Consider the following 57,671-nt stretch of genomic DNA (forward strand, 5'->3'; position numbering starts at 1 on the left):
GATGTTTCGCGACATTACCCCCTTGTTGCAAAATCCTAAAGTATTCCGTGTACTGATCGATATGTTCGTGCACCGCTACATGGATGAAAAGCTCGACGTCGTGGCTGGCCTGGATGCACGTGGCTTCATCATCGGTTCTGTCCTGGCATATGAACTGAACCTGGGTTTCGTGCCTATCCGCAAGAAGGGCAAACTGCCTTTCCATACTGTGTCTGAGCAATATGAGCTCGAATACGGCAGCGCGACGGTAGAGCTGCATTCTGACGCCTGCAAAAAAGGCGACCGCGTGGTGTTGATCGACGACCTGATCGCCACTGGCGGCACCATGATGGCAGGCAAGAAATTGCTGGAACGTCTGGGCGCAACCGTAGTAGAGGGCGCCGTCATCGTTGACTTGCCTGAACTGGGTGGCTCAAAAATTATCCGTGACAGTGGCTTGCCGTTGTTCACTGTCTGTAATTTTGATGGCCATTAATTAATGTAGCAAGAAGTATAATAAGCAATATAATCAATAGGTTAAGCGCTGTCGCCCACATGAGCATGTTTCAATGAGTTCGTTTCATATTGCTGCCGTTGACCCAGCCTTGCCCGAGGCTGAGGTTATGCTGGATGAGTTGTCTGCCAGCCTGGCAGCTATCACGGGTGACAGTGGCCGTTCTTCTTTTGACATGCAAGATGTTCGTGTACCCGGCGCTTTGTTTGTGCTGGCACACAATGCCGATGGCAAGGCAGTGGGTTGTGGCGCTTTTCGCCCCATGGGTGAAGGGATGGCAGAAGTCAAACGCATGTATGCGCAGGTATCAGGTGTAGGTCTTGCCGTATTGACGCATCTTGAAGCTGCCGCCAAAGAATATGGTTATCTGAGGCTGCGTCTGGAAACCCGTCTGGTCAACCAGCGCGCTGTTGCCTTTTATGAAAAACATGGCTATTACCGCATTCCCAATTTTGGCAAATATGTGGGCAAGGCAGAGGCCGTTTGCTTTGAAAAACAACTGAATCTGCCCGAAATCCAGCCATGACAGCGATTTTGCTGATTTCTTTGACAATGCAAGAAATCAGCAAAAATGCCTGAGCTGCGCTATACTTGAAATCTTCCAAGGAGCGTTGCGACGAAAACTACAAGTTTTTGCCAGGCTTGGGATATCCATAACCGCGCTCACGTTACTTTTTTCATTAGAAAGGAGGGCGTGATGAACGCCGTCGTAGCAAACACATCCAATACTGCTTCCCAAGATTTTTTCGTTGCTGACCTGAGTCTGGCTGACTGGGGCCGCAAAGAAATCCGCATTGCTGAAACAGAAATGCCAGGCCTGATGGCTATCCGTGAAGAATTCGCGGCTACCCAGCCTCTGAAGGGTGCGCGTATCACCGGTTCCCTGCACATGACTATCCAGACTGCCGTGCTGATCGAAACACTGCTGGCCCTGGGGGCAGAAGTGCGCTGGGCATCTTGCAATATCTACTCCACACAAGATCACGCAGCCGCAGCGATTGCTGCTGGCGGCACACCAGTGTTCGCTTTCAAAGGCGAAAACCTGGATGAATACTGGGATTTCACCCACCGCATTTTCGAATGGAAAGACGGCGGCTATTCCAACATGATCCTTGACGATGGTGGCGATGCGACATTGTTGCTGCATCTGGGTACACGTGCAGAAACAGATATTTCTGTCCTGGCCAATCCAGGTTCAGAAGAAGAAATCTGCCTGTTCAATGCGATCAAAAAACACCTGGCGATTGATGGCACCTGGTACTCCAAACGTCTGGCAGAAATCAAGGGCGTGACAGAAGAAACAACGACAGGCGTACATCGCCTGTACCAGATGCACAAAGACGGCAAACTGGCTTTCCCGGCTATCAACGTCAATGATTCCGTTACCAAGTCCAAGTTCGACAACCTGTATGGCTGCCGCGAATCCCTGGTTGATGGTATCAAGCGTGCCACTGACGTCATGATCGCTGGCAAGGTCGCCGTCATCGCCGGTTACGGTGATGTAGGCAAGGGCTCTGCGCAAGCCATGCGTGCTTTGTCTGCACAGGTTTGGGTAACTGAAATCGATCCTATCTGCGCATTGCAGGCAGCGATGGAAGGCTACCGCGTTGTGACCATGGAATATGCTGCTGAACATGGCGACATTTTCGTGACGACGACAGGTAACTACCACGTCATCAGCCATGCACATATGCTGAAGATGAAAGACCAGGCCATCGTTTGCAACATCGGTCACTTCGATAATGAAATCGACGTCGCTGCATTGAAGCAATACACCTGGGAAAACATCAAGCCACAAGTTGACCACGTGATTTTCCCTGACGGCAAACGCATCATCTTGCTGGCAGAAGGTCGCCTGGTTAACCTGGGTTGCGGTACTGGCCATCCATCGTATGTCATGAGTTCTTCTTTTGCTAACCAGACTATTGCGCAAATCGAATTGTTTGCCAATACAGCGAAATATCCGGTAGGCGTCTACACGTTGCCTAAGCATCTGGATGAAAAAGTCGCCCGTCTGCAATTGAAAAAACTCAATGCACAACTGAGCGTGCTGACAGAAGAGCAGGCTGCCTATATCGGCGTGAATCAAAACGGTCCATACAAGCCAGATCACTACCGTTATTAATCACCTTAGTTGCCTATCCGTGTTTGCAGTTTTTGGGTTGCAGACGTGGATAGGTGCAATGAAGCTGTATCTTGTGGCTACAGCTTCATCCCTCTACAACAGGAGCATGTATGCGTTTACTGGCAACCTGGTTGGTCAATGCGCTGGCTTTGCTGGCGATTCCTTATCTCATTTCGTCGGTGCAAATCGACACTTTTGGTACGGCACTGGTCGTGGCAGTCGTGCTGGGCCTGGTGAACACCATCATCCGCCCCATAGTCTTGATACTGACGTTACCGGCAACGGTATTGAGTCTGGGTCTGTTCATCTTCATCATTAATGGCCTGATGTTCTGGGCAGTGGCAAATATGGTGGATGGCTTTCATGTCACCGGCTTCTGGGCCGCAGTGGGTGGTGCATTGTTGTATAGCGTGATCTCCTGGGCACTCTCGACCTTATTGTTGCAAAATAAAAAAGATGAAGACGCCTAATTTCAGCATAGAATTTTTTCCGCCCAAGACGGCGGAAGGCACGGAAAAGCTGCGTGTCACCCGGGCCAAACTGGCCGAACTTAAACCCAAATATTTCTCTGTCACTTTTGGTGCCGGCGGTACTACCCAGCAGGGCACGCTCGATACCGTGACCGAGATACGCCGTGAAGGCCACGATGCCGCGCCGCATCTGTCCTGCGTCGGTGGTACGCATGCATCGATACGTGCGATCCTCAATGAATATAAGGCCAATGACATACGCCGCCTGGTTGCCCTGCGTGGCGATTTACCCAGTGGCTATGGCATGGGCGGTGAATTCCGTTATGCCAATGAGCTGGTGGAATTCATCCGTGCCGAGACTGGCGACTGGTTCCATATCGAAGTAGCAGCCTATCCTGAGATGCATCCACAGGCACGTTCACCGCAAGATGATCTGAACAGCTTCGTGCGCAAGATGAATGCAGGGGCCAATGCTGCGATTACCCAGTATTTTTATAATGCTGATGCCTACTTCCGCTTTGTTGAAGAAGCGCGCAAGGCTGGCGTCACAGCACCTATCGTGGCCGGCATCATGCCTATCACCAATAGCACGCAGTTACAGCGTTTCTCTGAAATGTGCGGCGCAGAAATCCCGCGCTGGATACGCCTGAAGCTGGCCAGCTATGGTGACGATACTGCCTCCATCAAAGCCTTTGGCCTGGATGTGGTGACTGCCATGTGTGAGCGTTTGCTGGCAGGTGGTGCACCGGGTTTGCATTTCTATTCTCTGAATCAGGCCGCGGCAACGACGGCAATCTGGCAAAGACTGGTTTAATATAGATGTTTGTGTTCATCTCTAAATAATCCCCGCCAGAGATGATCTGCCGGGGATTTTTTTAAGCCAGAACGATGATCTCAACAGGAATTATTTGCACTATTGTGTTTTTGCTCCTGGCCGTTGCGGCCACGGCCTGGTCCGCTCTTGAGTTTTTCCGGGCGCGTCAAAGTACTCGCTGGCCTACTGCGCATGCAATAATCAGGCGATGCAAGTTGCAAAGATACTGGCGTCCCATGACGGGGTATAAAGACAGTATTGGGCAGGAGTGGAGTTTCCAGATATTGTATGACTACAGCGTCCTTGGGCAGGCTTATCAGGGTTACCGGCCATTTTTTGGCAGTGCGCCGAGCAAGCGTGTCGCCAGGAATATCGCTGCCAAATATTCTGAGGGCAGCACTGTTGCTGTTGCCTACCACCCGGACAAGCCCGGTTTGAGTGTGTTGATCCCGGGTGTAAACCGCTTTGCCTGGTCAGGCTTGCTGGCCGGGCCTATGATGTTGGTGCCAGCTTATATTGCCTGGCGTTTTTTCTAACGCAAACCCAGCCACAAACCCACAGGCACAAACAGTACAGCTGCGGCGTTACCAAGCAAGACTATTGAAGCCACCTTATCTGGTTCTTGCTTGTACTGCTCTGCCACCATGAAGCAAAATACTGCCGGTGGCAGCGCCGCAAACAGGTACATCTGGCCGCGCTGGGTCGCCGTCAGCGGCAAGATAAATTCCAGCATTCCGGCCACCAGCAAACCCGCGAGCGGGCAGACGATGGCACCGGCCATGCCTATGCGCCAGCTGGCGAAATTGATATCCAGCATGCGCACTCCCAGCGCAAACAGCATGATGGGGATGCAGGTGTCGCCCGTCATTTTCAAAGCCAGGAATAAGGTGGGCTGCAGGGGAATATGCAAGATCGCGAACAGCATGCCTGCCGCCATTGCCAGCATCATCGGGCTTAACAAAAAGCGCCATGGGTTGTCCTGATGATCAGGATGCCCATGCTGGATGATACGTATGCCCACCGTGAAATACACCAGGTTGCAGGCCATGAACAATGCCACCGCAGCCGACAGGCCGCTGGTGCCAAATGCAAGTGCTGCCAGCGGCAAGCCCATATTGCCGCAATTGTTATACATCATCGGCGGCACAAAGCTGCGTACATCGTAACCCAGCAAACGTGCTACCGGCCAGGCCAGCAAACCCGAACCCAGGGCGATCAATGTCCCGGCAAGTATCAGCCACAGATTGTGGGCAACATCAAAGTCCTTGCCCGCCAGCGCAGTGAAAATCAGCAGGGGGCATAACACATCCATGCTGATGCGGTTGACTGACACCATATCCGCCGCTGCAGACGGGCCTTTGCGCCGTGCATAGACATAGCCCAGGCCAATGATGATGAACACAGGAAGAATAATGGAAAGTATGCGTTCTATCATGCGTGCGCTTGCCGGAAAAATGAGGAGAGATAGTCTTGCTTCAGCCAGAGTGTAGCTGCTTTGCTGGTATTGCGCTGTGGCAGAAAACACAGATGACAAGATTTCATGTGAACGGCATTAGCAAAAAGCCTTCTCTATCCTTGATCCACGTCAAGAGCAAGGCCGCCAGTTTTCCTACAATATCCGTTCATAGCTACGTGCGGGGATCAATTGGCGATAGAACTTTTTAATGATGGCAAACACATCTGTGTGATGTTCAATGATCTGCTCGATGACACTGCAGACCATGCCGTCCAGGCCAATCAATTCCTTGTCGTTTCTGACGGTGAGGGGGCTTTGATAGATCCTTCCGGCAATCTGACCTATAACGCGCTGCTGGTGAGTTTGCACAAGTATTTGCCCAAGAAAGATCTCAAGTATTTGTTTGCTTCGCACCAGGACCCGGACATCATAGGCGCACTCGACAAGTGGCTGATGGGCACGAATTGTGATTTGTATGTATCTAAATTATGGTCACGCTTTGTCCCGCATTTTTGTAACCTGAACCGTGCAGAAGGCCGTATCGTCGGCATCCCCGATGAAGGCATGCCTGTGCGTTTGCGCGACACCATCATTCATGCCGTGCCAGCGCATTTCCTGCATGCAGAAGGAAATTTCCAGTTCTACGACAGCAAATCAAAGATACTGTTTTCTGGCGATGTCGGTGCTTCCATGGTCGATGCGCATGATATAGAAGCAGCCATCACGACCAAGGCGCAATTCCTTGACCATGTGCATACCATGAGCGGTTTTCACAAACGCTATATGGTCTCCAACAAGGTCTGCCGCCTGTGGGCGAATATGGTCAGGAAAATGGATGTGGATATGCTGGTGCCCCAGCATGGCCGCTACTTCCAGGGGCGTGAAGCAATCACGGCTTTTCTGGACTGGATAGAAAACCTGCAATGCGGCATAGACTTGTTCACGCAAGAGCACTATCGCTTCAGAGGATAAAAAAAGCTCAGGTTTTGCCACTTTTCAGCACCGCATAATTCAACGGCAAGGCCGTGGTGTTCTTGATGACTTCCATCACAAAGCTGGAACTGACGTCCTGCAAGTCAGCCACCTTCACCAGTTTTTTGTAGACCTGATCAAAGCCTGCCATATCTGGCACATACACCTTCAACAGATAGTCGATCTCGCCACTCATCCGTAAGATTTCGACTATCTCTGGGATCGCACCGACGCCAGCGATAAAACGCTGCATCCACTTCTCATTGTGCTGTGCTGCCTTGAGCGCCACCATCACCGTCAAACCGAGGTTCAGCTTGACCGGGTCGCATAGCGTGACCTGCTGCCTGATCACGCCATCCTCCTGCAGTTTTTGCACGCGCCGCCAGCAGGGCGTGACGGACAGATGCACGGCCTGGGCCAGGTCAGCCAGTGCAATGGAGGCATCTTTCTGCAAGATATTCAGAATTTCTAGATCAATTTTATCCATATTTTCTAATTTATAGTAAATTTTTCTAAAAATAGCATAAATCCTTGAATAATTTGGTAAAAAATTCTTATCGGCTGTTGCTAGGATGTGTCTTGTACACCCTGAAGTGTGCATGGTCTTTATGAATGCATATCAGGGGAGCAATCAGCTAATGCACAGAATTAACAAAGGAATCACCATGAATATCGTCGAGCCAGTAATGCAAACCGCAACCCGCCTGACCCATGCCGGCCGCAAGGGCAAGGACCATGCAGCCTTTGTGAACCCATCCGTAGTGCGCGCATCGACCATGCTGTTTCCTGATGTCGCTTCCCTCAAGAATGCCTGTGGCACACGCCGCGCCTATGGCCGCCATGGTAATGAAACCACACAGGCGCTGGAGCAGGCCCTGTGCGCTGCAGAAGGCGCTGCTGCCTGCATGCTGACACCGTCTGGCCTGTCAGCCGTCACCACTACCTTGCTGGCGCTGCTGCAGCCTGGCGATCATTTGCTGATGGTCGATACCGTGTATGACCCTACACGTCTGTTTTGCGATGGCATGTTGAAACAGATGGGCGTCACCACGACTTATTACGACCCACTGGTAGGCCGTGGCATTGCTGATCTCATGCAATTCAATACCAAGGTGATCTTTGTTGAGTCGCCAGGTTCTCTGACATTTGAAATACAAGACATTCCCGGCATTGCCGCTGCCGCCCATGCGCGCGGCGCGGTGGTGGTATCTGATTCCACCTGGGCGACACCGATAGGTTGGGATTCGTTTGAACTGGGTATTGATGTCTCCATCCATGCCGCCACCAAATACATCGTCGGTCATTCTGATGCCCTGATGGGTGCGATCCTGACCACGGCAGCGCTGGAAGAGCGCATCCGCAATACCTACCGCCAACTGGGTATGACCATAGGTGCAGATGACGCGGCACTGGCCTTGCGGGGTTTGCGCACCCTGGCAGCACGCCTGGCTGCGCACAGAGAAAGTGCACACGTGGTCGCGCTCTGGTTGCAAGAGCAGCCAGAAGTGGCCGAGGTCTTGTACCCGCCCATGCCCGGCAGCCCTGGCCATGAATTATGGAAGCGTGATTTCAAAGCCGAATATGCCTGCGGTTTGATGGGTGCGGTATTCCGTGCTGACATTACAGAGCAGCAAGTCGCGGCACTGATAGACCGTACCCGTCTGTTCGGCATCGGTTTTAGCTGGGGTGGCTACGAGAGCCTGATCTTGCCAACCAATCCGGCATCCTACCGCACTGTGAATGCCGCCAAATGGCAGGCACCCATGTTGCGCCTGCATGTAGGGCTGGAAGCAGTGCAGGATTTATTAGCTGATCTTGATCAGGGTTTTGCAGCCCTGCGCAAGGGCCAGGAAACAGGACGTGAGCGCAATTATCTGAAGGCCGTGGTGTAGTTGGAATATTGAGTTGAAATACGGCCCACCAGTTCAGCTATTCACCCAGGCGATTGCCTTCTTGAATATGCCGGAAGGCGGCGGGGTGAAGGCTTCGGTATTGCTGGTGCTGGGTTCGTCTGGTTCGAGGTGGCGCATCATCGATAGGGTGTGTTGCTGGCGTATCAGACCCTGGCGGTTGATGGTGGCAATAATATTGGCTATTTTCCCGGCGGCGTCGTCAAGATCGAATTCATAGAATTCATCCCCGCGCTTGCCGCGACGTTCATGCTGGAACAGTTTCAGGATTTCATCGAGAGCCTGGCCGCAATCCTTGGTATGCAGTTCGAATGCGCATTCATAGAGACCAGGGATCAGTTGCTGCTGGTCACGGTTGAGTTCCATGGCCTTGGAGACACCAGAGCGGCGGGTAGCACCGATCTTGTACAGACCCTGGCGCAAGCCATCGTTTTGCAAAATGTAGATAGTACCTGGCGTCCCATGCATGAATTGCGGTTCGCGTGGCAAAGACCTTTGCGGGCGGTAGGTAGTAGTCATCTCTTAACCTGACATTTTGTAAAGGGATGCTGAAGAGTCTACAAAATGTGAGGGATGTTTCAGACGCGGAATAAGGGGGTGCTTTGCGCTCTGTTTGTTGCTTAGAAATTCGGAATAGAAGTTGGCAATACTGAATTACCGCCATCCTGTGCCTGTTCCCGGTCAGGATTTCCAGCCCGTTGGCCTCTGCCAGCGGGCTTTTTTTATGGCGAGCATGATTTGTCATGCGCCTGTCACTTCCAGCCACTACCATGCGGCAGTCCTGAAAAGTTTTACCTCCAAAGGTCGGGATACTTGCCCGCAGAGCGATCTGCGGGCTTTTTCTATCTGACTACTGCGTCGCAGTCGTAGCTGGTGCTGCTGCTGCCGGGGTGTCCCCCATATCCAGCGTGCGTACCCCGGCACCATTCAAGAATTCATTAAACATCCAGTCCCCCTCTGCATTGCTGACACCTTCAGGCACCGCACGGGCTACTTCTGGCTTGCCAGACAGTGCCACGCGCATGCTGTCTATCCAGATAGGCAGGGCCAGTGTCGCTCCAAATTCACGACCACCCAGGCTTTTCGGATCGTCATAGCCCATCCAGGCCACCGCCACCACATTGGCGGCATAACCGGCAAACCAGCCATCGACAGCGTCGCTGGTCGTGCCTGTCTTGCCAGCCAGGTCACGGCGTCCCAGTTTTGCCGTGGCGCTGGCACCGGTACCGCTGCGCACCACTTCACGCAACATCAGGTCCGTGATGTAGGCATTGCGTGCATCGATGACACGAGATTCTTCCTGCGCCTTGGCAGGCGGTTTGTTCTCAAACAGTACGGCACCCTTGCCATCCACCACCTTGCTGATCAGCCAGGGGTTGACCGCGTAGCCACCATTGGCAAACACCGCATAGGCCGATGCCAGTTGCAAGGGTGTCACCGAACCTGTGCCCAGGGCCATGGTCAGGTTGGCCTGGTGCTTGTCCTTGTCAAAACCAAAGCGCGGCAACCAGGACTTGGCCTGGTCAACACCGATGGCTTTCAATATGCGTACCGACACCACGTTCTTGGATTGCGCCAGCGCAGTACGCATGGTGATGGGGCCGTCATATTTGCCGTCATCATTACGCGGGTCCCAGCGCAGATTGCTGTCCGATGTCTCCGAAAGTTGCACGTCATTGATCAGTGTGCCAGGGTAAAAACCTTTTTCCAGCGCGGCAGAATAAATGAAGGGCTTGATGCTGGAACCCGGCTGACGCCAGGCACTGGTCACATGGTTGAATTTCTTGCGGTTGAAATCAAAGCCGCCTACCATCGCGCGGAAAGAACCATCGTCTGCATTAAGTGCCACGTATGAACCTTCAACTTCCGGGATTTGTGTAATCGCCCAGCGTTTTTTTGCATCCTGTATCACACGTATCACCGAGCCTGGGCGTATCTTGATGCCCGCCTTGGCCTTGTCGGTCAGTGCCGCTGCGGCAAAGCGCAAGCCATCGCCAGTGATTTCTATGCTGTCGCCGGATTGCAGTTCAGCCTTGACGATCTTGCCGGATGCCTGGGTCACGACTGCCGCCAGTACCTTGTCATTGTCAGGATGTTTGCGCAAGATCTGGTCTATGGCGTCATCACGCTCATCTTCATCGGCAGGCAAGTCTATATGGGCTTCCGGGCCGTCATAACCATGACGCTGGTCATAGGCCATGATATTGCGGCGCACGGCTTCATAAGCAGCATCCTGCTCGGCCTTGTTGATGGTGGTGTAGACCTTGATACCCTTGGTGTAAGTGTCTTCCTTATATTGCGCAAAAATACTCTGGCGTACCATCTCGGCAATGTAATCGCCATGGGTTTCGAATTGCTGGCCTTTGACTACCTTGATATCTTCCTTGGCAGCGGCTTCCATCTGCGCTTCCGTGATGAAACCATTCCTGACCATGCTCTTCAAGACGAGTAATTGCCTTTGCTTGGTTTTTTCAAAATTGACTGCCGGATTATGCCTGACCGGGTTTTGCGGTACACCAGCCAGCATGGCGGCTTCAGCCAGTGTCAGCTGATCGAGCGATTTACCAAAATAAGTCCTGGCTGCACTGGAAAAACCATGGCTGCGTTTGCCCAGGAAAATCTGGTTCATATAAAGTTCCAGTATCTGGTCCTTGGTCAGTGCGTCCTCTATGCGGTAAGTCAGCAAAATCTCTTTCATTTTACGTTCCACCGATTTTTCATTGGTCAGGAAAAAATTACGTGCCACCTGCATGGTGATGGTAGACGCCCCCTGATGAAAACCACCGCGCAAATCTGCCAGGACGGCACGTCCGGCGCTGATGAAAGAAATGCCGCCATGCTCATAAAAGCGCGCATCTTCTATCGACAGCAAGGCATTTTTCATGACTGCCGGGATTTGCTTGATAGGCACAAAATCCCGGTGTTCTTCACCAAACTCCCCGATCAGGGCATTGTCTGCCGTGTAGATGCGCAGCGGGATTTTTGGGCGGTAGTCGGTAACCGCTTCCAGTGTCGGCAGTCCAGGTGCGACTACAAAAAATATAAAAGCCAGGCTTGCCAGCAACAGGGTGACACCAACACTGATGCCGAACACTATCCATTTCTTCATGCTATTCCTTACTCTTCCAGGGTTTGCAACAGATACAGGCGCTGGTATATGCCTTGATCCACTTGCATTAATTCTTGATGATTGCCTTGCTCTGCCAGCTTGCCGTGATTCAGCACGATGATGTTGTCGGCGTCACGTATGGTAGAGAGCCTGTGGGCAATCGCGATGATGCTGACTTTGCCGCGCAATTCAATCAGTGCGGTTTGTACTACCTGTTCGGTTTCACTGTCGATATGGGAGGTTGCTTCATCCAGGAACAGGATGCGTGGTTTGCCAGCCAGCGCACGGGCAATTGCCAGCAATTGTTTTTGCCCTGTGGAGAGTCGCGCACCACCTTCGCCCAGCGGTGTATCGTAGCCGTTTTCCAGTTGCAAAATAAAATCATGCACATGCGCCGCTTTGGCCGCAGCGATGATATCTGCCTCGCTGATGTTACGGCCCATGGCGATGTTTTCGCGGGCATTAGCCGCCAGTAAAAATGGCTCTTGCGGTACCAGCCCCACCTTCTCGCGGAAGTGCGCATCCGTGATGCTGGCCAGCGGCTGACCATCGACTTCCATGCGGCCAGACTGTGGCGTATAAAAACGCAGCAAGAGACTCAGCAGGGTGGATTTGCCGCTACCGGTATGGCCGACGATGCCATAAAAACTGCCCGCCGGGATATCCAGACTGAAGTCATGCAAGACTGGACGCGCCGGATCATAACCAAAATTCACTTTGTCCAGCGTCAGGTGGCCGTCAGTAATGCGCGCATCGCTGCTTGCCTGTACATGCTGGTGTTCATTCAGCAGCTTGTTGACACGCGCAGCAGAAACCACGGCTTGCTGTATCTGGCCAAACTGCAGGGTGATCTGTATCAGCGGCTCTACCACGCGGGCGATATAGCTGACAAAGGCATACAGCACACCTATCTCCACACCAGAAAAACTGCGCTGGCTGAAAGTGAAAATCACCACTACCAGCAACAGCGAATTCATCAGGTCCAGCGCCGGGCGCAACAGCCAGGCATTAGCACGCAATTCATCCAGCCTGGCGGCATAATGCAATTGATTGGTCGTGGCAAAGCGCTCACCAAAACGGCGCTCGGCATTGCTGGCTTGCAGCGTGCTCATGCCATTGATGCTCTCTGCCACCTGGGCATTGATTTCACTGCGCAACTGGCGCGCCTTGCTGACGGCAGGCGCACTCCAGCGCTGGTAAAACCAGACGATGATGATGACCGCCGGTATCAGCATCAGCACAATCAGCATCAAGCGCCATTCCAGCAAGGCCATGGCAGTCAGGGCGCCAAGGACGACGATGGAACTGTCAAGCATGACGAACAGCACCTGCACATACAGGTTCTTGACCGCCTCAGTGTCATTTGTTACGCGGCTCACCAGTTGCCCGGTAATTGCCTTGTCAAAGAAAGCCATGGGCAGACGCAGTACATGTTCATACACCTGTTCACGCAAGCGCCGTACAGAACGCATGGCGACACCAGCCAGGCGCGTCAGTTGCAGGTAGCGCAGCCAGGTCGCGCCCCAGCCCGTCAGCACATAAGCTGCCAGCAGGCCGATGACCATGCCCATGTCCATCTGGTGTGGCAACAGGTAACGGTCTATGAAAGCCTTGCCCAGAAAAGGGCCGACAGCTTCCAGGCCAGCGGCGATAAATAAAAAGAAGATGCCCAGCCAGACATGGCGTTTTTCACTGCGGGCTGCGTGCAGCAGCAAATGCACTGCCTGTTTTTTTTCTGACATGGCAGCGGGTAATTGTTTCGTATCAGGCTGCATCCAGGCTTGCTTCCAATTGTTGATAACGCCATTGCGTTGCATACCATCCATTCAAGTCCAGCAAGGCCTGATGATTGCCTTGCTCTATGATCTTGCCTTCGCGCAAAACCAGGATGTGATTGGCTTCCAGTACCGCACTCAGGCGGTGGCTGACGATGACGGCACTGCGTTCAGGATGTTCTTGTCGCAACTCTGCCAGGTGTTGCAGGATATGAGTCTCAGTTTGCGTATCTACTGCCGACAAGGCATCGTCGAGCAATAATAAAGGGCTGGCCGTCAACAGGGCACGGGCGATGGCTACACGCTGTTTCTGGCCGCCAGACAGGGTTACGCCACGCTCACCCACCAGTGTGTCATAGCCATGCGGGAAGCGCTGTATATCATCATCCACCGATGCCAGTCGAGCCGCCTTCATGACCTCGGCACGGCTGGCGACAGGATTGCTGAGCGAGATATTGTCAGCAATCGAAGCCGAGAATAAAAACGGTTCCTGCGCCACCCAGTTGATGGACAGGCGCAGGGTTTGCAATTTATAGTCTGCCAGTGCATGTCCGCCCCAGGCTGCCTGACCTTGCTCAGCCTCGATCTGGCGCAGCAGCAGGCGCACCACGCTGGATTTACCTGAGCCGGTAGGACCAACTATGCCCAGGGTTTGTCCAGGCGCAATACGCAGGCTTATGTCTTGCAAGGCTGGCCTGGTTTGTCCAGGATAAGCGAAGCTGACTTTGTCCACGACCAGATCACCGTTTGGTGGCGTGTCCAGCTTGCCCTCATCATTGACGCTGAGTTCCTGCGTCAATACCGGTTCCAGCCGCGCCCAGGCAGCCTTGCCGCGTTCCAGCAATGACAAGACCCAACCCGCAGCAAACATCGGCCAGATCAACTGGCCAAGATACATGGAAAAGCTGGTCAAGGCACCTATGCTCATTTCACCATGCCAGACCAGGTAACCGCCGACGCCCAGCGTCAGCGCACCGGCCGCAGTCAGGGACAGGCCCACTGCCGGTTCATAGGCAGCTTCCCAGCGTTGCGCATTCAGGCTGGCAGCGGCAGCGTTTTCTGCCAGTTCGGCAAACTGCGCGGCGCTGCGTTGTTCCAGGCCCAGGGCGCGCAGGGTGCGCACGCCAGATAAAGTTTCCTGTACCTGGTCATTGAGCTTGCTGAAACGGTCTAGCGAATCGCGTGATGCATCCTGTATATGATGGGTAATGTGCTTGAAGGCCCAGGCCATGAAAGGGAAGGGCAGCAAGGCCGCCAGTGCCAGTCGCCAGTCCACGCCCAGCAGCATCATGCCTATCACCAGGGCAAAGGTCATGCTGCCATCAAAACCGGCGAGGGCGGCTTCACCTGCGGCCAGTTCTATGGCATCTGCATCATTGGTGCCCAGCGCCATCAGGTCGCCAGTTCTTTGTTGCTGGAAAAAGCGTGAACCCTGCACACTCAAACGTTCATACAAACGGGTACGCAACTGCATGCCCAGTTGATAAGAAGTCGTAAACAATTGCGTGCGCCAGCCTACCCGCAGGAAGTAGATGGCCAGGCCCATGCCCAGCAGCCAGGACAGTTCCCACATCAGGGCTGTGTTGTCAAAACGACCCGCCACCATGCCATCGATAATCATGCCGACACGGCGTGGTATCAGCACCGTCATGACGGCAACGGCAAACAGCATGAGGCCAGCGCTGATGTACTGGCGCCAGTGCTGGCGGATAAATTGCGCTAAAAGCTGGTACAGACTCATGGAAGGTTCAGACCAGCAAGACAGAAAATGGTTGCATGCATCAAATGCAAGTCCTCGATAGATGGCAAAGCAGGAAATGATACAGTATCCTCAGACTTTGGCCTTGCTCACCCGTATCCGGCAGACTTTCGTATAGACATATAGTGTGACTAAATACAGCGTGATTAAATTAAAAGCATTCCAGTTCACCAGTATTACTTACCGCCTGGTTTTTGCCTGCCTGATGGCGGCGGTGGTGATTTATGGCAGTTCTTATTACCAGATGCGTGCCTTGCTGCAGCAAGTCATGACGGGCTGGATTAATCAGATAGCAATATCCAAACTCGATGCCATAGTGGCAAAACACCAATCCAGCCTGCACCTGATCGCTGAGCAAGCCAGCCACCTGGTGCAAATGGATGAGCGCCTTTATCTAGCTGATCAGGACGGTCTTAAAGTAATTTTGCCCCTCTCGCCCTATGTTGGCAAACTGGCTATTTCTTCTGGCGCGAAAAATGAGGAACATCGCTTTGGCTGGCAAGCAGGGGTAAACAGGCAATCCTGGGAAAGTACCGCAGCAGATGAGGATCTATTGCATTCCTGCAATGCTGTTGATGGTCATGATTATTGGACCAGTCATATCAGTAATCAGGAACTGGTTTTCTGCACCGGCTTTTTTATGAAAGGGCAATCGCTGCAAAGCATTGCCATCCAGATCAATATGCAGCCCTTGTTGCTAGACCTGCAAAACAATTTGCACCTGGTTGATGAGGTCGATCATAGCGTGCAAGGCCACTCTTATGTAAAAAATAAGTTGACTGGCAATTTCTTGCTGGGAGCTGAATTCAATCTCAACAATATATCTACACGGCCAACTGAGGGATCTGGCAAGGGCGGTGACATACATTACAGCCTGCAATTGCGGGATATGCCGCTGGTCTATGGCTTTTATTTTCCTGCATCAGAATTTCAGGCGTACCTCGGTAAGTATTTCATGATCGTCATCTTTTCCATGGGCAAGGACATGCTGCTGATGTGCATCGCCATTGCCCTGGTATCACGGCAGACGACCAGGTCACTGCGCAGCCTTAGCAAAAGCACGGAAGAAATTGCCCAGGGCAATCTGGATACAGAACTGACCAAAATCCCCAGGAGCGATGAGGTTGGGCGCCTCTCGCGTTCATTCAGGCGCATGCGTGATTCATTGAAGCTGCACATACTGGAATTGCAGGAAGCTACAGCGGCAAGACAGCGTATGGAAAGTGAACTCGCCATCGCAGCCCAGATACAGCAAGCCATGTTGCCCAGCGCAGATGCGGCTATCGATCCACGCTACAGCGTGAGTACTTTGCTGCAACCCGCCAGGGCAGTTGGTGGCGACCTGTATGATTTTTTTCATATAGCTGATGAGCGTATTTGCATGGTGATAGGGGATGTCGCCAACAAGGGTGTGCCAGCTGCCCTGTTCATGGCGCGCACCCTGAGCCTGATGCGCACACTGGCACATCAGAGCAGTTCACCGGCAGCCTTGCTGTTTGCCGTGAACCGCGAACTGGCGCACAACAATCCCGAATGCCGTTTTGTCACCATGTTCTTTGCCATGCTCGACCTGAAAAGCGGTGTGTTGCAGTACGCTAGCGCAGGTCATGATGCGCCGCTGCTGTTACGTGATGGCCAGGTCAGCAAGCTGGCACTGGAAACCGGCCCGGCATTGGGGCTGGAAGAAGAAGCCAGTTTCCCGCAGTTTGAAATTCGCCTGCTTGCTCATGACATTGTCGTCATGTATACCGATGGCATCACCGAAGCCAGGAATCAGGATAATGAAGAATTCTCAGAAGCCCGATTACAGACTACAATTAGTCGACAGGCACCGGCATTTGCAGCAGACATTATTCGCAGTGTGACACTGGCGCATCAGCAGTTTATTGCGCAAGCTCCGCAGTTTGACGATTTGACATTACTAAGTATGCAATTTCATCCTGAAGCTAAACGACGCAAACCGGCTTTTGCCGACTGGCAGATCAGCCTTAATGGCCAGTCACTTGCCTATGATCAGGTCAGGCATCGTCTGGCTGGTTTGCTGCATGCACAGCAAGTCAGTGATGAAGTGGTTGATGACCTGCAATTGATTACTGAAGAAGTACTGGTCAATGTACTCAAGCATGGTGCAACAGATCAGGACCCGGCATCCATACGGCTGGACGTGCATTTGCAAGAGTCAGAAGTGATACTCGACGTGGTCGACAATTCCCACGCTTACAATCCCCTGCATGGCGTCAGTCAGCCCGACCTCGAAGTGGATTTTGCTGACCGTCCCGAAGGCGGCCTGGGCCTGTATCTGGTGAATGCCCTGGCAGATCATATTGATTACAACTACGCGCACGGCCAGAATAATTTGCACATACGTAAATTTCTTGTCAAACCCTGAACACCTGCAAGCTAAACCATAGAGGACAGACAGTGTTAGAAATTTCCATAGATGAAACCCAATTACCAACCGCAAGAATAGATTTGTCCGGCAGCCTTGATACCAGTACCGCAGCCGACCTTGAGCAGTTCTTTGCCAGCAGCGTTAGTGAAGAAGTCAAGATCCTGGTCATGAGCATGGAAGCCTTGACCTTCATCTCCAGCGAGGGTTTGCGGGTGCTGGCTAAGATACGCAAAACCATGCGCAATCATGGCGGTGCAACTTATTTTGTCAATCTTAGCCGCCAGGTACAAAAAGTATTTGAAATTGTCCGTGCCGCACCGTTGAATGAAATTTTTACCAGTACCGCAGAGCTTGATGCTTATCTGGCAGAGATGCAGCGCAAGGTCGCTGAATAGCAGGAGCCCCGCATATAAAACGCTGATGCTGATGCCAGCGTTTTTTTATTTGCATGACCTGTCACTGCGAGAATCTTTTGCTAATTTGCTGTTAATTGGTCATTAGCCTGATCATTAGCTGGATAGAAACATAGAGGATTACCTCTCCCTCAATATTGCAAGACCACGATATAATCCGATTCCTCATTTTTAAAACCCCCACGCTTTTGCAAATAATCCGGGCCTGATTGCATGGCCCTTTCGTACCACCCCTATTCAGGCAAGCTCAACCAAGGCTGCACCTGAACATCTTTTGCAGCAGCCCCCAACAAAATGCTCAGACAGTAAAAGTTGTCATGCAGGGCATAAGGAAATCATATGAAATTGCGCAGTATTTTTCAGGCTGGCGTATTTGCGTCGGCCGCCGTTCTTGCTCAACTGGCATCAGCTGACACTTTGGAGCGTATTAAAAAAAGCCAGACCATCAATATCGCTTATCGCGAGTCAGCCTTGCCTTTCTCTTATTTATCAGAAAGCAAAGCACCGGTTGGTTACACCATCGATATCTGCAAGAAAATGGTCGATGCTCTCAAAAAAGAATTGAAGTTGCCACAACTGAAAATCAATTTTGTCCCAGTGACGGCTGATAACCGCATCCAGGCCATGACATCTGGCCAGACTGATATGGAATGTGGTTCAACCAGTAATACGGCTGACCGCAGGAAGCTCGTTGATTTCACGATACCGCATTTCTTTTCTACTCTGCGCATGATGGTCAATACTAGTTCAGGCATCAAGAACTGGACAGATTTGAAAGACAAGAAAGTCGTCTTCACCAAGGGTACTTCGACCGACAAATTCATACTGGAGCGTGACAAGGTGCGTGCCCTGCACATGGCGCTGGTGGAAGGCAAAGATCACAGTGATTCTTTCACCATGCTGGAAACTGGTCACGTCAATGCCTTTGCCCAGGATGAGGCAATCTTGTTTGGCTTGAAAGCCAAAGCCAAAGACCCATCCAGATTCATGATCGTCGGCGACCCGCTGGCTTCTGAAGCCTATGCCATCATGCTGCCCAAAGGCGATGCCGCATTCAAGAAAGCCATTGACATAGAAATGGCACGTCTGATGGCCGATGGCGACATCACCAGACTGTATGAGAAGTGGTTTACCAAAGCCATACAACCAAACAATATGAACCTGGCCTGGCCCATGGGTTCTTTGCTGAAGGAAACCATACGCTTTCCTTCTGACAAGGTGAATTAAAACGCTTCATCGTAAAAACAAAAGCCCGGGATTGTGCATCCCGGGCTTTTGTTTTTACGGCAGATACAGGCCGCCTTATTTGCTACTTAGTGCACTTGCACAGCATCATTGTCACGCTTGAGCATATTCCACAAGAAGGTGTAAGTGATCGCACTCATGTCGGCACGTTGTGCATTGTTCGCCGCACCACCGTGGCCACCTTCTATGTTTTCGTAATACCAGACATTTTTATGGCCCTGATCCATCATCTTGGCTGCCATCTTGCGTGCATGGCCAGGATGTACGCGGTCATCACGGGTAGAGGTGATGAACAGCACATTAGGATAAGTCACACCTGCCTTGACGTTCTGGTATGGAGAATATTTGGAGATGTAATCCCATTCTGCCGCTACATCAGGATTGCCATATTCACCCATCCATGAGGCACCCGCCAGCAGCTGGTTAAAGCGGCGCATATCCAGCAAAGGCACCTGGCTGACCACCGCATTGAACAAGTCAGGGCGCTGGGTCAAAGCAACACCGGCCAGCAGGCCGCCGTTACTGCCGCCCATGGCACCCAGGTGTTTAGGGCTGGTGATTTTGCTGGCGATCAGGTCTTCTGCTACGGCAGCAAAGTCATCATAAGCACGTTGACGGTTTTCTTTCAGCGCCAGTTGATGCCAGCGCGGGCCAAACTCGCCACCACCGCGGATATTGGCGACGACATACACGCCACCCTTATCCAGCCAGCTCTTGCCCAGGCCACCGGAATAAGAAGGTGTCATGGAAATCTGGAAACCGCCATAGCCATACAGCAGGGTAGGGTTATTGCCGTCGTATTTCACATCCTTGCGGCGCACGACAAAGTAAGGCACCTTGGTACCGTCCTTGGAGGACGTGAATTTTTGTACTGTTTCATACGCACCGGCATCAAAGAAACTCGGTGCAGACTTCAGCAGCTCGCGCTTGTCATTGCCTGCATGTGCCATCATGTAAACGCTGGGTGTCAGGTAATCAGAATAGCTGAGCAGGTAATCGTCAGAATTTTCTGCATCAATGCCGCTCACGCCAACCGCACCCAGGGTAGGCAGGCTGACCTGACGGGAAGACCACTTGCCGCCATCGAATTTCCATTCTTTCAGGTTGCTCTTGACGTTATCCAGGGTCTGCAATAACAGATAATTTTTTGTGATGGTAGCGCCGCTATAAGAGGTAGTGTCGCTGGGTTCAAACAAGACGGTGAACTCACGGTTACCCTTCATGAAGGCATCAAAATCGATGGCCAGTACGCTGCCGGATGCATAAGTCTTGCCACCGACATTCCAGGTTTCACGCGGGGTGATCACGGCCTGTTTGTCAAAGAAATACAGATTGCTCTTGGCTGGCACATCGAGCTTGGTCAGTTTGTCGCCTTCTTTCAGATATTGTTCTGAAGTGTAGAAAGTGATCTGGCGGTTAACCAGTTCCCTGTGTATGCCCTTATGGTCGCTGGAATTGGCACCCACCGCCATATCAGTTTTCTGGCCCTCGAACAGCGTCTTGGCTGCAGATAATTCCGTACCGCGTTTCCATTCCTTGACTACGCGTGCATAGCCAGAATCTGTCAGCGTGCCGGCACCAAAGTCAGTGGCGACAAACAGGGTATCTTTGTTGACCCAGTCCAGGTTCATTTTTGCTTCTGGCAGGCTGAAACCACCTTTGACGAAGGATTTGTCGGCCAGGTCAAATTCACGGGTGACAACCGCATCGGCACCACCGCGTGACAACTCGATCAGGCAACGGTCGTACACGGGTTCACGGCATACGCTGCCCTTGAATACCCAGTTTTCATTTTCAGCTTTGGCCAGTGCATCAACATCCAGCACGACTTCCCATTTAGGCTGGGCTTTCTTGTATTCTTCCAGTGTGGTTTTACGCCAGACACCGCGCGGGTGTTCTGCATCCATCCAGTAGTTGTAGACGGCATCGCCCATTTTGCGTATGCCTGGGATACGGTCTTTCGAATCCAGCACGACCTGCAAATCAGCTTTCAGCTTGGCAAAACCTGCGTCGTTGTCAAGCTTGCCGCGGGTGACCTTGTTCTGGTCCTTGACCCAGCTCAGGGCCTTGTCACCGGTGACGTCTTCCAGCCACTGGTGTTTGTCTTCTGCCTGGGCCAGTGCCAGGCCGCTTGCACCTGCCATGCACAGCGCCGCGATCAGTTTCAATTGTGGTTTCATTGCTTTCCTTATTGTTGGACAGGCTGTCTCAGCCTGGTATTTTTTCTCAGGGGTTTGAATATGACTATATGGATAGTGCAGTAATTGACCCCGTGAGCTGGCGTTTAGTTCAGCGCGCCCGTCAAGGATTCTAAAGCCATGCTTTCCGATAGTGCGACGTGATTTGTGGTGGGATGCAAAACTAAGTTTTGCTTTTTCGGCAAAAACTGTTGAAGTCGTCGGATTATTATTTTTTTAATAATTTATTGGAATTATGCAGACTGGCACAGAGTTTGATTTGCCATGCCTTAGCCACGTCATTCCGGCATGCTCCTGGCCGTCATCCAGTGTCGTTATTTTGTCTCTCTGCAGACTTACGGATTTCCTCGTTGCAAAGTGAGTACAAAACTCACACCCTGGTCCACATTCTGCACGCTGATCGTCCCACCCATCTTCGCCATATAGGTCTTGGCAACAAACAATCCCTGGCCCCGGTTACCATTCGCGCCCGAATCATGCTGGTCCGACACGCCATATTCAAAAATCTTGTCGATCAGATCGTCCGCAATATGCGGGCCATCATTATGGATAGTGATGGTCGCCGCCGTCTCAGTATTCTGCAACTGGATACTGATAGCACTGCCTGGCTTGCGGTAACGCTCGGCATTGCGCAAGACATGGGTCACTACATCTTCCAGCGAATACTCATCAGCCTTGACCATGACGACATCATCCGTGCCCTGATAGCTGACGTCAGGTATGCCTACCATGGGGGCATTGTCTGCGACGTTTTTCAGGAACAGGGTGATGTCAATTTCACTGACTTGCAAGACGGTAGATTGAAATGCCTCGCTGGGTGAGGCGCTGCCATACAGCACACGTATGGCCTGCTGCATGCGGCTGATGTAGCGGTTGCTCTGGTCTTCGGCATTACCATGCAAGGCCATCAAAGATTGTAGCGGTGACATGATTTCATGGCCGACGGCATGCCACATTTCTTTCTCTTGTTCAGTGCGTATGGTTTCGCGTTCCACGTCTTCCTTCACGCGCCGCAGCAAGTCATGCAGGCAACTGGCCAGCACACCCAGCTCATCCGGGCTGCGCAAGTCGCTGACATCGAATTGTTCGAGCTCACCCGCACCCTTCATGGTCTTTGACAATGACACGGCACGCCTGGTCAGCAGAGTGATGCGCCTGATGATACTGACCTCGATCAATAGCCAGGCCAGTGTCAATGCCAGCAGCATCGCACCGACAAACCAGGACACACGGCTGGCAACTACGCTCAGGCTCTTGCTGACGCTACGCACATCCCCCTTCAGCAAAACTTCATAATTGGCCAGCGGTGTGCTGATGGTTTCACGGTTTTCGAGCGGGACATCGTATTCATCCACAGGCAGGCGGCGTATCAGGCGGGTGACGATGTTCCATGATTCATCGCTTTGTTCAAAGGCACCGGTCAGGTTGATCAGGTCATCCTTGTTATCCTTGCTGTCCTGAGCATCGCGCTTGCGTATGCGCAGGGTTTCGCCAGGCAAGAGATTGTCTTGCAAATCCTTGAGGGAGAATGGTGTTGCAGTTGGCGCATTCTTGCTGTCCAGCAGGGCGGTGTCAGAATCCGGTGGCAGGACGGACAGGCTGACTTCCATCTGATCGAGATCCTGTGGTGGCCAGACCGGGCGTTTTTTTTCAAACAGGGCTTCCTGCAATACCGGTATGGGCAGACGCAGCGAGAAGAAGGTATTTTTCTGGCAGTCAGCATCCTTGTCATCCTGGTCTGCCTGGTTGCAGATCGCCTGTTGCCAGGCCCAGCCACGGAAGTCTTTTACCGGGCGAGCATTCGGTCTGTTGGCTTCGCTTTCATTGAACCCTGTCCAGCGCCCACGTACACCCTGGTTTTGTCTCGCTGGCGCTATCTCTTCTTCAAACGGTGCTATCCAGCGATATGTCTGGCCGCGCAGGCTGACACTGACTTTCAGCCTGTGTGCCTGTGTCAGGCTTTCATTGCCGCGCTTGTGTGACACCAGCTGGCTGCTATTGAAGTTACCCGCTATATAGATAAAGCCGCCCGCCCAGGGGTTATTGCCTATGCCGCTGCAGAGTGCGCCTTCATTACCATATTGCACCAGGCAGCCAGACATGGCGATGGCTTGCTGCACCTTGTTCTGGTCGTCAAAATCTATCGCAGAATAAGGCAGCAGCAAGGGACGCAAGGATGCGCGCTGTTTGTCATCAGGAGGATTGAGCAGCGCCAGTTGCCCGGCAGGGTGGCGTAGCGTGGCCGATATTTGCAGCCGGGTTTTATTGAAATTGCTTTGGTAATTGTTATAGCTGAGTTGCTTTTCCTGCTGCAAGACAGACAGCGCCAGGCCTACTGTTGCCAGCGCCAGCAATAAAAAAACGCCACGAAATAATATCCGTAGCCGGTAAGTCGCCAGCAAGAACTTGCCCATCTCAGCTTCTGCCTGCGTCGTCATCCACCCATCTGAAACCGCGCATGGGGACGTTTTCTATGCATTCAAAATCCGCATCAATCTCACGGAAGGCGTCGCGTATGGTTGACACATGCTTGCGGATATTGTCGCGGTTGCGCCCGCTCTTGACGACTTCATACAAGTCTTCATACGACACTACCTGGCCACGGCGGGCAAACAGGGCCGCCAGTATGCGTTGCGCAGTCAGTGGCAGGTTGATACGCTGGCCTCGCCAGATAGGAGTGCGCTGGCGCAGTGGGTCCATGCTGAGTTGGTCGGCAACCGGGGACTTGGCCGCTTCCTTATAAGCAGCGCTCTGGCTCTCTTTATGTTGCTTGCGTTCCTTGACCGAGCGCAGGATTTCCAGAAAGGTTTCGATGAAATCGGCTTCTTCAAAGGTCGCCTTTTGCAGGTAATCCCAGGCATCCAGTGCCTTCATGATGCTGCGGTAGATGGTGGCTGGCATGGCCGACACCACTAGCACTGGCGTTGCATGCTGCTTGTTGATGGCATTGATGATGGCGACCCCGGCATGGCGCTCGCGCCCCAATTCAATATCAAGCACCACCAGGTCATAGTTTTCGCGTGCGATGGCTGCCTCGGCATCGTCCCGGCTGAACCACTGGTCTATCTGTATGCCTGGTTTTGCTGCTTCTATCCAGGTTTTTAACTGATTGCTGGTGGGCAGATCGTCTTCAATGACAGCTACTTTGACCACTTCATTCTCCTGCACTGATATCAATATTCGCAGTATCTACGCTTTTCAGGCAAAAGTCATAAAGCCGCTGTGAGTTTTTCTTCACACGCGGCAAGGCTTATTCCAGGCGCGGAATAAATAGCTTGCCACAGTGATATTTCTGTCCCCGCGCCAGCATTGTATGTTCCGCCCAGTACAGCGCATGATGTGTCTCAGGGATGCAGGGCAAACGCCACTGCGCTAACCCTAAGAACCTGTTACTACCTCATTGGAGAACTATCATGTCTGACCGTATCAAATCCCTGGTACAAGCCGTAAGATCCACTCTGTCTTCCGTTTTCAGCAAAAGCGCATCGGGAATCAAAGCGGGGGCCAGGGTCACGACAGAATCAGGCATGTTCAGCAAAGTCACTTTCAAGCGTCTGGTAGTGCTCAGCCTGGTAGGTGGTGCCGTGTATGCGATCAGCACTCATCCGCCTGTCAAGCATATTCCGCGTGGTGAAATCGGTGTACGTATCAATCAATTGACAGGTCATGCCGACCAGGTGCGTGACGGTGCCCTGATTGTCGTGCCAGGTCTGCATGAGTTGCGCTTGTTCAGTTTGCAAGACCAGTTATATAAACCCACACGCAGCAGCCGTGCCGATGGCGAAGCGCCTTTTCAGTCGGTAGAAGGCCTGTCGTTGGGCGTGGACCTGAGCATACGTTATGCCGTCGACCCAACCAAGCTGACCAATATGTCTACCAGTCTGCCAGAGAACATCAACACCGACATCGTTGAACCGGCAGTGCAGGGCGTGATCTACAAGGCATTCACCTTGTATACAGTACGCGAGATATTCTCCAGCAAGCGGGCAGAAATCCAGAAGCAGATAGAAGCTGAATTAAAACCAAAGTTGGCGGCTGACGGCATCATCCTGCGCAGTGTCATGATGGGCAAGGTTGATCTGCCTGCCGACTATAAACGCGGCATGGAAAAACTGTTGGCCGAAGAACTGGAAAGCGAAAAAATGCGCTACACCCTGGAACTGAAAGACAAACAGGTCAAACAAACCGCGCTGGAAGCTGACGCCGACAAGATCAAGCGCGAGAAAGCCGCCGAGGCTGCTGGTAACGAGCAAATCATCGCTGCAAAAGCAGAGGAAGAAGCCATGAAGCATGTCCTGCCGTTCAAGCAAAAGCAGATAGAGCAACGCAAGCTTGAAGCCGAGGCAGAAAAAGTATCCCGCATCAAAACCTCGGAAGGCACAGCGCAGGCACGCGTCATCGAAGCCCAGGGTGAAGCCGATTCACGCCGCAAACTGGCCGATGCCGAAGCCTATAGACAAGACCTGGTTGGCAAGGTCACTAGCGTGCAGATGGAGAGGGAAGGTGTCCTGCTGACCAAGCACCCCTTGTTGATACAGAAAACCATGGCCGACAAATTGTCAGACAAGATATCGGTCATCATCGCACCTCCACCAACAGATGGCAGCTTCATTGGTGCCGCATTACTGGGTAGCGGCAGGAACAGCAAGCAGGGCATGCAAAAAGTATCAACCGAAGCTGAAACAGAAACCACTAACGAAAACAAAGAGAGCCAATAATCATGTTTGCTACTTTAGCTGCTGTCGCCGTGTTGGCTGTTGTCACACAAGACCAGGCACAATTGCGCGCCGCCCCCAAGGACGGCGCGCAACAACAAGCCGTGCTATGGCAGGGCGACAGCCTGGAAATCCGTGGTGAAAAACTCGACTACCTGCAAGTGTATGACCAAAGGCGCGAACGGACAGGCTATATCAAGGCATCGCAAGTTCGCCTGGTGTCCATGCAACCTGATGATGCACCGGATGCCTTCGCCGTTATCCGCTTTCTGCGTGATACACCAGGTGCAGAATCCCTGGGCATCAGCTATACCGCTGCTTACCTCAAGGCTGCTCCCGCCAATGCCATAGGTGCCGAAGCTTTTGATGCACTCGGCAGCATGGCAGAGCGCCTGGCCAAACGTGCATCCAGCAAACAGCCCAAGCAAAATGAGGCGACTATTGCAGCCCACCTGGAAGTGGTCGCCAATTACGGTATCAACATCAAAGGCTATGAACGCGAAGGCCGCATGCAACTATGTTATGACGGCGAAGCCTTCCGCCGCGTGCTGGCCATGAATGCCACGCCCGACCAAAAAGCCCGCGCTGCCTTGGCACTGACCAGGCAGGATTGCATAGACCCCACCATGCGCCCGACCGAGCGCTATGCCCTCGACCAGTGGCGTGCCGATGTGCTCGACAAGGTCAACACCACCAGCCTGCCCGAGTATCTGAAAAACCGTATGCGCATGCGCAAGGCAAGCGTCTGGTCCAGCATCGCCTTTCAGCGCGCCCGCAAAGGCGAAAAGGTAGAAGATGCCGCCAACCGCGCATTGACAGAACTGGCAGCCGTCAACAAAGAAGAATTCGCCGATGAAGATGTGTATGCCTACGCTGACGCCGGTGTGCGTGCAGGCACAACGCGTTGGGCAGCCGAACCCGCAGTCATTCCCAAACCTGGCCTGAACATCATCACCGCCCCAGGCCAGCCAGGTGAAACCTGTGTCATGCTGACTGACGCCAAACACGACGTCAAAACCCCGCTGGCAAAGCGCTGCACTTATAGCGTGGTCTGGCCCGCATCCGCCCGCGCCAATGCACAGAACACCGCACTGACGCTGGCCGTGCAACCCATGGAAAACTGGCGTGAACTCTGGCTATTCCACCAGACCAGCCAGGGCTGGATCATCGACATCCTGCCCCCAGCGAATAGTGACCCAGACCTTGGCTATGCAGAATTCGCAGGCTGGGTGCCAGGCACCAACAAAATGCTGGTAGCACGTGAAGCTAAAGTCGAAGGCCGCTTCAAAAAGAGTTTTGAAGTCGTCAGCATGGACAGCCTGCAAGTTGAAAATTATGCCGACAAACCGGGCTCTTTGAGTGTGTTCTACAAGTGGCAAGACCCAGCGTGGAAGAGGCAGACCGTCAGTTTGAGGTGAGGTATTTGTAGTGACAGCATTAGCAATAATCAGTTGAAGCAAAGCAGGCTTTTATTCAAACGATACTTATACATTTATATCATTACCAGGAGTTTTGCCATGAATTTCAAATTAGCGTCCGTCGTCCTGTTATTCGCCAACAGCATCGCTTTTGCACAGGAGGTATCGCCCAGGATGCAATTGCCTGACTGGGCAAACAAGCAGCTTGATGGCTTGTCCAGGCAAGAATCAATCGAGGTGAACAGCCGTATCAATCCCTTCGTCTGGCGTGGCAATTTCCTGGGCACCGGTAAGGGAGACCTGGCGGTTCTGGTCAAGGACAGCAAGAGCAATAAAGAAGGCATCGTCTTTTTGTCACACGGCAAAGCCAGGCCTGTCATCGTCGGTGCAGGGCATGTGACAGGCAATGGTGGCGACGACTTTTCTTGGCTGGAACTTTGGTATGTCGAAGATAAAGGTTCGCAGCCGCACAGCTATCATGCCAAGTCTGTGAAATTGCAGAATGATGGCATTGTGGTAGCGAAAGAAGGCTCCGCCAGCGGCTTGATTTATTTGAAGTCGGGTAAAGCAGTCTGGCAGCAGCAAGGGGACTGATTTTTTAAGCATACATCTGATGGAACTGAATTTAAAAACAAATGCCTGGACATCAGAACGATGCCCAGAGGTTGGGTGACAGCTCCTTCATGACCTGATCGCTTTGTATGAGCAAGGAGCGATCAGGGTAAGCAATTTTAACTGCCTGCGCACGCGGCGCGCGACGCTAGCAGAAAAATATTAAATAGTCTTTAAGCATGCTTAAAATATATTTTTAACTTTGTTTGACATTTCCTCAGGGTTTTCATTTATGCTGTTAATTAATGCACAGGGAGTAAGTGCTTTTTTGAAATATTGCCGTAGATAAATGAAGATATCAGTAAAATCGCAACAATTCGCAGTGAATAAGGTGGGTGATGAGTAAGTCCAGCCCCCTGTTCCGCCCAGAAGTTACAGCAGCATTAGGTAGTCAATGGATGGGTTCCATCCGCTTGGCGCAGCCGCTCTCCGCTTCATTAATTGCGATAGTTGCCCTGGTTATTGCTGCAGTCCTGATTGCCTACATCACTTTTGGTAGCATCACCAAAAAAGCTCGCGTCACCGGCATTACTGTACCTGTAGGCGGCCAGCTGAGCGTGGCGGCGCCCAATGCGGGTATTTTGCTGACTACCCATGTCAAGGAAGGCGAGCAAGTCAAAGCCGGGCAAATCCTGTTCACACTCAGTACAGAGCGCCAGAACAGCCAGGGTGAAATCACCGCCCTGGTAGCCCAGCAACTTGCCAGCCGTGCCGACAGCATGGCTGCAGAACAAAGACTGCGCCAAAGCCAGTACCAGGAAAAAAAGCAAGCCCTGCAACAAAGACTGGCCAACCTGGCCCAGGAGCATACCCAGCTTGAACAAGAACTGCTGCTGGCCCAGCGCCGTCAGCAACTGGCGCAGCAAAGTGTCGCCAAGTATGAAACCCTGCAAGGCAATGGCTATGTGTCTGCTGCCCAGACGCAGCAAAAGCAGGAAGATTTGCTCGACATCAGCACGCGCCTGAGCACCTTGCAACGTAGCAAAACCCAGTTGCAGGCCAACCAGATCGCCCTGCAATCAGAACTTGATACTTTAGCCAATAGCCTGGCAACTGACCTGACACAGATAGAAAGAGCCAAGGCCAGTCTCAAGCAAGAAGCAGCAGAAAATGCCAACCGCCAGGCTGTGCAAATCGTAGCAACGCAAGCCGGAACGGTGACAGCGTTAACGAACCAGCCAGGGCAAGCCATCAATGCCGGGCAAGTGCTGGCCAGCCTGATTCCTGTTGATATCAAGACCGCTAATGCTGGCAATGCCAGCAAAACAGAAGCGGGATTGCTGGAGGCGCATCTGTATGTACCCAGCCGCACAGCAGGCTTCATCCAGCTAGGGCAAGAAGTGTTGATACGCTATGCAGCATTCCCTTACCAAAAATTCGGTTTGCACACAGCTACTGTTATTGACGTAAGTCGTACTCCATTTGCACCATCTGAATTGCCACAGAATATGGCAACGACGATCTTGAGCAATGCCCAGCAAGCCATCAATGGCTTCAACACCAACGAAGCGCTGTACCGCATCAAGGTCAGACTGCATGAGCAAAGCATCAATGCCTACGGACAAGCACAAATGCTCAAGCCAGGCATGACGCTGGAGGCGGATGTGATACAGGACAAGCGCAGGATTTGGGAATGGGTGCTGGAGCCAGTGCTGGCAATGAACCAGCGCGCCTAGAAGTAGAACAAAGAATTTCAGAATTCGATGCTGAGTCTGTCAGGAAAACCCAACAGACTCAGCCCGAAATACCGTTCAAGGTGATCAAGACCTTGTACGGAGCAGCAAAGCCATGCCATGAGGTATGGTTCACTTAACCAAGTATAGGAGTAACACAAAATGCGTTTGATTTCAAATGAAGAATTGACGGTCGTATCAGGTGGTGACGCAGCAGCGACTCGCTCAGGAAATGTAAACAGCTGGGGTGAAGAATACCCAAGCCAAGAAGGTCGCTTTGAGATTCTGATTGGCGGCTGTGGCGGATCAACAGATTGCATGGAAGCCATGTACGATCTGACCCATTAATCAAAGAAATCTGCCTGCGGACCTTGCAGTTGATGGGTTCGCAGGCATTTTCGTCACTTTACTGTACTCTTTTTGCATAGGTATCTAATGAAAGCAACCACACGTATTGCCCAGTGCAGTATTTTTTTCATGACACTTTTGCTTTCAAGCGTGACTTTCGGCGAAGATGTTGTGCCTGTCAAAAGATTTGAAATAAACGGGGTCATTTCAAAAGCTGACGTCGAGCGCTTTGACCAATTCGTTAAAGTGAACCCAAATATTAGTGAAATTTTACTTTCGGACTCCCCTGGTGGATACGATGACGGAACAAGTACCGTTCTTGAATTCAAGAAACGCATTGATGAATTGAAATTGAAAACTTCTGCACGCGGTCTCTGTGCATCCGCATGTGCATACATTTTTTTACTAGGTTATGAACGTACGTTATTGGCGAATCCAGCTGGGAAAAAAACAATGTTGTTACTGCATCCCGTGCGCTGGATTGGTAAAGACGATAAAGACGGAGTCGGTCAAATCCAAGTTCAATACACAGACAAATTGAATAAAGCTATATCCGAACGCAGCGACGGGAAAATCACAACAGACTTGCTCGACAAAATGTATGCGACAGATGATTCCAGCGGCGGAATCTTCATTTTAAGAGAAGCAAATTCCGAGAGTAAATACATATTATTTTCGCCCAGCATAAAAAAAAGAATTAAGGCTGTACCAATTAGTGAACTGACGCCTCAAAACATAGGGATACGCATCGCGGAATAAAAAGAACAGCAGCGTTTGTCACAATTTCGAGGCGTACAAGCGTGAACAGCGTTTTTTTGCTACTGCAGAATTGCCAGCGCATCTGGCAAGCACGATCCTGAGCAATGCCCAGCAAGCCATCAATGGCTTCAACACTAACGAAGCGCTATACCGCATCAAAGTCAGGTTGCATGAGCAAAGCATCAATGCCTACGGGCAGGCACAAATGCTCAAGCCGGGCATGACGCTGGAGGCGGATGTGATACAGGATAAACGCAGGATTTGGGAATGGGTGTTAGAACCTGTGCTGGCAATGAACCAGCGCGCCTAGAAGTAGAACAAAGAATTTCAGAATTCGATGCTGAGTCTGTCAGGAAAACCCAACAGACTCAGCCCGAAATACCGTTCAAGGTGGTCAAGACCTTGAACAGAGCAGTAAAGCCATGCCATGAGGTATGGTTCACTTAACCATGTATAGGAGTAACATAAAATGCGTATGATTACAAATGAAGAATTGTTGGTTGTGGCTGGTGGTGGGGACGAAGATGACGGTTGGACTGGCCCAAAGGCGAACAATAACTCTTTGGGTGGCATAGATGATTTGCAAATGATAGCACCAGCAATTGGTGTAGCATTAATTGCAGGTGCTGCTGCGATTATTAGTGCTGTAATTGCATTTTTTAAAGATCCCGCGCCTGCTACTCCCGTAGCCTCAAAAGTAACAACGACAACTTACACTTGCGAAACAAGTGCGGTTGATGGAGACCAGATTTGCACAGTTACAGGAAAAGTCGTAACTGACACTGAATATGTAAAACCTTAAGCATTAGTCATAAAGGGGTTAGTTTAACGACCGACCTCTTTATGAATATCAATATGCAATTTAGAAAGCCGCTCTATTAACTGACTTCTATGGAATTTTTGAAAACTGTCACTTTTATTTAAAGCATTGAATCATGACTAATACAGTCTACCAAGAATTCCCAGTACTGCACGAGGTTTCGATTTTGAAAAAAATTAAAGTTGTTTTTGCCATACTGATTACACTGACCATTATTGCCTGCAAAAGAAATGAAAAGGATATTGATTGGAAAATAGAACTCTCTCAAATTGGTCCTATGGGCGAGGCGTATATGAGAATGGCGAGAAAAGACTGTATTGGCAAGTGTCAGTGGACGAGGTTGTCTAAAAATACAATGAAATTTGAAGGCTATATTACGCATGAATCATATGATGAATTCATGCAAAAAATTGATGGTGATGTAAGTGAGATAGTTTTGAATTCAGCAGGTGGACTCGTTTCCTCCGCCCTCAAAATTGCTGCCGAAATACAAAATAGAAATTTAAATGTTGCAGTCAAAGGATATTGTGTTTCCTCGTGTGCAAACTACTTGTTTTTGTCAGGGAGTAGAAAAGAAATTGATGGAATCCTCGGTTTTCATGGAAATGCTAGCGCTTTGAATAAGAACATATGCAAAGACAATGATGATGCGCCACAGTGTAAAAATGGTGTGAAAGAAAAAAATTTTCTGAAATCTATCGGCATGTCTAATTTACTTTTTGATGTTACCCAAAGTTCAGACAAAGGTATGCAGACAGGGGTGGTCTATTCATACTACGCACCAAGTGCAAATACATTAAGAGAGCTCGGGGTAAAAGGAATAGTTGGTGATCAAAGAAAAGATTATTTAAAGAAAATGAAAGATTACTATGATGAATTTGAATTAGCAGATTTCTCAGTTGCTACTGACCCAAATCCGACAATCATCTCGAAAATCAAAGAATTAAGGCTGACTGAAGTCAAATAAATAACTTGCATAAATACAGTCCAGTCTTAATATATGAAATCCCTCCTCCAAACCGAATCCAGCGAATGCGGCCTGGCGTGTCTCGCCATGGTTGCCAGTCACTTTGGCTATCAAACTGACCTCCCAGACCTGCGTCGCCAGTTCTCCATCAGCCTCAAAGGTGCCACGCTTGCGCAACTGATGCGTCATGCGTCTGCCATGCATTTGAGTAGCCGTCCTTTACGTCTGGAACTCGATGAACTTGATCAACTTGCCTTACCTTGTATCCTGCACTGGAATTTGAATCACTTCGTGGTACTGAAAGCGGTGCGCAAGGACTGGCGTGGCAAAGTCACTTTGATTTTGCTTGACCCTGCAATAGGTGAGCGTCGCGTTGGGCTGGAAGAAACCTCCAAACATTTTACCGGTGTGGCTCTTGAGCTAGCACCCAGCCCTGGGTTTAAACCCAAAGACGAAAGAAAGCAAGTCGCCCTGCGTGATTTGACAGGTCATATCGTAGGCCTGCGTTCGGCCATCGTCAAAGTGATTGTCTTGGCTTTAGCACTGGAGATTTTTGCCATATGCGCACCCCTGTTCAATCAGTTCGTCATTGACGAAGTCATAGTTAGTGGCGATAAAGAATTACTGGTGGTGCTGGTGTTTGGTTTTGCGCTGTTGATGATCATCCAAAATGTCATTGGTCTGGCGCGTAGCTGGTTTTTGATGCGCTGGAGTATGGATATCAGCCTGCAATGGTCGGCGCGCGTGTTTGCCCATCTGGTGCGTTTGCCTGTTTCTTATTTTGAAAAGCGCCATTTGGGTGATGTCATGTCGCGTTTTGGTTCCATAGGTGCGATACAAAGTACGTTAACCAGCATGTTTGTTGAAAGTGCGTTAGATGGCTTGATGGCCTTGCTGGCCTTGGTCATGATGTTTATATACAGCGTTAAACTCAGTCTGCTTGTACTCGGGGCTGTTGCCCTGTATGTTGGCTTGCGCTGGGCTTTTTACCAACCATTCCGCGAAGCATCGCAAGAGCGGCTGATACTGTCTTCCAAAGAGAGTTCCCACTTCTTGGAAACCATGCGTGCAGTCACGCCATTGAAATTGTTTGGCCGTGAGACTGAACGCCTGTCGCGCTGGCAAAACCTGAAGATCGATGTACAAAACCGTGATATCAAGACACAAAAGCTGTCCATCATCTTCAAGGTCAGCAACACCCTGATTTTTGGTATGCAAGGGCTGGCGCTGTTTTATATTGGTGCTGGCCAGGTCATGCAAAATACTCTGACGGTGGGCATGCTGATGGCATTCTCCAGCTATGCCGGTACTTTTACTGGCCGTATTTCCAGCCTCATTGATGTCTTTATCAGTTTCCGCATGCTGAGTTTGCATAGCGAAAGGCTGGCCGATATTGTGCTGGAAGAGGCCGAGGCAGAGACCGCCATCGAAACCGATATCTCGCGCATCAAAGCTGTGATTACCCTCAAGAACATCAAGTTCCGCTATGCCGAGGGTGAGCCCTGGGTATTGAAAGATATCAACCTGACCATACCTGCAGGCCAAAGCATCGCCCTGGTCGGCCCTAGCGGTTGCGGCAAGACTACCTTGTGCAAAATCATTCTGGGTTTATTGAAACCGACAGAAGGTGACGTGCTGATAGACGATATCCCCATCACCCAGCTGGGCATCAAGACTTACCGCCAACTGGTGGGTACGGTCATGCAGGAAGATGTCTTGCTGGCCGGTTCCATCATGGACAATATCGCTTTCTTCGATAGTCATTGCGACCAGGCCAGGGTAGAAGAATGCGCCAGGCTGGCAGCCATTCATGAAGAGATCACCAAAATGCCCATGGGTTATCAAACCCTGGTGGGGGACATGGGCAGCAGCCTGTCTGGTGGACAAAAGCAGCGCGTCTTGCTGGCCCGTGCCTTGTACAAACAACCCAAGGTACTGGCACTGGATGAAGCTACCAGTCATCTGGATGTGAACAATGAACATAAGGTTAATCAGGCACTCGGCAATTTGCAATTGACGCGCATCATGGTGGCGCACAGGCCGGAGACCATCAATGCGGCGGAACGTGTGGTGTCGTTGGCGGAAGGGGCTGTTGTAGAAGTTAGGGAAGCTGTTGCTAAAGAAGATGTGGCGAATCTGAAGCTGGCTTGAGTGGTTAAATTTTTTTGTAAGTATCTGGTGAAGAAAAAATGATCTTCCAGATATAGTTGTTGTCTGCGATAAGAAGTTTGACTGATTCAACGCATTTGGGACAAGCAAGTGACTACAGAAAAAAAGAGTATTTTCGAAACCAGCAAAACGGCTGTGCACCTTGCGCTGTTTGCCAATGTGGCCGTGTTCTTATTTTTTACGATACACGGTATTTTGGATGGTGCACCGATGTGGAGCTTCTGGGTGCCGCTCTCGGCTTTTATCATGCTGGAAGCCTATACGGTCTTTGAAGAAAGTAAAAAAACAAGCGCAATGACGATGAGGCTTAACCTCAGGGCGCAGTGGACAGGCATCGTGTTCTTTTTCCTGGCGCTGTTCTTGATCATGACCAGGAACTGGGCTGAATATAAACTGGGTATGGCAGATGCATTTGTCTTGTGTGCCCTGGTTGGTTGTATCAAGGATAGTATTCTGCAGGCTATGGCAATGCGTAGGTTTGCCGGGATGTGATTACACTCTGGATTGCTGTACTCCCCCGGCATTGGTGAGCAACAAAAAATGGCGATCTTGAACCCTGCTTAATGCTAAATGGCAAGGTTTTTATCGCTCTGTGCCACTCCGGTTTAACTCGTAAGGACGCTCACGCTCGTGTAAGATATGTATCTGTACTTATGCGGGAATGAACGTGATGAGCTTAATGGAAACCCTGGGCGCAGTGATTTTTGGCCTGGCCCTGTTGCACACTTTCAGCGCCAAGTTTTTTGAAGTGCTGGCGCACAGGCATGCCAGGCATGCCGGTCTGTTCCATCTCCTGGGTGAAGTGGAAGTCGTATTTGGTTTTTGGGCTTTTGTACTCATCGTCGTTATGGCCCTGGTGTCTGGTGGTGATGCAGCAATAACTTACGCCGAGTCGCGTCAATATACTGAACCCCTGTTTGTCTTTGTTGTCATGGTGGTGGCCGCATCGCGCCCGGTGCTGGAGATTGTGGGGCGTATGCTCAAGTTGCTGGCGCGCTTCATGCCTGTGCCTGATGCGTTGGCGATGGTCTGGTTTGGCCTGGCGGCAGTGCCCTTGCTGGGCTCGCTGATTACCGAACCGGCAGCCATGACGCTGGCCGCCTTGATGCTGGCTCCAAGAATTTTCCGCCAGGGCATGCCGGAGTGGTTGAAGTATGCAGCGCTCGGTGTGTTGTTTGTGAATGTGTCTATCGGCGGCACTCTTACTTCTTACGCTGCGCCACCAGTGCTGATGGTTGCTACTGCCTGGCAATGGGACAGCGCTTTCATGCTGGCGACTTTTGGTTTGAAAGCCGCTGTCGCCGTGTTGTTCAACGCTACTGTCGTCACACTGCTTTTGCGTAAGCATATCACTGCAGAAAACACGGAAACAAACAGAGCGGTTACACCTGTGCCTTTGATCGTCAGCCTGATCCACCTGGCCTTTCTGGCGGGCGTGGTCTTGTTCGCGCATCATCCGGTATTCTTTCTGGGGCTATTCCTGTTCTTCATGGGGTATACCCAGGCGTATGAACGTTATCAAAGCCCCTTGATTTTAAAAGAGGGGCTACTGGTTGGTTTTTTTCTTGCCGGTCTGGTGGTGCTGGGTGGCATGCAGCAATGGTGGTTGCAGCCCATAGTCGCGAGCCTGAAACCGCATACTCTGTTCTTTGCGGCTCTGGGCCTGACTGCGATTACTGATAATGCGGCGCTGACTTATCTGGGTTCATTGATTGCGGGCCTGAGCGACCAGGCGAAATATTTGCTGGTCGCCGGTGCTGTTGCAGGTGGCGGCCTGACCGTGATCGCCAATGCTCCTAACCCGGCAGGTGTGGCTTTGTTGAAACGCGGTTTCAATGATGAATCCATAGGCGCAATGGGATTGCTATTGGGTGCTTTGCCACCAACGGTGGTGGCGGCATTGCTGTTCTTGCTGTGATGCCTGAGTACGATCAAATTCAGATAAAAGCGGGATGTTATCCGTCGTTACAGGTGTGTTTCAAAAAAATGGATTTGAACTATACTGAGTAGGTGGGAGAACGCATAGCAGCTCTGGGAAATGATCTTTGCTACTGGGTAGGCGTTATCTGACAGACCCAGGCTCGCCAGCAGTGTAGTATGTCACTCATGGAGGCGCGTACACCATTGCTACGCGCATTTTGTGCGATTTGTGCAGGGTGGCATTGGTGAAAACAGGGAATTTCCATATCTGCCCCTGATGTAGCATCGCCTTTTTTTCATGTAATTTGCTATCAGCATGAGAATGCAGACACATTTCAGCTTATCAGCGATGGATAGATACCATGCCGGATGAAAAAAATGATCAAGCACCTCAAGACACCAAAAAAACAGAGCTAGTGCAGCCTCCTGTGCCAACAAGCTTGCCTGTCCATATTGCACCGGGCACTTTACCGGATGTACCATCGACTATTCAGACAAGCACGCAACCCACCACGCAACCTGCTACACAGTCGACAGCGTTTCAGTCTGCCATTGCGGTGACTCAGACAGAAACCATGGCCCAGCCGATGGCCAAGGATCAAGCCGACAGACAAACACCTTACCTGGCTGATGAATCACCCTGGCGCACGATGATACGTGTGATCACCGCGCGCTTGCGGGCAACGTCCATGCGTACCGCAAAAGGCATCACTCAGCGCACGCTGAAGATAGGTGTTTCTGCCCGCATATTCCATCCCCAGACTGGCTCCAAGGGCCTCTCCAGCAAGACCCTGCAATATCTGGAAGAATCGATCGCGCAGTGGGTCATGGCGCGTGATGTGATGGTGTTCATGATCCCTTCAGTCAACACCAATGGCTTGATACGGCCCAGCAATATACGCTTGCGCGATTACGCCAGACATCTGGATGGCCTGGTTCTGCAAGGTGGTGCTGACGTGGCACCCGAGAGTTATTCACAACAATCCACCCGCCCTGAATGGAATGGTGATCGCACCCGCGATATGTATGAGCTGGAGCTCTTGCATGAGTTTATTGAAGCTGACAAACCCTTGCTGGGCATTTGCCGCGGTTGCCAGTTATTGAATGTGGCTTTTGGTGGCAGTCTGTATCAGGACATCGTTACTGAAGTACCCGGTGCACTTGCCCACGTGAATGAACTGTATGACCAGCATGGCCATGAATTACAGTTCACACCGCAATCTTCACTGGCGCAGTTATTCCCACCAGGTGTCGTTGCCAAAGTTAATTCCATTCATCATCAATCCATTAAAAATCTTGGCAGGGATATCAAGGTAGAGGCAATTTCACCAGCAGATAATATCGTAGAAGCAATACGCTACCAAAAAGCCAAATTTGTCGTCGGCCTGCAATGGCACCCTGAATTTCATTTGACAGGGCAGAGCGATCTGCTTGATTGCACACCCATACTGGACAGCTTTTTACGGGCTGCCAGAGAAACCCGATTCTAAAAAAACAGCCTGGTCCGGCAGGGAGACAGCATGACTGAATTTTCCATCAATATCAGCCAGATGGCCTGGCCCTGCGTGCTTGCGCTGGCATGGTTGCTGGGTGATATTCTCAATCGTCTCTTGCACCTGCCGCGTATCAGTGTGTATGCGCTGACAGGCTTTGTGCTGGTGAACCTGTTTCCAGATTATCTGTCGCCGCTGGACAACCATAGCCTGGTGCTGTTGGCGAATATCGCTTTTGGCTTGATGTTGTTTGAGTTTGCTTATCGTATCAATTTGCGCTGGTTGCGTCTAAATCCATGGGTTGCCGTTACAGGTCTGCTGGAGGCGGGTGCCACCTTCGCCGCCGTGTATTGTGTGGCCTTATGGTACGGCAGTACGCAGTTGATATCGCTATTGCTGGCAGCACTGGCGATGTCGTCTTCGCCTGCTGCCGTATTGCGTGTGATTAATGAACAGCGCAGTTCAGGCCAGGTCAGCGAACGCATCCTGCATTTGACGGCCATCAATTCTGTGCTGGCAGTATTTGTCTTCAAACTCATCTTGGTGTACTGGGTCATGCAAGGCCCAGGTGATATCCTGAAAGCCTCTGCCCAAAGTTTGCATGTCATGCTGGTGGCTTGTGCTTCTGTATTGGCAGGTTCCATATTTGGCATTTTGTTGCCCACGATATTGCGCTGGCGTGGCCGGCAGGCACAGGATGCCACCCTGGGTTTTGCCTTTGCTGTTATCGTTCTGGTGGCTCTCACCCATGCCAGCGGTTTGTCACCGATATTGGCGACCCTGAGTTTTGGCTTGATTGCCAGGCACAGGCGCATCAGCCTTGGCCGCACCCAAAGAAACTTTGGTGTCCTGGGTGAATTGCTGGCAGTCGTGCTGTTCGTCTTTGCAGCATCCACATTACCGTGGGCGCAGGTGCTGGCGGGTGCCATGCTGGGCAGCCTGTTGCTGGTCATGCGTCTGGGCAGCAAGATCGTTGTCACCACCTTGCTGGCACCTGTCAGCGGTATCTCCATGCGCAAGGGCATGCTCAGTGGTTTGGGGCTGGCACCGGTATCCGTCTTTTTGATCCTTAATCTTGAGCAGCCCAACAAACTGGGCATGGCCATGACCGACGAATGGTTTGCCCTGGTTGCCATGACCCTGATACTGGAAATCGCCGGCCCCATCCTGACCCATCTGGCCTTGTTTGCCGCCAAAGAAACCCCGGAAGAAACGGAGCAATAATATGCCACTCGGAGACTTCATGCAGTCTAACGCCCTCTCCATGGGAGTAGAACTGGAATTGCAACTGGTCAACCTGTCGGACTTTGACCTCACCGCTGCCAGCCCTGATCTTTTGCACCTGCTGGCCAAGCGAGCTTTCCCCGGTAATGTGACACCAGAAATTACCCAGAGCATGATAGAAATCTGCACCGATGTACAAACCAGTTATACCGGTGTCCTGAGGCAATTAACAGAGATTCGCGACACTCTCGTGCGGGCCGCCGACATTCTCAATATAGGCATTTGCGGTGGTGGCACCCACCCCTTCCAGAAATGGACAGACCGCAAGATATTTTCCAAGCCACGCTTTGTCGAAGTGTCGGCCCTGTACGGCTATCTGGCCAAACAGTTCACCATCTTTGGCCAGCATGTACACATAGGTTGTACATCCGGTGACGACGCCATGTTCCTGCTGCATGCACTGAACCGCTATGTGCCGCACTTCATTGCCCTGTCTGCTTCCTCACCTTATGTGCAGGGTGGTGACACCCTGTTCAATTCTGCCCGTCTCAATTCTGTATATGCCTTCCCCTTGTCAGGGCGGGCCCCTTTCGTATTGAACTGGGATGAGTTTTCTCACGACTATTTCAGCAAGATGGAAAAAACCGGCGTCGTCAAAAGCATGAAAGATTTTTACTGGGATATCCGCCCCAAGCCCGAATACGGCACAATAGAGTTGCGCGTCTGCGATACTCCGCTGAACGTGGAGAGAGCTGCTGCACTGGCCGCCTACCTGCAAGTTCTGTGTGCCTATCTGCTGGAAAGGCGCGAGCCGCCACCGGCAGAAGATGATTACCTGGTGTATAACTACAACCGTTTCCAGGCTTGCCGTTTCGGTTTTGATGGTGTTACTGTGCACCCCAAGACCTATGAGAGCACAGTCTTGCGCGAAGACATACTGGCTACCCTGAACAGGCTCAAACCCCATGCAGAAAGTCTGGATGCAGTGGCCGCACTGACGCATTTAAGCGAAGTGGCACGCACCGGCAACGATGCCCAGTACCTGCGCCAGCAATACCAGGAAAGCGGCAGCCCGGAGGGCATGGTGCATTCTGCCATCCACATGTTCCGCGACCGGCGGCGTCGTACCAGATGGGTGGCGATGTAGGGATGGATAGCTCAAATTTGTCATTGATATAAAGGATTGCAAATGAATAACTGGACCCCGGACATCTACGAAAAAGCCTGGTCGTTTTCATCGCGCCAGCATAGCGGGCAAACCTACGGTGGCAAAGTGGAAGGTGAGCGTGTGGAATACATCAACCACATCGCCAGCGTTGCCATGGAAGTCATCTGGGCATTGCAATCGAATACCACTGCTGATGGCGCACTGGCGGTGCAATGCGCCTTATTGCATGACACCATAGAAGATACCAGTGCCAGCTACGAATTATTGAAACAGGAATTTGGCCAGGCCGTGGCTGATGGTGTGCAGGCACTGTCCAAGAACACCAGCCTGCCGACCAAGGCAGAACAGATGCGCGACAGCCTCGACCGCATCCGCCAGCAACCGGCAGAAATCTGGATGGTCAAGATGGCTGACCGCATCACCAATCTGTACCACCCACCACATTACTGGGACAACGAGAAGATTCTCTCTTATCGTGACGAAGCACAACTCATCCACGATGAATTGCTGACGGCAGATTTTGGCCTGGCGCAGCGTTTGCAAGCGAAGATCAATGCTTATCCAAAGTTCCTGAGGAAGTGATATGTGCCAGGTACTTGACTATTGTATTTGTAGAACTCATTTCTATTGATGAAATGAGTTCTATCAACTACACTCCCTGCATGACATTTCAATTGACCACGACGACTGGTTTCACCGTCACCACGACTACCACTACCACTGGTAGTGGCGGGGTAGGCTAGCGCCTGGCTTGATTGAGTCATCACGGGTAATTGAAAATTTACCTGATATAGCAAACCCCGCCAGCAATGAGCGGGGTTTTTTATTGCCTGTTTGCTGGCAATTTATCCATGCAGAATGCAAAAAGGAGTCTGGAAAATGGAACAACAATCGTATGTAAGCCCGGCCTTGCTGGTCATCGATGTGCAGGTAGGTTTGTTGCAGAGTGGGGCTATCCATGCAGCAGAGCAGGTGCTGGCCAATATCAATCACCTGCTGGCCAAAGCACACGCTGCCGGCGTGCCGGTATTTGCCGTGCGCCACACCGGCCCGCAAGGCTCGCCCATAGAAGCTGGTAGCGCCAACTGGCAATTCATGCCTGAACTGCAGATAGACATGGAAAGGGATACCGTATTTGAAAAGACCAGACCCAGCTGTTTTGAAGGCACGGATTTACTGCAGCAATTGCGCACAAAAGGCATACAGGAACTCATCATCGCTGGCCTGAAAACCCAGTACTGCATAGACACAAATTGCCGCGCCGCCAGCGAGCTGGGCTTCAAAGTCATTCTGGTAGAAGATGCGCATAGCTGCAATGACACAGCCTTGCTGCCCGCCAGCACCATCATTGCGCATCACAATATGACTCTGAATGGCCTGTTTGCCAGTATCATCAAGACAGAGGGGCTGCGTTTTTAATCCAGTTCTCAAGAGCAAAGGCCGGTAGTTTTTAAGAAAGGCTACCGGCCCGATAAGCCTCGGGCCGGATATTTCCTGGTGATAAAAATTGCAAAAGCTTCAATCACGACTAGAATAAGGATGGCCTGGCCGCTTTATCCTGCGGCCAGGTGAATGAGCATGGCGCTACATTTTCTAATCCTGGATACGGGGGCAAGAATGAAATTACTGCGTTTTTATGTCGAAGTGGGTGGCGAGGAATTTGATGCCGACAGGTTTGCTCTGGCAGCGGATGACAAGGGGCTCGATGGAGCCGTATCCCGCATCAGTAATAACAGCAAGACGCTCAAGCGCTGGGGTGAAGATGCATCGGTGACGATCAGTCTGGCAGGCGCAGAGCAGCCTGCAGATAATGGTGGCCCCAGGCAATGGTGCACAGGTCTGGTTGAAAATGCAGCCGATGGAGAGATAGAGGCAAATTTGTCAGCATGGCTGGCAGAAGAAGCCCAATTGCTGAGTTTCCTGGAGCAGGTCAAATACAAATTACCTGCTGTTGGCGATTTTTGCGATGGTGAATATTTCATCCTGCTCAGGCTGATCTATGCCACCTCTGGTGCGGGTCTGCATTATTCCGAAACCCTGATGCGCAGCCTGACAGAGATCAATGCCGGGCTGACGATAGACCATGCATAAAAACCAGAACCTTGCATGCTGCAGGCGAGGTTCTGGTGTTCATACATTTACCTGATCTGGCTTATCAGGCGTGATCGTAGGCAATATCAGTAGCAGGTTTACTCAGGTTATACCAGTCCACTTTGCGAGTGGCAATCATGATGCCGGACAGGACCGCGAACAGCAACAAACTTCCCATCATCATGGCATTGTTTTCCGAGCTCAATAAGCCGAACAGGATGCCGTACAACACCGTCAACGCACAAGCAAATCCAAAACCACGCTTACGGTCGCGCAGCACATTCGCCAGATAGATACCGATCAGCAAAATACAGGCGGCACTGGCAATCAGATAAGCGAGTACGAAGCTGATTTTTTCTGACAGGCTGACCAGCAACAAAAAGAAAATCACCAGCGCCAGACCAACCAGGGTGTATTGCACCGGGTGGATGGGTAACTGCTTCAAGACCTCAAACAAAAAGAAGGCAGCAAAGGTCAGGGCGACGAACATCAAACCATATTTGACAGCACGGTCAGCCTGCGAATAGATGTTGACGGGCTCAATGTATGAAACACTGAAGATATCGATAGGTGAGGCAGATGAAGTGGCAGATGATGCCAGACCCCCATCTTCCCCCTGGCTTGCACCATGCGCCACACTGACCGCGTTCCCGGCATTTTCGAGTCGCGTCATTTGCTGTTGCGCATTGCTGGACAGGGAAGAGATATTCCAGTTCGCACTGGCACTCTTGTCTGTATTAACCCTGCCTTTTGTTGATGGCAAGAAGCGGCCACCGTACTGCACATGCGGCCAGTTCGATGCCAGGGTCACCTGGTTATTTTTTGCCAGTGGCGCAAAGCTGAGTTTTTCTACGCCATCAAGATTCAGGTCTATCTTGAATTTGACTTGCCTTGCACTGGCGAGCTTGACGCCATCCAGCCCAGCATGGATACCGCGCTGGAAAGAACTGAGTTTGCTACCCTGCTTGAATTCTATGGTTTGTTCATCCCATATTAATTTAGGGAAATTTTGCAGGCCACGGGTATCACTCAGGCCCATGGAAATATAAGGTGTTTCTGCCAGGGTGATGATGGCCTTGGGATTGTCCTTCTGCACCATGCTCGACAATTCCGGCAACATGAAGTCTCCCGTTATTTTATGGCGTCCGGTATACACCAGCACTTTATGGATACCGCGATAACGCTGGTCGGTATCGATATTGCCCATGATCTGCATCTCATTCGGGTAGATGTAATGCTTTTTATTCGCAGACATCTGGCGGCGCGTGGTTTTATTCAATGAGTCATCAAAGGTTTCACTTTCCCAGGTCTCAGTGTAGGGGACGACCAGCACCGGCCCGACGATGACCTGCTCACTGACAGAATCCGCCGTGATACTGCGCACCGCTTCATCACGGTAACGCATACGCTCCCAGATCGTGGCTTGTATCATCGTCAGCGGCACATACAGCAAGATCGCCAGCAGGCCAACGATAGCGATTTTGAATAACAGACTTCTTTGCATGACAGGCTCCGGTAATGGTGTAGCCTGTAATGTAAAAAAGTAATGTGCGGGGATGATGTGGTTTGTGTGAAGTGGGGAGGTGTTTTTTTGTCGCTGGAGTGTCAGTCAGTCGTAGGTTGGGCTACGATTTACCAGCCCAACCTACGTTATACGGTATTTACACTCCCAAGCACAAGATAGCCTGCACCCCACCACCACCCTGATTACTCACACTGATACTCCCCCCATGCAGCAACGCCACTTCACGCACAAATGGCAAGCCCAGGCCTGTGCTTTTGGCTGCATGTGGCCGGGGCAGGGAGTAGAAGCGGTCGAAGATTTTATCGAGGGCATAGTCGGGTATGCCCGGCCCCTGGTCGCTGATGCTGATTTGCAGGAATGGCGTACTGTCTGCATTGTTGACCAGGCTGGATTGCATTTTTATCGTGCTGCCAACAGGCGCAAAGGCAATGGCATTGTCGAGCAGATTACCCAGCGCCTGGCGCAAGAGTAATCCATCACCACTGATGCTGACGATGGCTGTGTCGATATCCTGTTGCAATTGCAGCGACTTGGCCAATAACCTGGGTTGGGCATCTTCAGCCACCAGTGCCAGCAGGCGCGGGATGTTGACGACCTGTACCTGGCTCAGGCTCTGCTGTTTTTCCAGCTTGACCAGGGCCAGCAATTTGTCGATGAGCTGCCGCTGGCGGGAATTTTGTTCGAGGATGTTGTTCAGAAAATGCTGCCTGTCGGCGGCAGGCATGTCTTCGCGCATGAGTTCGGCTGAGCCTTGTATCGAAGCGATAGGGCTCTTCAATTCATGCGCCATGGTGTGCATGAGTTGTTCTACGTATTGCTTGCCTTCGAGCTTGTCACGCATGGCTTCGAGGGCGCGGCCCAGACTGCCGATTTCATTATCGCCCAGTTCAGGCAGACTGGTTTTTTCACCATTTTCTACGCTGCTGGCATAGGTTTGCAGCTTGCGCAAAGTGCGGTTCAGCCACCATGAAAACCCCAGGCCTATCAAGAGCGAACCCAGCCACAACCAGGCACTGCGTTGCAGTATCTTGCGCTGGCTGCGCCAGATAAAAGGGTTGATGGTGGAGATGGGTTTGGCCACTGTCAATGAACCGATGATATTGCCATGGTCCATGATGGGGGCGGCCACATGCATGACGCTGCTGCCTTCATCTGCCGCCTTGCTGCGGGTGCTGCGTGCACCGTATTTGCCTTGCAGGGTGCGGTTGACATCATTCCACAGTGAATAGTCTTTGCCCACGTCCTTGCCATCGCTGTCAAAGATGACGATGCCTCTGATATCAGTGATGTAGATGCGGTAATCAAGGCTGGTCTTGCGTATGCCACTGATGTTGGCATCGATGCTGCGTTGCGCATAGTTTTGCAGACGCTTCATCAAGTCACTATCAGCGACCTTGCCTGCTGCCACATCGTCGGCAACGAGGGTGGCCAGCATTTGTGCAGTGTCAATGAGGGTGTCTTCCAGCGTGGCGCGCACGCCGGGTTTGATTTCTTCGACCACCACATTCAGGATCAGCCAGGCGCTTAATCCCAGTATCAGGAAATAACCCAGCAGTATGCGCAGGCCTATCTTCATGCAGGTGACCAGCTATAACCCATGCCGCGGTGAGTGATAATGCCTTCGTCATTTGCTTCAGCATCATCCGCCGCGCCGGTACTGGTGAGCCTTGCCTGGCGCAGTTTGGCACGCAGGCATTTGACGTGGGCATCAACGGTGCGGTCCAGCGTGTCGGGCGCGTTGACCCAGACAATCTCCATGAGCTGTGCGCGTGAAAATAAATGGCCGGGGCTTTCCATCAGCGTCTTTAGCAGCAGGTATTCATAACGCGTCAGGTTCAAGGTTTGACCATATGCAAGTATGCGCGCTTCTTGCGGCTTCAATTCAAAACGAGGTGCCTCTGTCCCTGCTGTAGTTTGTACCTTGCCTTGCTGACGCCGCAATATGGCGCGTATGCGTGCTACCACTTCACGTGGAGAAAAGGGTTTGCTGACATAGTCATCGGCACCGATTTCCAGGCCAACGATCCGGTCTATCTCGTCATTGCGCGCGGTCAGGAACAGGACTGGCGTATCAGAAAACTGGCGCAACTGGCGGCAGACATCAAAGCCGCTGATATCAGGCAGGCCGATGTCGAGCACGATCAGGGCTGGTGGTGTGGCTGTAGTACGGAGCAGTTCCAGCGCTTCCTGGCCCAGGCTCAGGTGCTGCGGGATAAAACCATCAGTCTTCAGGGCATAGGCCAGGGTGTCGGCGATGCTGACTTCATCTTCGATGATCAGTATGGATTTGCTCATGCAGGAGATGATAGAGATATTGAAGATTTAGATGTTGAAAATCCCGCACAGCGATGTTGTTGGGATGCTGTGCGGGACGCTGGAAACTTATTCCGGCTTCAGGTAAAACGCATCCGGCAACTGATCACCCGCAGTGGTGGTCTTGACATCACCTTTGAGGTTGGTCAGCAGCACCGGCAATTCTGGCCCGCCCAGTTCTATGATGACCTGACGGCAAGCGCCGCAAGGGGCGATCGGGCCTTCGGTATCACCCGTCACGGCTATGGCAGCAAAGTCGCCAGGGCGGTAGCCGGCAGCAATGGCAGAGAACAGGGCAGTGCGTTCAGCACAGTTGCACAAACCATAAGAGGCATTCTCTACATTGCAACCATGGAAAGTTTTGCCATCCTTGGTCAAAACGGCTGCGCCGACCTTGAATTTGGAGTAGGGCGCATAAGCGGATTCACGGGCTGTATTCGCAGCTTGCAATAGTTCACTTTTGTTAAACATGTTCGTCTTTCGTTGATATAGGCGACATTGTATTATCAAACCATGTCAAATATGGTGAATCAGCTTAATTCCTCCGCTCCCGGCCTTGGCGGGCAGGGCGGACGAACTCATGCTGGCGTCAGGCAAAAACTGCAGGAAATAGCCTGGTTGATCTTGGCAGCCGGTCTCTATTATCTGGCGGCGCGCACCGGCATGCAATTGTTTGCCTTAAAGCCCAGCAATATTACCTTGTTGTGGCTGGCCTCAGGCATAGGCATGGTGATGTGCATGCGGCATGGTTTGCTGGCTTTTCCCTTTATTCTGATTGCCAGTTTTTGTGCAAATTATCCCGGCATGCTGGAAGCCCACAGGGTTTCACCCAAGCTCTACACCCTGATTTCTGCCACGGCAGATGCCATGGCCGGCGTCGTCGCCATGCTCATGATGCGTCTTTCTTTGCCTGATGGCTTACGCAAATCCACTGACCTGTTGCATTTCGGCATCAAGGTCTGTCTGATACCAACCATGCTCAGCAGCCTCATCATCAGCCTGAATATGGCAGTCGGTGGTTACATCCATTGGGATGAGGCAGGCAATTTTTTCCGCATGCTGGTGCTGGCGGACAGCCTGGGTATCTTGCTGATTTATCCACTTTATCAGGCATGGCGCGACGACCACGAATGGCGAAGCAGCGAAGTGCAAAGACTGGTGCTGACTGGCCTGGGCATAGGCGTGCTACTGTACCTGGCGTTTCGCGGTCATCCCGGCTTTATCTATTTTGTGTTGCCCGTGCTGTTGCTGCTGGCTTTTTATATCAGCCTTAACCTGATGACACTGGCGGTGACTGCCAGCATGGTCGCCATCATCGCGATTACCGGGCAACAGCTGGGGCCATTCCAGAGCACAAATCTGGTCGAGGCGAATTTCATGCTGGTCTGTTTTGTCTGCACTACCACGTTCACCATCATGGCTGTGGCCTTGCATAACCGCCAGTTGCTGACCATAGAAGCTGCAAGACAGGAATGGCAAAAAGCGGCTGAGGTCGATGAACTGACCAAACTGGTTAACCGCGCCACCTTTTTACCCATGCTGGCAGAAGAGCACCAGCGTGCCAAGCGCCTGGGGCGCACTTATGCGCTTGCCCTGCTCGATATTGATCACTTCAAGAAAGTCAATGATGTGTATGGTCACCAGGCCGGTGATGAAGTGCTGGCCCACTTTGCCAGCCTGATGCAGTCGAATACCCGTGGCATAGACAAGGCAGCACGCCTGGGTGGTGATGAGTTTGCAGTCCTCTTTCCGGAATCGAATGCCATGGATGCAGCCGCAGCCATGGAAAGGCTGCGCTTGCGCCTGGAAAACAATCCTGTGACAGTTGCAGGCGTAAATATTTATGTCACCAGCAGCATAGGTATTACAGAATACCAGGGTGGTGACGTTACCCCTGACATGGTGCGCACACGGGCTGACCAGTTATTGTATTCAGCCAAACATGCAGGCCGTAACCGCATCATGTTTGATGCCGTGACAGATGAGGCTGCCTGAGCAAACTTTTGTACGGCAATAATGATCTATTTTTGCCATTGCAATTTCTCTCTTCATACACCATAACTAAAGTACAGGATCAAAAGTCCCCCACTATTTACTATGGAGCAATACTATGAGTATCGGCATATCCAGGCAAGATTTGTACGTCCGCACTTACCAGACTGCGCAAACCAAGCCACCCAAAGTGGGCGACAATGCGGCAGAAGACAGCGGTTCGGCCAATACCGACAGTGCCAATGTCAGTCTGGAAGGCAGCAAGAACGACACGGTCGTCTACACTGACCCGCGCCTGAACAAAACGGCGGCACCTGACCTGCAAGCCCTGCTGGAAGAATCCAACCGCAAGGCACAAGATATTATCAACCTCATCAAACCTCTGGTTGAGCAACAGGGGCTGGAATTATCCAAGGTCGTCAGCGGTCAGCAAAAAATATCAGCCAGCCCGGAAGCCATTAAAGCCGCCCAGGCAGCGATTGCAGATGGCGGTGAATTCAGCGTGCAAAAAACTGCCGAACGCATACTCAGTTTTGCCAAGGCTGCGATTGGCGATGACCCAGCCAAGCTGGATAAAATTACTGCTGCAGTAGAAAAAGGTTTTAAAGAAGCGGCGGAAATTCTGGGTGGCAGCCTGCCTGATATCAGCAAGCAAACCCTGGAAGCAATACGTACGGAATTTGCGCGCTGGAAATCCGAAGGCATACCGTCCGGTGATACCGTAACTCTGGCGAAACCGGCAACGCAGAAAGCGGCCTGAATCAAGCCTTATGAAGCATAGAACTGCAGATGCTGCCATGACAGCATCTGCAGTTCTATTGTTCGCTTACTTACCACCCAAATCCTTGTAAGCGGCAGGCACATTCAAACCTGGATGTACCCAGCCAAACAGCGCATAACCCGCATAATCAGGCATGGCAACCTGCTGCACGGTTTGCTCCAGATTCAAGCCCTGTGTAATGGCTGCCTGTACCTGGCTACGTACGGTTTCAAGATAAGCGATTTGCCATTTCAAATCTTCCTTGCCTATGGCAACGCCATGGCCAGGTACGATGCGGGCATCTGCCGGTAAAAAGGCGTCAACACGACGCAGGGTTTCCAGCGTGGCAATCAGGTGGCCGTCCAGCAACCACGGCAGCGCGGGTCTGCCAGCGATGACAGGGTTGCCACTCCACATGACCTTGCTTTGCGGTTCCCACACCCACAAGTCACCGCCGGTCTGGGCAAAGCCAAAGTCCATGATCTCCACCACTTTGCCACCGAGATCCAGCTTCAATGTGCTGCCCGGTGCCACCAATACATCACCAGTGCGCGCCTTGATTTCTTCTATGCCACGGCCAGTGCCAAAGTTCTTGATCATGAAGGCCTTGTCATCATCCAGATGCGCATGGATATAGCTACTGGTCTGGGCATGCTGGATGATCCTGGTGCTGGCAGGCATATACATATTGCCATATGCATGGTCACCGTGCGAACTGGTGTTGACTGCATACAGGATAGGCTTGTGGCCCAGCTTCTGGCTGAGCGCCATCACCTGCGAGTTCAGGCGCTTGTTGAGCATGGTTTCTATCAGCAAGGCACCCTTGCTGCCTACAATCAGGCCGCCACTGGTGGCTGCTGCCCCACCTTTGGCATTGAGTTCTTTGGCGTTATTGGCGTAGTAGGCATAGACGCCATCACCCAGCTTTTCACTGACCATCTCGACCTTGTTGCCATCCCAGATAGGTTCGGCTGCCTGAGCAGTAGTGGCAAACACCAAACCTGTCATGACGGCTAATACTGTGCGTTTCATCTTGTTCTCCTTGAAAGTGTTGATGTATGCAGTGTAGTTACTACATTTATGCAATACAATTAGCTATCAATGACAACTCTATTTGCGAAAATGCAAAGCGTAGAAAACCTCAATGATTTGCGGCTGGTTGCCTGGATAGCCGAGACTGGCTCGCTGGCAGGTGCTGCCCGTCGTCTGGGATTGAATCATGCAACCGTATTCCGCCGCCTGAACCAGCTGGAAGCCGAGACTGGCGTGCGTCTGTTTGAGCGCATTGCAGGCCGCTACCACGCAACAGCGGCAGGCGAAGAACTCATGCTCGCCGGGGCAGAGCTGGACGCGATTGCCACCAGCGCCATGTTGCGGGTAGCGGGCACAGATTTGCGACCCAGCGGCCTGGTGCGCATCTCCACCACCGACAGTCTGGCTTTAACGCTGCTGCCGCCGATATTGGCCTCGTGCCGCCAGCGTTATCCGCAAATCAGGCTGACGCTGGAAGTCGATAACAAGTCTGCCAATCTGTCCAAGCGCGATGCCGATATTGCCGTGCGCCCGACCATAGCGCCGCCAGACTACCTGATAGGCAAGCACATCGCCTCGCTGGAATTTTGCATCTATGCTGCCACGTCTTATCTTGCATTGCATGCAGACTTGCCGCTGGAACAGCATGAATGGATAGCACTCGATGATGCCTACAGCGGTCACCGCAGCCTGCGCTGGCTGGCCAATATCCTGCCACTGGATGAAGTAGGTTACCGCAGCAGCAGCTTTGGCCTGGTCCAGCAAGCTTGCGTGCATGGCATGGGGCTGGCGATCTTGCCTTGCATACTGGGTGATAGCTCAGATGCCTTGCAGCGGGTGGGTGAACCTATACCCGAATGTGCGGCGGCGTTATGGTTGCTGATCCATCCGGATTTGCGTGAGACTACCCGTGTCAAGGCGGTGTTCCAGCTTTTGCATGAAGAGTTGGGGAAAGCAATGCTGCAGTTTGCGTGATTGATATCGCAAACCCCCATGTTAAACTGGCATTTTGCGATATACATTGAATTAGCCGTCCAACAAACTTAAGGGAGAGTCCATGAATCTGTTCGCCGAGCTAATGCCTTTTTTTGCTGCTGCGGGCCTTGCTCTGTTTATTGGCGCGCTGCTAACAGAGGCGATGGTGCTTGTCCCCATGTGGCGATCGTTGCCAGCACAAGAATTTTTTGCATTACATGCGGCGCATGCTCATCGCCTGTACACGTTTTTTGCGCCGCTTACCATGGGCGCAACGCTTCTTGCGGTTGTCGCTGCCATTACTTCTGTCGCCACAAACCGTCCACTCAGTTGGGCATCGGTTGTCGCAGCTGTTCTCGCCTTACTTATTCTTTCCACCTACGGCCTGTATTTTCGGCGAGCTAATGCCAGCTTTGCCGAAGCCAGCATCACATACGAAGCTCTTCCCGCAGAGCTGGCACGCTGGGCCGCGTGGCATTGGTTCCGCACAATAATCGGCCTGATAGCTCTTGCCTCGGCATTGTTGGCATTGCGTGGTGGAACAAACTTTTAGCAAATGAACTGGCTGCCCAAGTTTTCTATTATCAGCTTTGGCATGAGAACTTGGTGAAAGCGATTGTGGTTCGCATAGAGTAGTTTGCGCTTTGTGAATACGCATATCGCTATTTAAACGCACACCCTCAAACCCGTCATGCCGGACTTGATCCGGCATCCAGTGGCGTTGTTGGCATGCTGAAGCAGGCTATTCTTGGTCGGCGAGTAAATTCACTGCTTTGCTGTGTGAACGATAAAACAAGCGGCACGGCTTAACGACGCTGGATGCCAGATCGAGTCTGGCATGACGATTGGGAGGCTATTACTGGCGATGAATATTGCCCTGCGCCGGGCAGCACCTCGAAGAATATCCAGGGACATGTGCAACATAAAAAAGCCCGCAACAGTTTCCTGTTACGGGCTTTTCAATTGTAGAACCTTGCAAAACCAAGCTACAAAAAACTTACTTCTTCACACCCAGCTCACGCAAACGTTCTTGCAGATAACTGCCAGAAGTATGGCGATCCGACAGTACTACGTCAGGACGCGGATGCAGGAACAGCGGCAGCGAGATGCGTGATTTTTTCGCTTCTTCACCGGTCGGATTCAGCACGCGGTGGATAGTCGATGGATAGTAGCCTGCAGAGGCTTCATCCAGCATGTCGCCGATGTTCACGATCAGCATGCCAAAGTCACAGGGCACGTCATGCCATGCATCGTCCTTACCTTGTACCTGCAAACCGGCTTGAGTAGCAGCAGGCAGCAAGGTCAGCAGGTTGATGTCGCCATGGGCTGCAGCGCGTACTGCATCCGGTTCTTCATCGCCACGCAGCGGCGGGTAATGCAAAACGCGCAGCAGGGTCAGGTCGCTGTCGGTGATCATGTCTGACAGAGGCATGGAATACTTGGCCTTGACGTCAGCAGGGGAGTGGTCTTCTACCCATTGCAACAACTCTGCGGCCAGCTTGGCACCATCGTCATAATACTTGCGCGCAGCATCCGACACTTCAGACGGATAACGGCCTGTAGGGTAGATATGATAAAACTCTTTCAGGTCACGCTTGGTCTGGCCCTTGGCTGTCTCGGAAATTTTTGGCGAAAAATAGCCATCCATTTTCTCTGGGTCAAAGTCATACTTGTTCTTCGCATCGGTCTGGAAGAAGTCATACCATTCCTTGTAGATGGTTTCCAGCAGGCTTTGCGACAGCGGGTGATTGGTCAAGACACCAAAGCCGGTGCGGTGCAGGCTTTCAGTGAATTTTTTCGCAGCATCGGGTGCGCGATAATCAACTGGTTCGATAAACATGATGATTCCTCCTTACTGTGCCAGGGGAGCTTGCAACCAGTCAGAAGACAGTGTTGCATCGATCAATTGTTTGCAGGCCTCAGCATCGACTTTCATGCAAACGCGGGTTTCTGGCTTGCTGGCTTCCCAACCCGCCTGTGGATAAGGGATAGGCAGTTTTGCCATCATGGTCTGACCATTGCCTATGCCTTCTTTGGCGACACGCACACGGCCAGAACTGGTCTCAAAAATCTGCGGTGCCACCAACCAGACGAAAGCCAGCACATCATGACCGTAACAGGCATGACCCAGATCCGGGCGTATGCTTTGGTAGAAGTTGGCGTAGAAGTTGACTGCGTGTGACAGGGTATCCATCGCCACATGCTTATGCTGCTCTGCCAGACGTGCAAAGAAAGTCGAAGGCAGGACCACGCGGTGAGTCACGTCCAGACCCACCATGGTCAAATCCCAGCCTGCGGTAAAGACCAGGTCAGCTGCGTCCGGGTCATTCCAGACATTGGCTTCTGCCACTGGCGATACATTGCCTGGTTCATCAACTGTACCCGCCATCAGCACGACTTGCTTCAGCAGTTTTGGCAGTTGTGGTTCCATCTTCAGGGCCAGGCCCAGGTTACCCAGTGGGCCAACCGCGACCAGGGTGATTTCACCCGGATGCTGACGTGCCATCTTGACGATGAATTCCGCCGCGCTTTCTACTTCTGCCTTGCCACCGACTTCAATACGGCTGTTCAGGTTACCCAAACCGTCAGCACCGTGGATGAAGTCAGGCGGCGTACCGGCAGCCTTGGCAAAAGGTACGGGCACACCCTGAGCGACCGGGATATTGCGGCCAGCAATGCGCGTCAGGTACAAGGCGTTGATGGTCGCCTGTTCAACATAAACGTTACCGAAGGTCGTAGTAATGCCGACCATGTCGATATCAGGATGCGCAAGCGCAAAGTACAAGGCCATTGCATCATCGACGCCTGGATCAGTATCAAATATGACTTTATGTTTTGCTGTTGTTGACATGTGGATGCTCTCCAAAATTACACCGGCTGGCCATTGGGCAGAACCCAGTCGCGATGTGAATTGTTGCAGTTGACCCGGTTCAAGGAGGTCGAAATTGTGTTTTGTAGTGTAAGACCTAAGGGCTCACCACAGAAAAAAGCAGGAGAAAAAGCCGAGGAGGTTACAAGATTGTAGGTTGGGCTACGCCTTATCAGCCCAACACTCGGCGGTTCAACTACGTATACGTTTATCAGAGGGTGAGTGTTGGGCTGGTGAACCGTAGCCCAACCTACGCCCTCGCTACTTACTCGCCCCTCTGTGCCTCTGTGGTGAGAGGTCTTATGTTTTTCAAATTACCGTGACTTCACAAACGGCTGACCAATCGCTTTCGGGGCGACGGACTTTGCCATCAAGCCTGCCAGAACGATCACGGTCACGACGTAAGGTATCATTTGTATCAAAGAGCCAGGTACCTTGCCTATGCCAGGGAAGACCACGCCTTCGATCTGGACTTGCAGGGCGGCGAAGAAGCCGAACATCAAACAGCCCAGGGCTGTGTGCAGTGGACGCCAGTTACCGAATACCAGCGCCGTCAGGGCCAGGTAACCATTACCTGCTGACATATCACGCAAAAAGAAGCCGCTTTGTACGATGGACAAATACGCGCCGGAGAATGAGCACAGCACGCCAGCGCACAGCATGGCCATGAAGCGGGTGCGTTCTACATTGATACCCGCCGCATCTGCTGCATGCGGGTTTTCACCGACGGCGCGCAGGCGCAGGCCAAAGCGAGTGTGGTACAAGACCCAGTGGACGACAGGGATCAGGGCAAATGCAAGATACACCAGAGCACTATGACCACCGATGAGTTTGGTATATACCCAGCCTATGAAAGGGATGCCAGCGATAGTGGCTGAGCCCGGCAGCACGATATCAAACAGGCGCGCTTCACCCAGGTCAGGCGTGCGGCCACCTTGCTGGAAGAAATACTGGGCGATAACAAAGGTCAGACCGCTGAGAGCAATATTGATGGCAATACCGGCAACGAGCTGGTTACCCTTTTGTGTGATGCTGACAAAGCCTTGCAGCAGGGCGATGGCGACAGAAATACCAACACCCGCCATGATGCCCAGCCAGGGGTTCTTGGTTACAAAAGCCACGGCAGCAGAGACAAAGGCGGCGGCCAGCATCTTGCCTTCGAGGGCGAGGTCAACTACACCACTGCGTTCTGCAAACAGACCAGCCATGGCAGCAAACATCAATACTGGTGCATTGCGTATGGTCGATACCAGGATGCTGGAAAATTGAAAATCATCAAACATCATTTTTCCTTACGCTTGAGCAGGGCAGACAGGGCAGGTGCATACAGATTTTCCATGGCACCGCAGAACAGGATGATCAAACCCTGGATAAAGATAAAGGTCTCAGGCGGGATATTGGCTTTTTCCAGCGACAGATCAAAGCCACCCTGTATCAATGCGCCAAACAGGATGGACGACAGCAAGATACCCACCGGATGCTGACGCCCCATCAGGGCAATTGCGATACCGATAAAACCGGCACCGGCAGGGAAGTTCAGGTTCAGATAGTGGGTAGAACCCATGACAGAATTGACTGCCGCCAGGCCAGCCAGCGCACCGGATATCATCATCGTCACAATAATGGTTTTGCTGATGGAGATGCCTGCGTAATGCGCCGCATGCTGGTTCAAACCAGTAGCGCGCAACTGGTAACCCCAGGTCGTGCGCCAGACGACCACACCATAAATCACCAGTGCCACCAGCGCCAGCACGAAGCTGATGTTCAGCGGTGTTTCACCCAGCACAGGCAAAATGCCATTCAGCTTGGGCAGCCATGAGGCATCGGCAAACACGCGGCTGGCAGTGTTTTGCTGGCCAGCAGGGATGAGGAAGCTGACGATCACATAATTCATCAAACTGGCAGCGATGAAGTTGAACATGATGGTCGTCACTACGACATGGCTGCCGCGTTTGGCTTGCAAGTAACCCGGCAAAAAAGCCCAGGCCGCGCCAAATACAGCCGCGCCCAGCATCGCCAAAGGTATCAGCATCCAGCCTGGCAGGGACGAATCCAGCCACAGCAAGACCAGGGTCAGACCCAGGCCACCGACATACATCTGGCCTTCACTGCCGATATTGAACAAACCGGCCTGCATGGCTACTGACACTGACAAGCCAGTAAAGATAAAGGTCGCTGCATAAAACAGGGTGTAACCCAGGCCTTCAGGGTTCAGCACTGCGGCGTTGATGAGGATGCTCAGGGATTCTATCGGGCTTTCGCCCAGCAGATAAATCACACCCGCCGCGACCAGTAAGGCGGAGAACAGGTTTAACAGCGGCAGGGCAAATGCGGTGGCCCAGCGTGGGAGGTCGGCTTGATTCATCTTGGTTTGGTCGCTTGTCTGTGCTTGTCTGTATTTGCTTGTTCTTGCAATAATCTAATTACGGCTCAATGGGGGAATGCACATCAATGCATATCAATGAGTATGTATGCCACCCATGAGGCAACCTATCTCGGTCGCATCAAATTCTTCTGCCTTCAATTCACCCGTGATGGCACCACCGGAGATGACCAGGATGCGGTCAGCCAGGGCGCGTACTTCTTCCAGTTCTACCGATACCAGCAAAATAGCAATACCGGCATCACGCATTGCCAGCAGGCGGGTATGCAGGCTTTCTATCGTGCCTATATCAACACCACGGGTAGGCTGGCCGACGAGCATCAGTTTTGGATTCGCTGCAATCTCGCGCGCCATCACCACTTTTTGCTGGTTACCGCCAGACAGCAGGGCGATACGCAGATGCGGGTCTGCCGGGCGCACATCAAACTTGGCCAGCAAGTCTGTACAATTTTTCAAAATGCTTTTGTAATCGAGCAAACCAAAGGATTTGCCCAGCTTTTTCTGGTAACCCAAAAAACTGTTCATCATCACCGAGAAATTCTTGATGACGGCATCACGCAAGCGGTCTTCTGGCACATGGGCTATGCCCAGATCACGGAAAGTGGCAGGCAAACCGTCGGCATCCTTGCGGCCAGCAAAGGGCAAGTCCTTGCCCTGCATTTGCAGCTTGCCACTGGTGGGCAGGCGCATGCCGCTTAAAATTTCCAGCAATTCACTCTGGCCATTGCCAGAAACACCGGCAATCGCGACGATTTCACCAGCGCGGATATTGAAACTGACGTTCTTCAACAGGCTGACTTTTTGCGAATTCACCAGGTTCAGGTCCTTGACCTCCAGCACCGTCTCGCCCGGCGCATAGGCAGCACGTGGCAAGTGGGTGACGATGGGGCGACCCACCATCATCTCGGCCAACTGGGTGGTCGTGGTATTTGCCGTGGCGACAGAACCAATGACGGTGCCTGCACGCATGACCGTGACCTGGTCAGTGATTTCTAAAATTTCTTGCAGCTTGTGGGTGATCAGGATAATGGTCTTGCCCTGTTCCTTGAACAGGCGCAGCACTTCAAACAGCGAAGCGGCCTCTTGCACCGTCAAGACGGCGGTCGGCTCATCAAGGATCAGGATATTGGCGCTGCGGTAAATCTGCTTGAGGATTTCCACCCTTTGCTGCACGCCGACAGACAAGTCCTGTATCGTCGCCAGTGGGTCTACATCGAGCGAATAGCGTTTGCAGATTTCGCGCAACTTGGCTTCGACTTCATGGCGTTTGGGTTTCAGGCGAAAGCCACCTTCCGTGCCCAGCATGACATTGTC

At 52.0% G+C, this 57,671-nt stretch carries 53 protein-coding genes and 1 riboswitch (2 of these 54 running past the window's edge); of the genes, 34 read left to right on the top strand and 19 right to left on the bottom strand.

All coding sequences use genetic code 11. The features are described from left to right. The 6 genes from AC3WQT_RS17100 to AC3WQT_RS17125 form a co-directional block, all read left to right on the top strand. Positions 1 to 475: the 3' portion of an adenine phosphoribosyltransferase gene (locus tag AC3WQT_RS17100; RefSeq protein WP_492705402.1), read on the top strand. It extends 68 nt beyond the left edge of the window; the window shows 475 of its 543 coding nt (coding positions 69–543); the start codon falls outside the window, past its left edge; the stop codon is at positions 473 to 475. 73 nt (positions 476 to 548) lie between these two features. Continuing rightward, positions 549 to 1,019, top strand: coding sequence for a GNAT family N-acetyltransferase (locus AC3WQT_RS17105; RefSeq protein WP_492705403.1), 471 nt, complete (start codon positions 549 to 551; stop codon positions 1,017 to 1,019). 71 nt (positions 1,020 to 1,090) lie between these two features. Next, positions 1,091 to 1,165: riboswitch (S-adenosyl-L-homocysteine riboswitch) on the top strand. A 25-nt stretch (positions 1,166 to 1,190) separates the two neighbouring features. Continuing rightward, positions 1,191 to 2,618, top strand: a complete 1,428-nt coding sequence (gene ahcY, locus AC3WQT_RS17110; protein ID WP_492705405.1) for an adenosylhomocysteinase — start codon at positions 1,191 to 1,193, stop codon at positions 2,616 to 2,618. Between the two features lie 110 nt (positions 2,619 to 2,728). Next, the gene (locus AC3WQT_RS17115) at positions 2,729 to 3,088 is read left to right on the top strand and encodes a phage holin family protein (RefSeq protein WP_492705407.1); all 360 of its coding nucleotides are present in this window, start codon (positions 2,729 to 2,731) and stop codon (positions 3,086 to 3,088) included. Continuing rightward, positions 3,075 to 3,902, top strand: coding sequence for a methylenetetrahydrofolate reductase [NAD(P)H] (gene metF / locus AC3WQT_RS17120; RefSeq protein WP_492705409.1), 828 nt, complete (start codon positions 3,075 to 3,077; stop codon positions 3,900 to 3,902). The genes AC3WQT_RS17115 and metF overlap by 14 nt, the downstream gene beginning before the upstream one ends. A gap of 236 nt (positions 3,903 to 4,138) precedes the next feature. Further along, positions 4,139 to 4,438: a DUF3592 domain-containing protein gene (locus AC3WQT_RS17125; RefSeq protein WP_492705411.1), complete on the top strand. Its 300-nt coding sequence runs from the start codon at positions 4,139 to 4,141 to the stop codon at positions 4,436 to 4,438. Here the strand turns inward: AC3WQT_RS17125 and AC3WQT_RS17130 are convergent. Next, a complete protein-coding gene (locus AC3WQT_RS17130) occupies positions 4,435 to 5,337 on the bottom strand; it encodes an AEC family transporter (RefSeq protein WP_492705644.1) in 903 nt (300 codons plus the stop codon). The two genes, AC3WQT_RS17125 and AC3WQT_RS17130, sit on opposite strands and share 4 nt — an antisense overlap. 210 nt (positions 5,338 to 5,547) lie before the next feature. Here AC3WQT_RS17130 and AC3WQT_RS17135 point away from each other — a divergent pair, with 210 nt between their 5' ends. Continuing rightward, entirely contained in the window at positions 5,548 to 6,330 is a 783-nt protein-coding gene (locus tag AC3WQT_RS17135; RefSeq protein ID WP_492705413.1) for an oxygen-binding di-iron domain-containing protein, read from the top strand. Between the two features lie 7 nt (positions 6,331 to 6,337). Here AC3WQT_RS17135 and AC3WQT_RS17140 read toward each other — a convergent pair whose 3' ends face one another. Further along, positions 6,338 to 6,817 (bottom strand): Lrp/AsnC family transcriptional regulator, encoded by a 480-nt coding sequence (locus AC3WQT_RS17140; protein ID WP_423012917.1) that lies wholly within the window; start codon positions 6,815 to 6,817, stop codon positions 6,338 to 6,340. A gap of 178 nt (positions 6,818 to 6,995) precedes the next feature. Here AC3WQT_RS17140 and metC point away from each other — a divergent pair, with 178 nt between their 5' ends. Further along, on the top strand, positions 6,996 to 8,222 hold the full coding sequence (metC, locus tag AC3WQT_RS17145; protein WP_492705415.1) for a cystathionine beta-lyase: 1,227 nt from the start codon (positions 6,996 to 6,998) through the stop codon (positions 8,220 to 8,222). 33 nt (positions 8,223 to 8,255) lie between these two features. On the opposite strand, the gene AC3WQT_RS17150 is transcribed toward metC, so the two are convergent. The 4 genes from AC3WQT_RS17150 to AC3WQT_RS17165 form a co-directional block, all read right to left on the bottom strand. Then, positions 8,256 to 8,759 carry a GIY-YIG nuclease family protein gene (locus AC3WQT_RS17150; protein WP_492705416.1) on the bottom strand — a complete coding sequence of 168 codons (504 nt, stop codon included), beginning with the start codon at positions 8,757 to 8,759 and terminating at the stop codon, positions 8,256 to 8,258. Between the two features lie 331 nt (positions 8,760 to 9,090). Continuing rightward, on the bottom strand, positions 9,091 to 11,349 hold the full coding sequence (locus tag AC3WQT_RS17155) for a penicillin-binding protein 1A (protein WP_492705417.1): 2,259 nt from the start codon (positions 11,347 to 11,349) through the stop codon (positions 9,091 to 9,093). 8 nt (positions 11,350 to 11,357) lie between these two features. Beyond that, positions 11,358 to 13,166 (bottom strand): ABC transporter ATP-binding protein, encoded by a 1,809-nt coding sequence (locus tag AC3WQT_RS17160; protein ID WP_492705645.1) that lies wholly within the window; start codon positions 13,164 to 13,166, stop codon positions 11,358 to 11,360. Continuing rightward, positions 13,114 to 14,865 carry an ABC transporter ATP-binding protein gene (locus AC3WQT_RS17165; RefSeq protein WP_492705418.1) on the bottom strand — a complete coding sequence of 584 codons (1,752 nt, stop codon included), beginning with the start codon at positions 14,863 to 14,865 and terminating at the stop codon, positions 13,114 to 13,116. The genes AC3WQT_RS17160 and AC3WQT_RS17165 overlap by 53 nt, the downstream gene beginning before the upstream one ends. Before the next feature lie 145 nt (positions 14,866 to 15,010). On the opposite strand from AC3WQT_RS17165, the gene AC3WQT_RS17170 reads away from it, so the two are divergent. The 3 genes from AC3WQT_RS17170 (at position 15,011) to AC3WQT_RS17180 (ending at position 18,915) form a co-directional block, all read left to right on the top strand. Then, on the top strand, positions 15,011 to 17,272 hold the full coding sequence (locus tag AC3WQT_RS17170; protein WP_492705419.1) for an ATP-binding SpoIIE family protein phosphatase: 2,262 nt from the start codon (positions 15,011 to 15,013) through the stop codon (positions 17,270 to 17,272). 32 nt (positions 17,273 to 17,304) lie between these two features. Further along, positions 17,305 to 17,670, top strand: coding sequence for an STAS domain-containing protein (locus AC3WQT_RS17175; RefSeq protein ID WP_492705421.1), 366 nt, complete (start codon positions 17,305 to 17,307; stop codon positions 17,668 to 17,670). A gap of 357 nt (positions 17,671 to 18,027) precedes the next feature. Further along, positions 18,028 to 18,915, top strand: coding sequence for an amino acid ABC transporter substrate-binding protein (locus tag AC3WQT_RS17180; protein WP_492705422.1), 888 nt, complete (start codon positions 18,028 to 18,030; stop codon positions 18,913 to 18,915). A gap of 86 nt (positions 18,916 to 19,001) precedes the next feature. Here the strand turns inward: AC3WQT_RS17180 and AC3WQT_RS17185 are convergent, their stop codons facing one another. The 3 genes from AC3WQT_RS17185 to AC3WQT_RS17195 form a co-directional block, all read right to left on the bottom strand. Next, entirely contained in the window at positions 19,002 to 21,113 is a 2,112-nt protein-coding gene (locus AC3WQT_RS17185) for a prolyl oligopeptidase family serine peptidase (RefSeq protein ID WP_492705424.1), read from the bottom strand. A 353-nt stretch (positions 21,114 to 21,466) separates the two neighbouring features. Beyond that, on the bottom strand, positions 21,467 to 23,569 hold the full coding sequence (locus tag AC3WQT_RS17190; RefSeq protein ID WP_492705426.1) for a sensor histidine kinase: 2,103 nt from the start codon (positions 23,567 to 23,569) through the stop codon (positions 21,467 to 21,469). Beyond that, positions 23,547 to 24,284, bottom strand: coding sequence for a response regulator transcription factor (locus AC3WQT_RS17195; RefSeq protein WP_492705428.1), 738 nt, complete (start codon positions 24,282 to 24,284; stop codon positions 23,547 to 23,549). The genes AC3WQT_RS17190 and AC3WQT_RS17195 overlap by 23 nt, the downstream gene beginning before the upstream one ends. Before the next feature lie 260 nt (positions 24,285 to 24,544). Between AC3WQT_RS17195 and AC3WQT_RS17200 the strand changes: the two genes are divergently transcribed. From AC3WQT_RS17200 to AC3WQT_RS17290, 19 genes are all read left to right on the top strand, one after another. Further along, positions 24,545 to 25,849: an SPFH domain-containing protein gene (locus AC3WQT_RS17200; protein WP_492705430.1), complete on the top strand. Its 1,305-nt coding sequence runs from the start codon at positions 24,545 to 24,547 to the stop codon at positions 25,847 to 25,849. 2 nt (positions 25,850 to 25,851) lie between these two features. After that, complete coding sequence (locus AC3WQT_RS17205; RefSeq protein ID WP_492705432.1) at positions 25,852 to 27,264, top strand: hypothetical protein; 1,413 nt, start codon at positions 25,852 to 25,854, stop codon at positions 27,262 to 27,264. A gap of 99 nt (positions 27,265 to 27,363) precedes the next feature. Continuing rightward, positions 27,364 to 27,858 (top strand): hypothetical protein, encoded by a 495-nt coding sequence (locus AC3WQT_RS17210; RefSeq protein ID WP_492705434.1) that lies wholly within the window; start codon positions 27,364 to 27,366, stop codon positions 27,856 to 27,858. A gap of 356 nt (positions 27,859 to 28,214) precedes the next feature. After that, positions 28,215 to 29,552 carry an HlyD family secretion protein gene (locus tag AC3WQT_RS17215; RefSeq protein ID WP_492705436.1) on the top strand — a complete coding sequence of 446 codons (1,338 nt, stop codon included), beginning with the start codon at positions 28,215 to 28,217 and terminating at the stop codon, positions 29,550 to 29,552. 159 nt (positions 29,553 to 29,711) lie between these two features. Next, a complete protein-coding gene (locus AC3WQT_RS17220; protein ID WP_492705438.1) occupies positions 29,712 to 29,897 on the top strand; it encodes a hypothetical protein in 186 nt (61 codons plus the stop codon). An 87-nt stretch (positions 29,898 to 29,984) separates the two neighbouring features. After that, the gene (locus tag AC3WQT_RS17225; protein WP_492705440.1) at positions 29,985 to 30,656 is read left to right on the top strand and encodes a hypothetical protein; all 672 of its coding nucleotides are present in this window, start codon (positions 29,985 to 29,987) and stop codon (positions 30,654 to 30,656) included. A 70-nt stretch (positions 30,657 to 30,726) separates the two neighbouring features. Then, the gene (locus tag AC3WQT_RS17230) at positions 30,727 to 30,966 is read left to right on the top strand and encodes a hypothetical protein (protein ID WP_492705441.1); all 240 of its coding nucleotides are present in this window, start codon (positions 30,727 to 30,729) and stop codon (positions 30,964 to 30,966) included. A gap of 159 nt (positions 30,967 to 31,125) precedes the next feature. Further along, the gene (locus AC3WQT_RS17235; RefSeq protein WP_492705443.1) at positions 31,126 to 31,458 is read left to right on the top strand and encodes a hypothetical protein; all 333 of its coding nucleotides are present in this window, start codon (positions 31,126 to 31,128) and stop codon (positions 31,456 to 31,458) included. A 133-nt stretch (positions 31,459 to 31,591) separates the two neighbouring features. Further along, a complete protein-coding gene (locus AC3WQT_RS17240; protein WP_492705445.1) occupies positions 31,592 to 32,443 on the top strand; it encodes a hypothetical protein in 852 nt (283 codons plus the stop codon). 33 nt (positions 32,444 to 32,476) lie between these two features. Then, positions 32,477 to 34,594: a peptidase domain-containing ABC transporter gene (locus AC3WQT_RS17245; protein ID WP_492705446.1), complete on the top strand. Its 2,118-nt coding sequence runs from the start codon at positions 32,477 to 32,479 to the stop codon at positions 34,592 to 34,594. Positions 34,595 to 34,702: 108 nt separating this feature from the next. Then, entirely contained in the window at positions 34,703 to 35,104 is a 402-nt protein-coding gene (locus AC3WQT_RS17250) for a hypothetical protein (RefSeq protein ID WP_492705448.1), read from the top strand. Positions 35,105 to 35,282: 178 nt separating this feature from the next. Further along, positions 35,283 to 36,530: a putative Na+/H+ antiporter gene (locus AC3WQT_RS17255; RefSeq protein WP_492705647.1), complete on the top strand. Its 1,248-nt coding sequence runs from the start codon at positions 35,283 to 35,285 to the stop codon at positions 36,528 to 36,530. Positions 36,531 to 36,894: 364 nt separating this feature from the next. Further along, a complete protein-coding gene (locus tag AC3WQT_RS17260) occupies positions 36,895 to 38,022 on the top strand; it encodes a gamma-glutamyl-gamma-aminobutyrate hydrolase family protein (protein WP_492705450.1) in 1,128 nt (375 codons plus the stop codon). A gap of 30 nt (positions 38,023 to 38,052) precedes the next feature. Further along, positions 38,053 to 39,249 (top strand): cation:proton antiporter, encoded by a 1,197-nt coding sequence (locus AC3WQT_RS17265; protein ID WP_492705452.1) that lies wholly within the window; start codon positions 38,053 to 38,055, stop codon positions 39,247 to 39,249. Between the two features lies 1 nt (position 39,250). Next, entirely contained in the window at positions 39,251 to 40,396 is a 1,146-nt protein-coding gene (locus AC3WQT_RS17270; protein ID WP_492705454.1) for a YbdK family carboxylate-amine ligase, read from the top strand. Between the two features lie 42 nt (positions 40,397 to 40,438). Further along, positions 40,439 to 40,999, top strand: a complete 561-nt coding sequence (locus AC3WQT_RS17275; protein ID WP_492705455.1) for an HD domain-containing protein — start codon at positions 40,439 to 40,441, stop codon at positions 40,997 to 40,999. 14 nt (positions 41,000 to 41,013) lie between these two features. Then, positions 41,014 to 41,160: a hypothetical protein gene (locus AC3WQT_RS17280; protein ID WP_492705457.1), complete on the top strand. Its 147-nt coding sequence runs from the start codon at positions 41,014 to 41,016 to the stop codon at positions 41,158 to 41,160. A gap of 136 nt (positions 41,161 to 41,296) precedes the next feature. Continuing rightward, positions 41,297 to 41,836 carry a cysteine hydrolase family protein gene (locus tag AC3WQT_RS17285; protein ID WP_492705458.1) on the top strand — a complete coding sequence of 180 codons (540 nt, stop codon included), beginning with the start codon at positions 41,297 to 41,299 and terminating at the stop codon, positions 41,834 to 41,836. A gap of 198 nt (positions 41,837 to 42,034) precedes the next feature. Then, complete coding sequence (locus AC3WQT_RS17290) at positions 42,035 to 42,508, top strand: hypothetical protein (RefSeq protein ID WP_492705460.1); 474 nt, start codon at positions 42,035 to 42,037, stop codon at positions 42,506 to 42,508. A 64-nt stretch (positions 42,509 to 42,572) separates the two neighbouring features. Here the strand turns inward: AC3WQT_RS17290 and creD are convergent, their stop codons facing one another. The 4 genes from creD to cdd all read right to left on the bottom strand — a co-directional run bounded on the left by creD (position 42,573) and on the right by cdd (position 46,817). Then, entirely contained in the window at positions 42,573 to 44,012 is a 1,440-nt protein-coding gene (gene creD, locus AC3WQT_RS17295) for a cell envelope integrity protein CreD (RefSeq protein WP_492705461.1), read from the bottom strand. 157 nt (positions 44,013 to 44,169) lie between these two features. Next, entirely contained in the window at positions 44,170 to 45,609 is a 1,440-nt protein-coding gene (gene creC, locus AC3WQT_RS17300) for a two-component system sensor histidine kinase CreC (protein ID WP_492705463.1), read from the bottom strand. After that, a complete protein-coding gene (creB, locus tag AC3WQT_RS17305; RefSeq protein ID WP_492705465.1) occupies positions 45,606 to 46,328 on the bottom strand; it encodes a two-component system response regulator CreB in 723 nt (240 codons plus the stop codon). The genes creC and creB overlap by 4 nt, the downstream gene beginning before the upstream one ends. A gap of 87 nt (positions 46,329 to 46,415) precedes the next feature. After that, the gene (gene cdd, locus AC3WQT_RS17310; protein WP_162039640.1) at positions 46,416 to 46,817 is read right to left on the bottom strand and encodes a cytidine deaminase; all 402 of its coding nucleotides are present in this window, start codon (positions 46,815 to 46,817) and stop codon (positions 46,416 to 46,418) included. A gap of 42 nt (positions 46,818 to 46,859) precedes the next feature. Here cdd and AC3WQT_RS17315 point away from each other — a divergent pair, with 42 nt between their 5' ends. Together AC3WQT_RS17315 and AC3WQT_RS17320 are read left to right on the top strand one after the other, a co-directional pair. After that, positions 46,860 to 48,341 (top strand): sensor domain-containing diguanylate cyclase, encoded by a 1,482-nt coding sequence (locus tag AC3WQT_RS17315; protein ID WP_492705467.1) that lies wholly within the window; start codon positions 46,860 to 46,862, stop codon positions 48,339 to 48,341. A 115-nt stretch (positions 48,342 to 48,456) separates the two neighbouring features. Continuing rightward, positions 48,457 to 49,098: a hypothetical protein gene (locus tag AC3WQT_RS17320; RefSeq protein ID WP_492705469.1), complete on the top strand. Its 642-nt coding sequence runs from the start codon at positions 48,457 to 48,459 to the stop codon at positions 49,096 to 49,098. A gap of 66 nt (positions 49,099 to 49,164) precedes the next feature. Here the strand turns inward: AC3WQT_RS17320 and AC3WQT_RS17325 are convergent, their stop codons facing one another. After that, on the bottom strand, positions 49,165 to 50,130 hold the full coding sequence (locus AC3WQT_RS17325; protein WP_492705471.1) for an MBL fold metallo-hydrolase: 966 nt from the start codon (positions 50,128 to 50,130) through the stop codon (positions 49,165 to 49,167). Between the two features lie 69 nt (positions 50,131 to 50,199). Here AC3WQT_RS17325 and AC3WQT_RS17330 point away from each other — a divergent pair, with 69 nt between their 5' ends. Both AC3WQT_RS17330 and AC3WQT_RS17335 read left to right on the top strand, forming a co-directional pair. Beyond that, positions 50,200 to 51,105, top strand: coding sequence for a LysR family transcriptional regulator (locus AC3WQT_RS17330; protein ID WP_492705473.1), 906 nt, complete (start codon positions 50,200 to 50,202; stop codon positions 51,103 to 51,105). Between the two features lie 82 nt (positions 51,106 to 51,187). After that, positions 51,188 to 51,658, top strand: coding sequence for a hypothetical protein (locus tag AC3WQT_RS17335; RefSeq protein WP_492705475.1), 471 nt, complete (start codon positions 51,188 to 51,190; stop codon positions 51,656 to 51,658). A 444-nt stretch (positions 51,659 to 52,102) separates the two neighbouring features. On the opposite strand, the gene AC3WQT_RS17340 is transcribed toward AC3WQT_RS17335, so the two are convergent. The 5 genes from AC3WQT_RS17340 to AC3WQT_RS17360 all read right to left on the bottom strand — a co-directional run. Continuing rightward, entirely contained in the window at positions 52,103 to 52,945 is an 843-nt protein-coding gene (locus AC3WQT_RS17340; RefSeq protein WP_492705476.1) for an isopenicillin N synthase family dioxygenase, read from the bottom strand. Between the two features lie 12 nt (positions 52,946 to 52,957). Continuing rightward, complete coding sequence (locus AC3WQT_RS17345; RefSeq protein WP_492705478.1) at positions 52,958 to 53,956, bottom strand: nucleoside hydrolase; 999 nt, start codon at positions 53,954 to 53,956, stop codon at positions 52,958 to 52,960. Positions 53,957 to 54,288: 332 nt separating this feature from the next. After that, positions 54,289 to 55,260: an ABC transporter permease gene (locus AC3WQT_RS17350; protein WP_492705480.1), complete on the bottom strand. Its 972-nt coding sequence runs from the start codon at positions 55,258 to 55,260 to the stop codon at positions 54,289 to 54,291. Next, on the bottom strand, positions 55,257 to 56,339 hold the full coding sequence (locus tag AC3WQT_RS17355) for an ABC transporter permease (protein ID WP_492705482.1): 1,083 nt from the start codon (positions 56,337 to 56,339) through the stop codon (positions 55,257 to 55,259). Before AC3WQT_RS17355 ends, AC3WQT_RS17350 begins: the two co-directional genes overlap by 4 nt. Positions 56,340 to 56,432: 93 nt before the next feature. After that, positions 56,433 to 57,671, bottom strand: partial view of an ABC transporter ATP-binding protein gene (locus AC3WQT_RS17360; RefSeq protein ID WP_492705484.1) — the 3' portion only. The gene runs 291 nt beyond the window's last position; 1,239 of the gene's 1,530 nt are visible here — the last part of the coding sequence; the start codon falls outside the window, past its right edge — the gene reads right to left on this strand; the stop codon is at positions 56,433 to 56,435.

Source organism: Undibacterium sp. FW305-107, assembly GCF_058788535.1.

Excerpts from the sequence above, each read along its gene's own strand:
- AC3WQT_RS17150 (WP_492705416.1), bottom strand. The coding sequence starts at position 8,759 with ATGACTACTACCTACCGCCCGCAAAGGTCTTTGCCACGCGAACCGCAA.
- AC3WQT_RS17165 (WP_492705418.1), bottom strand. The coding sequence starts at position 14,865 with ATGAGTCTGTACCAGCTTTTAGCGCAATTTATCCGCCAGCACTGGCGC.
- AC3WQT_RS17210 (WP_492705434.1), top strand. The coding sequence starts at position 27,364 with ATGAATTTCAAATTAGCGTCCGTCGTCCTGTTATTCGCCAACAGCATC.
- AC3WQT_RS17285 (WP_492705458.1), top strand. The coding sequence starts at position 41,297 with ATGGAACAACAATCGTATGTAAGCCCGGCCTTGCTGGTCATCGATGTG.
- AC3WQT_RS17220 (WP_492705438.1), top strand. The coding sequence starts at position 29,712 with ATGCGTTTGATTTCAAATGAAGAATTGACGGTCGTATCAGGTGGTGAC.
- AC3WQT_RS17225 (WP_492705440.1), top strand. The coding sequence starts at position 29,985 with ATGAAAGCAACCACACGTATTGCCCAGTGCAGTATTTTTTTCATGACA.
- cdd (WP_162039640.1), bottom strand. The coding sequence starts at position 46,817 with ATGTTTAACAAAAGTGAACTATTGCAAGCTGCGAATACAGCCCGTGAA.
- AC3WQT_RS17355 (WP_492705482.1), bottom strand. The coding sequence starts at position 56,339 with ATGAATCAAGCCGACCTCCCACGCTGGGCCACCGCATTTGCCCTGCCG.
- AC3WQT_RS17350 (WP_492705480.1), bottom strand. The coding sequence starts at position 55,260 with ATGATGTTTGATGATTTTCAATTTTCCAGCATCCTGGTATCGACCATA.
- AC3WQT_RS17190 (WP_492705426.1), bottom strand. The coding sequence starts at position 23,569 with ATGACGACGCAGGCAGAAGCTGAGATGGGCAAGTTCTTGCTGGCGACT.
- AC3WQT_RS17330 (WP_492705473.1), top strand. The coding sequence starts at position 50,200 with ATGACAACTCTATTTGCGAAAATGCAAAGCGTAGAAAACCTCAATGAT.
- AC3WQT_RS17140 (WP_423012917.1), bottom strand. The coding sequence starts at position 6,817 with ATGGATAAAATTGATCTAGAAATTCTGAATATCTTGCAGAAAGATGCC.
- AC3WQT_RS17265 (WP_492705452.1), top strand. The coding sequence starts at position 38,053 with ATGACTGAATTTTCCATCAATATCAGCCAGATGGCCTGGCCCTGCGTG.
- AC3WQT_RS17255 (WP_492705647.1), top strand. The coding sequence starts at position 35,283 with ATGAGCTTAATGGAAACCCTGGGCGCAGTGATTTTTGGCCTGGCCCTG.
- AC3WQT_RS17180 (WP_492705422.1), top strand. The coding sequence starts at position 18,028 with ATGAAATTGCGCAGTATTTTTCAGGCTGGCGTATTTGCGTCGGCCGCC.
- metC (WP_492705415.1), top strand. The coding sequence starts at position 6,996 with ATGAATATCGTCGAGCCAGTAATGCAAACCGCAACCCGCCTGACCCAT.
- AC3WQT_RS17335 (WP_492705475.1), top strand. The coding sequence starts at position 51,188 with ATGAATCTGTTCGCCGAGCTAATGCCTTTTTTTGCTGCTGCGGGCCTT.
- AC3WQT_RS17235 (WP_492705443.1), top strand. The coding sequence starts at position 31,126 with ATGCGTATGATTACAAATGAAGAATTGTTGGTTGTGGCTGGTGGTGGG.
- AC3WQT_RS17245 (WP_492705446.1), top strand. The coding sequence starts at position 32,477 with ATGAAATCCCTCCTCCAAACCGAATCCAGCGAATGCGGCCTGGCGTGT.
- ahcY (WP_492705405.1), top strand. The coding sequence starts at position 1,191 with ATGAACGCCGTCGTAGCAAACACATCCAATACTGCTTCCCAAGATTTT.
- AC3WQT_RS17115 (WP_492705407.1), top strand. The coding sequence starts at position 2,729 with ATGCGTTTACTGGCAACCTGGTTGGTCAATGCGCTGGCTTTGCTGGCG.
- AC3WQT_RS17325 (WP_492705471.1), bottom strand. The coding sequence starts at position 50,130 with ATGAAACGCACAGTATTAGCCGTCATGACAGGTTTGGTGTTTGCCACT.
- AC3WQT_RS17340 (WP_492705476.1), bottom strand. The coding sequence starts at position 52,945 with ATGTTTATCGAACCAGTTGATTATCGCGCACCCGATGCTGCGAAAAAA.
- AC3WQT_RS17315 (WP_492705467.1), top strand. The coding sequence starts at position 46,860 with ATGTCAAATATGGTGAATCAGCTTAATTCCTCCGCTCCCGGCCTTGGC.
- AC3WQT_RS17105 (WP_492705403.1), top strand. The coding sequence starts at position 549 with ATGAGTTCGTTTCATATTGCTGCCGTTGACCCAGCCTTGCCCGAGGCT.
- creC (WP_492705463.1), bottom strand. The coding sequence starts at position 45,609 with ATGAAGATAGGCCTGCGCATACTGCTGGGTTATTTCCTGATACTGGGA.
- AC3WQT_RS17185 (WP_492705424.1), bottom strand. The coding sequence starts at position 21,113 with ATGAAACCACAATTGAAACTGATCGCGGCGCTGTGCATGGCAGGTGCA.
- AC3WQT_RS17130 (WP_492705644.1), bottom strand. The coding sequence starts at position 5,337 with ATGATAGAACGCATACTTTCCATTATTCTTCCTGTGTTCATCATCATT.
- AC3WQT_RS17290 (WP_492705460.1), top strand. The coding sequence starts at position 42,035 with ATGAAATTACTGCGTTTTTATGTCGAAGTGGGTGGCGAGGAATTTGAT.
- AC3WQT_RS17240 (WP_492705445.1), top strand. The coding sequence starts at position 31,592 with ATGACTAATACAGTCTACCAAGAATTCCCAGTACTGCACGAGGTTTCG.
- AC3WQT_RS17205 (WP_492705432.1), top strand. The coding sequence starts at position 25,852 with ATGTTTGCTACTTTAGCTGCTGTCGCCGTGTTGGCTGTTGTCACACAA.
- AC3WQT_RS17125 (WP_492705411.1), top strand. The coding sequence starts at position 4,139 with ATGACGGGGTATAAAGACAGTATTGGGCAGGAGTGGAGTTTCCAGATA.
- creD (WP_492705461.1), bottom strand. The coding sequence starts at position 44,012 with ATGCAAAGAAGTCTGTTATTCAAAATCGCTATCGTTGGCCTGCTGGCG.
- AC3WQT_RS17260 (WP_492705450.1), top strand. The coding sequence starts at position 36,895 with ATGCCGGATGAAAAAAATGATCAAGCACCTCAAGACACCAAAAAAACA.
- AC3WQT_RS17270 (WP_492705454.1), top strand. The coding sequence starts at position 39,251 with ATGCCACTCGGAGACTTCATGCAGTCTAACGCCCTCTCCATGGGAGTA.
- AC3WQT_RS17200 (WP_492705430.1), top strand. The coding sequence starts at position 24,545 with ATGTCTGACCGTATCAAATCCCTGGTACAAGCCGTAAGATCCACTCTG.
- AC3WQT_RS17215 (WP_492705436.1), top strand. The coding sequence starts at position 28,215 with ATGAGTAAGTCCAGCCCCCTGTTCCGCCCAGAAGTTACAGCAGCATTA.
- AC3WQT_RS17345 (WP_492705478.1), bottom strand. The coding sequence starts at position 53,956 with ATGTCAACAACAGCAAAACATAAAGTCATATTTGATACTGATCCAGGC.
- AC3WQT_RS17155 (WP_492705417.1), bottom strand. The coding sequence starts at position 11,349 with ATGAAGAAATGGATAGTGTTCGGCATCAGTGTTGGTGTCACCCTGTTG.
- AC3WQT_RS17275 (WP_492705455.1), top strand. The coding sequence starts at position 40,439 with ATGAATAACTGGACCCCGGACATCTACGAAAAAGCCTGGTCGTTTTCA.
- AC3WQT_RS17320 (WP_492705469.1), top strand. The coding sequence starts at position 48,457 with ATGAGTATCGGCATATCCAGGCAAGATTTGTACGTCCGCACTTACCAG.
- metF (WP_492705409.1), top strand. The coding sequence starts at position 3,075 with ATGAAGACGCCTAATTTCAGCATAGAATTTTTTCCGCCCAAGACGGCG.
- creB (WP_492705465.1), bottom strand. The coding sequence starts at position 46,328 with ATGAGCAAATCCATACTGATCATCGAAGATGAAGTCAGCATCGCCGAC.
- AC3WQT_RS17160 (WP_492705645.1), bottom strand. The coding sequence starts at position 13,166 with ATGCAACGCAATGGCGTTATCAACAATTGGAAGCAAGCCTGGATGCAG.